General features: G+C 68.3%; 55 protein-coding genes, 5 tRNA genes, 1 pseudogene and 1 other annotated feature (2 of these 62 only partly in view). Of the genes and pseudogenes, 34 read left to right on the forward strand and 27 right to left on the reverse strand.

Going from position 1 to position 56,896, the window contains the following annotated elements; genetic code table 11:
• The 7 genes from QY307_00285 to dapF form a co-directional block, all read left to right on the forward strand.
• On the forward strand, positions 1-647 hold the 3' portion of the coding sequence (locus QY307_00285) for a competence/damage-inducible protein A (GenBank protein WKZ82731.1). The gene continues 598 nt to the left of window position 1, outside the view; the window shows 647 of its 1,245 coding nt (coding positions 599-1,245); its start codon lies beyond the left edge, outside the window; it ends in the stop codon at positions 645-647.
• Positions 647-1,198 (forward strand): RNA 2',3'-cyclic phosphodiesterase, encoded by a 552-nt coding sequence (gene thpR / locus QY307_00290; GenBank protein ID WKZ82732.1) that lies wholly within the window; start codon positions 647-649, stop codon positions 1,196-1,198. Before QY307_00285 ends, thpR begins: the two co-directional genes overlap by 1 nt.
• 99 nt (positions 1,199-1,297) lie before the next feature.
• Positions 1,298-2,416 (forward strand): recombinase RecA, encoded by a 1,119-nt coding sequence (recA, locus tag QY307_00295; protein ID WKZ82733.1) that lies wholly within the window; start codon positions 1,298-1,300, stop codon positions 2,414-2,416.
• A 214-nt stretch (positions 2,417-2,630) separates the two neighbouring features.
• On the forward strand, positions 2,631-4,163 hold the full coding sequence (gene rny / locus QY307_00300; protein ID WKZ82734.1) for a ribonuclease Y: 1,533 nt from the start codon (positions 2,631-2,633) through the stop codon (positions 4,161-4,163).
• Positions 4,160-5,539 carry a tRNA (N6-isopentenyl adenosine(37)-C2)-methylthiotransferase MiaB gene (miaB, locus tag QY307_00305; GenBank protein ID WKZ82735.1) on the forward strand — a complete coding sequence of 460 codons (1,380 nt, stop codon included), beginning with the start codon at positions 4,160-4,162 and terminating at the stop codon, positions 5,537-5,539. Before rny ends, miaB begins: the two co-directional genes overlap by 4 nt.
• 53 nt (positions 5,540-5,592) lie before the next feature.
• Positions 5,593-6,456 (forward strand): tRNA (adenosine(37)-N6)-dimethylallyltransferase MiaA, encoded by an 864-nt coding sequence (gene miaA, locus QY307_00310; GenBank protein ID WKZ82736.1) that lies wholly within the window; start codon positions 5,593-5,595, stop codon positions 6,454-6,456.
• Positions 6,444-7,187 carry a diaminopimelate epimerase gene (gene dapF / locus QY307_00315; GenBank protein ID WKZ82737.1) on the forward strand — a complete coding sequence of 248 codons (744 nt, stop codon included), beginning with the start codon at positions 6,444-6,446 and terminating at the stop codon, positions 7,185-7,187. The genes miaA and dapF overlap by 13 nt, the downstream gene beginning before the upstream one ends.
• A 4-nt stretch (positions 7,188-7,191) precedes the next feature.
• On the opposite strand, the gene lexA is transcribed toward dapF, so the two are convergent.
• Entirely contained in the window at positions 7,192-7,821 is a 630-nt protein-coding gene (gene lexA, locus QY307_00320) for a transcriptional repressor LexA (GenBank protein ID WKZ82738.1), read from the reverse strand.
• Positions 7,822-8,069: 248 nt separating this feature from the next.
• Here lexA and QY307_00325 point away from each other — a divergent pair, with 248 nt between their 5' ends.
• Both QY307_00325 and nrdR read left to right on the forward strand, forming a co-directional pair.
• Positions 8,070-8,375 (forward strand): LysM peptidoglycan-binding domain-containing protein, encoded by a 306-nt coding sequence (locus QY307_00325; GenBank protein WKZ82739.1) that lies wholly within the window; start codon positions 8,070-8,072, stop codon positions 8,373-8,375.
• Positions 8,376-8,419: 44 nt separating this feature from the next.
• Positions 8,420-8,875: a transcriptional regulator NrdR gene (nrdR, locus tag QY307_00330; GenBank protein ID WKZ82740.1), complete on the forward strand. Its 456-nt coding sequence runs from the start codon at positions 8,420-8,422 to the stop codon at positions 8,873-8,875.
• Positions 8,876-8,877: 2 nt separating this feature from the next.
• Here nrdR and QY307_00335 read toward each other — a convergent pair whose 3' ends face one another.
• The gene (locus QY307_00335; GenBank protein ID WKZ82741.1) at positions 8,878-9,822 is read right to left on the reverse strand and encodes a hypothetical protein; all 945 of its coding nucleotides are present in this window, start codon (positions 9,820-9,822) and stop codon (positions 8,878-8,880) included.
• Between the two features lie 26 nt (positions 9,823-9,848).
• On the opposite strand from QY307_00335, the gene dut reads away from it, so the two are divergent.
• The 7 genes from dut to QY307_00370 all read left to right on the forward strand — a co-directional run bounded on the left by dut (position 9,849) and on the right by QY307_00370 (position 15,970).
• Complete coding sequence (gene dut / locus QY307_00340; protein ID WKZ82742.1) at positions 9,849-10,277, forward strand: dUTP diphosphatase; 429 nt, start codon at positions 9,849-9,851, stop codon at positions 10,275-10,277.
• A 32-nt stretch (positions 10,278-10,309) separates the two neighbouring features.
• A tRNA-Gly gene (locus tag QY307_00345) sits at positions 10,310-10,385 on the forward strand.
• A 29-nt stretch (positions 10,386-10,414) separates the two neighbouring features.
• Positions 10,415-10,485 (forward strand) — tRNA-Cys (locus QY307_00350).
• A gap of 24 nt (positions 10,486-10,509) precedes the next feature.
• A tRNA-Val gene (locus tag QY307_00355) sits at positions 10,510-10,584 on the forward strand.
• Between the two features lie 136 nt (positions 10,585-10,720).
• Positions 10,721-11,839, forward strand: coding sequence for a peptidoglycan-binding protein (locus QY307_00360; GenBank protein WKZ82743.1), 1,119 nt, complete (start codon positions 10,721-10,723; stop codon positions 11,837-11,839).
• 309 nt (positions 11,840-12,148) lie between these two features.
• Entirely contained in the window at positions 12,149-13,921 is a 1,773-nt protein-coding gene (locus tag QY307_00365) for an AMP-binding protein (protein ID WKZ82744.1), read from the forward strand.
• A gap of 60 nt (positions 13,922-13,981) precedes the next feature.
• Positions 13,982-15,970 (forward strand): redoxin domain-containing protein, encoded by a 1,989-nt coding sequence (locus tag QY307_00370; GenBank protein ID WKZ82745.1) that lies wholly within the window; start codon positions 13,982-13,984, stop codon positions 15,968-15,970.
• Here the strand turns inward: QY307_00370 and QY307_00375 are convergent.
• The 9 genes from QY307_00375 to QY307_00415 all read right to left on the reverse strand — a co-directional run bounded on the left by QY307_00375 (position 15,954) and on the right by QY307_00415 (position 25,127).
• Positions 15,954-16,889, reverse strand: coding sequence for an ABC transporter permease (locus tag QY307_00375; GenBank protein WKZ82746.1), 936 nt, complete (start codon positions 16,887-16,889; stop codon positions 15,954-15,956). The two genes, QY307_00370 and QY307_00375, sit on opposite strands and share 17 nt — an antisense overlap.
• A complete protein-coding gene (locus QY307_00380; protein WKZ82747.1) occupies positions 16,886-18,016 on the reverse strand; it encodes an ABC transporter permease in 1,131 nt (376 codons plus the stop codon). Before QY307_00380 ends, QY307_00375 begins: the two co-directional genes overlap by 4 nt.
• Positions 18,013-19,524 (reverse strand): ABC transporter ATP-binding protein, encoded by a 1,512-nt coding sequence (locus QY307_00385; GenBank protein ID WKZ82748.1) that lies wholly within the window; start codon positions 19,522-19,524, stop codon positions 18,013-18,015. The genes QY307_00380 and QY307_00385 overlap by 4 nt, the downstream gene beginning before the upstream one ends.
• Positions 19,525-19,658: 134 nt before the next feature.
• Positions 19,659-20,795, reverse strand: coding sequence for a BMP family ABC transporter substrate-binding protein (locus QY307_00390; protein ID WKZ82749.1), 1,137 nt, complete (start codon positions 20,793-20,795; stop codon positions 19,659-19,661).
• Between the two features lie 195 nt (positions 20,796-20,990).
• Complete coding sequence (locus QY307_00395) at positions 20,991-21,749, reverse strand: GntR family transcriptional regulator (protein WKZ82750.1); 759 nt, start codon at positions 21,747-21,749, stop codon at positions 20,991-20,993.
• Complete coding sequence (locus QY307_00400) at positions 21,746-22,246, reverse strand: VOC family protein (protein ID WKZ82751.1); 501 nt, start codon at positions 22,244-22,246, stop codon at positions 21,746-21,748. The genes QY307_00395 and QY307_00400 overlap by 4 nt, the downstream gene beginning before the upstream one ends.
• Positions 22,247-22,355: 109 nt before the next feature.
• Positions 22,356-23,126 (reverse strand): hypothetical protein, encoded by a 771-nt coding sequence (locus QY307_00405; GenBank protein ID WKZ82752.1) that lies wholly within the window; start codon positions 23,124-23,126, stop codon positions 22,356-22,358.
• A 35-nt stretch (positions 23,127-23,161) separates the two neighbouring features.
• Complete coding sequence (locus QY307_00410; protein ID WKZ82753.1) at positions 23,162-24,460, reverse strand: FGGY-family carbohydrate kinase; 1,299 nt, start codon at positions 24,458-24,460, stop codon at positions 23,162-23,164.
• The gene (locus QY307_00415) at positions 24,453-25,127 is read right to left on the reverse strand and encodes a hypothetical protein (GenBank protein WKZ82754.1); all 675 of its coding nucleotides are present in this window, start codon (positions 25,125-25,127) and stop codon (positions 24,453-24,455) included. The genes QY307_00410 and QY307_00415 overlap by 8 nt, the downstream gene beginning before the upstream one ends.
• A 49-nt stretch (positions 25,128-25,176) precedes the next feature.
• Here QY307_00415 and QY307_00420 point away from each other — a divergent pair, with 49 nt between their 5' ends.
• Positions 25,177-25,401 carry a hypothetical protein gene (locus tag QY307_00420; GenBank protein ID WKZ82755.1) on the forward strand — a complete coding sequence of 75 codons (225 nt, stop codon included), beginning with the start codon at positions 25,177-25,179 and terminating at the stop codon, positions 25,399-25,401.
• Positions 25,402-25,592: 191 nt separating this feature from the next.
• Here the strand turns inward: QY307_00420 and QY307_00425 are convergent, their stop codons facing one another.
• The 10 genes from QY307_00425 to QY307_00470 form a co-directional block, all read right to left on the reverse strand.
• Positions 25,593-27,029, reverse strand: coding sequence for an aldehyde dehydrogenase family protein (locus tag QY307_00425; GenBank protein ID WKZ82756.1), 1,437 nt, complete (start codon positions 27,027-27,029; stop codon positions 25,593-25,595).
• 46 nt (positions 27,030-27,075) lie between these two features.
• Positions 27,076-27,540, reverse strand: a complete 465-nt coding sequence (gene grdA, locus QY307_00430) for a glycine/sarcosine/betaine reductase complex selenoprotein A (protein ID WKZ82757.1) — start codon at positions 27,538-27,540, stop codon at positions 27,076-27,078.
• A 39-nt stretch (positions 27,541-27,579) separates the two neighbouring features.
• Positions 27,580-29,010: a glycine/sarcosine/betaine reductase complex component C subunit beta gene (grdC, locus tag QY307_00435; protein ID WKZ82758.1), complete on the reverse strand. Its 1,431-nt coding sequence runs from the start codon at positions 29,008-29,010 to the stop codon at positions 27,580-27,582.
• 19 nt (positions 29,011-29,029) lie between these two features.
• Positions 29,030-30,337 (reverse strand): glycine/betaine/sarcosine/D-proline family reductase selenoprotein B, encoded by a 1,308-nt coding sequence (locus QY307_00440; protein ID WKZ82759.1) that lies wholly within the window; start codon positions 30,335-30,337, stop codon positions 29,030-29,032.
• Entirely contained in the window at positions 30,338-31,639 is a 1,302-nt protein-coding gene (locus tag QY307_00445) for a glycine/sarcosine/betaine reductase component B subunit (protein WKZ82760.1), read from the reverse strand. It lies immediately after the preceding gene.
• Between the two features lie 93 nt (positions 31,640-31,732).
• A complete protein-coding gene (locus QY307_00450; protein WKZ82761.1) occupies positions 31,733-32,626 on the reverse strand; it encodes a DMT family transporter in 894 nt (297 codons plus the stop codon).
• Between the two features lie 117 nt (positions 32,627-32,743).
• Positions 32,744-33,190, reverse strand: coding sequence for a hypothetical protein (locus QY307_00455; protein ID WKZ82762.1), 447 nt, complete (start codon positions 33,188-33,190; stop codon positions 32,744-32,746).
• Positions 33,191-33,199: 9 nt separating this feature from the next.
• Positions 33,200-33,652, reverse strand: coding sequence for a DUF2269 family protein (locus QY307_00460; protein ID WKZ82763.1), 453 nt, complete (start codon positions 33,650-33,652; stop codon positions 33,200-33,202).
• A gap of 23 nt (positions 33,653-33,675) precedes the next feature.
• Complete coding sequence (locus QY307_00465) at positions 33,676-35,499, reverse strand: ATP-binding protein (GenBank protein ID WKZ82764.1); 1,824 nt, start codon at positions 35,497-35,499, stop codon at positions 33,676-33,678.
• Between the two features lie 132 nt (positions 35,500-35,631).
• Complete coding sequence (locus QY307_00470; GenBank protein WKZ82765.1) at positions 35,632-35,982, reverse strand: metallopeptidase family protein; 351 nt, start codon at positions 35,980-35,982, stop codon at positions 35,632-35,634.
• A gap of 50 nt (positions 35,983-36,032) precedes the next feature.
• On the opposite strand from QY307_00470, the gene QY307_00475 reads away from it, so the two are divergent.
• The 14 genes and pseudogenes from QY307_00475 to QY307_00540 all read left to right on the forward strand — a co-directional run bounded on the left by QY307_00475 (position 36,033) and on the right by QY307_00540 (position 46,773).
• On the forward strand, positions 36,033-36,602 hold the full coding sequence (locus tag QY307_00475) for a GNAT family N-acetyltransferase (protein ID WKZ82766.1): 570 nt from the start codon (positions 36,033-36,035) through the stop codon (positions 36,600-36,602).
• A gap of 33 nt (positions 36,603-36,635) precedes the next feature.
• Positions 36,636-36,707, forward strand: a tRNA-Val gene (locus QY307_00480).
• A gap of 261 nt (positions 36,708-36,968) precedes the next feature.
• Positions 36,969-37,526 (forward strand): annotated as a pseudogene (locus QY307_00485) (helix-turn-helix domain-containing protein).
• A 49-nt stretch (positions 37,527-37,575) separates the two neighbouring features.
• A protein-coding gene (locus QY307_00490) for an IS3 family transposase (protein ID WKZ82767.1) occupies positions 37,576-38,810 on the forward strand; the annotation gives its coding sequence in 2 pieces (ribosomal slippage) (positions 37,576-37,861 and positions 37,861-38,810; 1,236 coding nt in all).
• Positions 37,860-37,991 (forward strand) — a sequence feature (AL1L pseudoknot). It overlaps the preceding gene by 132 nt.
• Entirely contained in the window at positions 38,807-39,226 is a 420-nt protein-coding gene (locus QY307_00495; GenBank protein ID WKZ82768.1) for a helicase C-terminal domain-containing protein, read from the forward strand. Before QY307_00490 ends, QY307_00495 begins: the two co-directional genes overlap by 4 nt.
• Before the next feature lie 382 nt (positions 39,227-39,608).
• Complete coding sequence (locus tag QY307_00500; protein WKZ82769.1) at positions 39,609-40,145, forward strand: hypothetical protein; 537 nt, start codon at positions 39,609-39,611, stop codon at positions 40,143-40,145.
• Between the two features lie 39 nt (positions 40,146-40,184).
• Positions 40,185-40,763, forward strand: a complete 579-nt coding sequence (locus tag QY307_00505; protein ID WKZ82770.1) for an RNA polymerase sigma factor — start codon at positions 40,185-40,187, stop codon at positions 40,761-40,763.
• Positions 40,702-41,724, forward strand: a complete 1,023-nt coding sequence (locus QY307_00510; GenBank protein WKZ82771.1) for a hypothetical protein — start codon at positions 40,702-40,704, stop codon at positions 41,722-41,724. Before QY307_00505 ends, QY307_00510 begins: the two co-directional genes overlap by 62 nt.
• Before the next feature lie 240 nt (positions 41,725-41,964).
• Entirely contained in the window at positions 41,965-42,324 is a 360-nt protein-coding gene (locus tag QY307_00515) for a hypothetical protein (protein ID WKZ82772.1), read from the forward strand.
• A complete protein-coding gene (locus QY307_00520; protein ID WKZ82773.1) occupies positions 42,318-43,238 on the forward strand; it encodes a hypothetical protein in 921 nt (306 codons plus the stop codon). The genes QY307_00515 and QY307_00520 overlap by 7 nt, the downstream gene beginning before the upstream one ends.
• 44 nt (positions 43,239-43,282) lie before the next feature.
• A complete protein-coding gene (locus QY307_00525) occupies positions 43,283-43,936 on the forward strand; it encodes an ABC transporter ATP-binding protein (protein ID WKZ83800.1) in 654 nt (217 codons plus the stop codon).
• Positions 43,929-46,172 (forward strand): hypothetical protein, encoded by a 2,244-nt coding sequence (locus tag QY307_00530; protein WKZ82774.1) that lies wholly within the window; start codon positions 43,929-43,931, stop codon positions 46,170-46,172. The genes QY307_00525 and QY307_00530 overlap by 8 nt, the downstream gene beginning before the upstream one ends.
• A 213-nt stretch (positions 46,173-46,385) precedes the next feature.
• Positions 46,386-46,460 (forward strand) — tRNA-Val (locus QY307_00535).
• 118 nt (positions 46,461-46,578) lie between these two features.
• Positions 46,579-46,773 carry a hypothetical protein gene (locus QY307_00540; GenBank protein ID WKZ82775.1) on the forward strand — a complete coding sequence of 65 codons (195 nt, stop codon included), beginning with the start codon at positions 46,579-46,581 and terminating at the stop codon, positions 46,771-46,773.
• A gap of 5 nt (positions 46,774-46,778) precedes the next feature.
• Here the strand turns inward: QY307_00540 and QY307_00545 are convergent, their stop codons facing one another.
• From QY307_00545 to QY307_00555, 3 genes are read right to left on the reverse strand one after another with little or no spacing between them, the layout of a single operon-like run.
• On the reverse strand, positions 46,779-47,036 hold the full coding sequence (locus QY307_00545) for a LapA family protein (protein ID WKZ82776.1): 258 nt from the start codon (positions 47,034-47,036) through the stop codon (positions 46,779-46,781).
• Between the two features lie 51 nt (positions 47,037-47,087).
• Positions 47,088-48,089, reverse strand: coding sequence for a patatin-like phospholipase family protein (locus QY307_00550; protein WKZ82777.1), 1,002 nt, complete (start codon positions 48,087-48,089; stop codon positions 47,088-47,090).
• A 55-nt stretch (positions 48,090-48,144) separates the two neighbouring features.
• Positions 48,145-48,321, reverse strand: coding sequence for a hypothetical protein (locus QY307_00555; GenBank protein ID WKZ82778.1), 177 nt, complete (start codon positions 48,319-48,321; stop codon positions 48,145-48,147).
• A gap of 178 nt (positions 48,322-48,499) precedes the next feature.
• Between QY307_00555 and thrS the strand changes: the two genes are divergently transcribed.
• The 3 genes from thrS (at position 48,500) to QY307_00570 (ending at position 53,563) form a co-directional block, all read left to right on the forward strand.
• Complete coding sequence (thrS, locus tag QY307_00560; GenBank protein ID WKZ82779.1) at positions 48,500-50,428, forward strand: threonine--tRNA ligase; 1,929 nt, start codon at positions 48,500-48,502, stop codon at positions 50,426-50,428.
• A gap of 73 nt (positions 50,429-50,501) precedes the next feature.
• Positions 50,502-53,075 carry an MMPL family transporter gene (locus QY307_00565; GenBank protein ID WKZ82780.1) on the forward strand — a complete coding sequence of 858 codons (2,574 nt, stop codon included), beginning with the start codon at positions 50,502-50,504 and terminating at the stop codon, positions 53,073-53,075.
• The gene (locus QY307_00570) at positions 53,072-53,563 is read left to right on the forward strand and encodes a hypothetical protein (protein ID WKZ82781.1); all 492 of its coding nucleotides are present in this window, start codon (positions 53,072-53,074) and stop codon (positions 53,561-53,563) included. The genes QY307_00565 and QY307_00570 overlap by 4 nt, the downstream gene beginning before the upstream one ends.
• On the opposite strand, the gene QY307_00575 is transcribed toward QY307_00570, so the two are convergent.
• The 3 genes in view from QY307_00575 to fusA are tightly spaced (at most 4 nt apart) and all read right to left on the reverse strand, a layout consistent with a single transcriptional unit that may run on beyond the window.
• Positions 53,560-54,153, reverse strand: coding sequence for a hypothetical protein (locus QY307_00575; protein WKZ82782.1), 594 nt, complete (start codon positions 54,151-54,153; stop codon positions 53,560-53,562). The two genes, QY307_00570 and QY307_00575, sit on opposite strands and share 4 nt — an antisense overlap.
• A 4-nt stretch (positions 54,154-54,157) precedes the next feature.
• The gene (locus QY307_00580; GenBank protein ID WKZ82783.1) at positions 54,158-55,432 is read right to left on the reverse strand and encodes a citrate synthase; all 1,275 of its coding nucleotides are present in this window, start codon (positions 55,430-55,432) and stop codon (positions 54,158-54,160) included.
• 1 nt (position 55,433) lies between these two features.
• Positions 55,434-56,896: the 3' portion of an elongation factor G gene (fusA, locus tag QY307_00585; protein WKZ82784.1), read on the reverse strand. The gene runs 586 nt beyond the window's last position; 1,463 of the gene's 2,049 nt are visible here — the last part of the coding sequence; its start codon lies beyond the right edge, outside the window; the stop codon is at positions 55,434-55,436.

Raw genomic sequence — 56,896 nt, forward strand, 5'->3', positions numbered from 1 at the left:
ACCTCTACGAATCCGGTCGGAACCCGACGCTGGCGTTCCTGGCCTCGGGTGGCGAGATCAAGCTGAGGCTCACCGCCCGTGCCGCCGGCGAAGACGATGCCCGCCGCCTCATCGACCCGGTGGAGGCGGAGATCCGTTCCCGGCTGGGGTCGCTGGTGTTCGGCGCCGACGCCGAGACCGTGGAGGCGGTGCTGCTCGGGGCATGCCGCCATCGTCACTGGACGCTGGGCACCGCCGAGTCGGCGACCGCCGGGATGGTGGCGGCGGCCATCACCTCGGTGCCCGGGTCGTCGGAGGTGTTTCGTGGCGGCATCGTCGCCTACTCGGCGGAGGTCAAGGAGGCGCTGCTGGGGATCCCCTCTCGAACGCTCCACCAGTTCGGGCTGGTCAGCTCCGAGACGGCCGAGGCAATGGCCCAGGGGGGACGCCGGGCACTCGGGGCCGATGTGGTGGCGGCGATCACCGGCTCGGCCGGCCCCGATCGGCTGGAGGCTCCTGCAGGGACCATGGTGATCGCAGTCGCCACCCCGGATCGCTGCGCGGCGCGCACCCTGCGTCTCCCGGGAGACCGGGAACGGGTGCGAACCTACGCCACCACTTCGGCCCTTCACCTGGCTCGCCTCGCCGTCACAGGGGACTGGTGGTGATGAGGATCTTCGTGGCCGTGTCACTGGACGGAGAGACGCGCCACGCTCTCGCCCACGCCCTGTCCGCAGGGGTGGCATCGATTCCCGGCAAGATCGTTCCCCCCGAGAACTGGCACCTCACGCTGCGCTTCCTGGGCGATGTCGAAGAGGTCGCATGCGACCGGCTGCTCGGCTGTCTCTCCGAATCCGATCTCGGGGGTGCCTTCACGCTTCGTTGGGAGGGGCTGGGAGCGTTCCCTCGACCCGATCGGGCGACGGTGCTCTGGGTGGGGGTCGGCGCCGGGCTCGATCGGCTGGAGGCGCTCGAGGATGCCACCGACGCCGCCATCGACCGCGCCGGGTTCCCGGCCGAGGAGCGTCCTTTCAACCCGCACCTCACCTTGAGCCGGATCCGACCCCCGCAGGATCTGACTGCGATCCTGGCCTCGGCTCCCGGCGTCTCCATCCCGATGGCCGTCGACCGCATCGGCGTCTTTCGGAGTCGCCTGGGCGAGGGCGCCCCGCGGTACCGGCTGCTCGAGGAGTTCCTCCTGCCCTCTTCGGCGGGGTGATTGCCACCGAACAGATGTTCGGCTACCTTTGCGGGGTACGTTCGAATATCATCACTGTGATTCACCGTGTCGTGTCATACCGGCGTCGTATCTTCGGCGATGGTGACTCGGATCGAATCCGGAAGGAGCAACACCGTGGAAGGTGACAAGTCCCTCGACATGGCCCTCTCTCAGATCGAGCGTCAGTTCGGCAAGGGCGCCATCATGCGGCTCGGTGCTGCCAACGTGCAGAAGATCGGTGCCATCTCCACGGGGGCACTGGCCCTCGACCTGGCGCTCGGTATCGGCGGTGTACCCCGCGGCCGCATCGTGGAGGTGTTCGGACCGGAGAGCAGCGGCAAGACGACGCTGGCCTTGCACATCGTCGCCGAGGCCCAACGCAACGGCGGCATCGCCGCCTTCATCGACGCCGAGCACGCCCTCGACCCCGGCTACGCCGCCGCCCTCGGAGTGGACGTGGACGAGCTCCTGATCTCACAGCCCGACACCGGAGAGCAGGCTCTGGAGATCACCGACATGCTGATCCGGTCCGGCGCCCTCGACGTCGTCGTGATCGACTCGGTGGCTGCGCTGGTCCCTCGAGCCGAGATCGAGGGCGAGATGGGCGACACCCACGTCGGCCTCCAGGCACGCCTCATGTCGCAGGCACTGCGCAAGCTGGCCGGGAGCATCAATCGTTCTCAGACCACCGCCGTGTTCATCAACCAGATCCGCGAGAAGATCGGAGTGATGTTTGGCAGCCCGGAGACCACCCCGGGCGGACGGGCCTTGAAGTTCTACTCATCGGTGCGCATCGACGTGCGAAGGATCCAGACCATCAAGGAAGGCCAGGAATCGGTGGGCAACCGGGTGGTGGCCAAGGTGGTGAAGAACAAGGTGGCTCCGCCGTTTCGGAAGGCGGAGTTCGACATCATGTTCGGGGAGGGGATCTCCCGGGAGGGCTCGCTGCTCGACGTGGCCACCGAACAGGACGTGGTGCGCAAGAGCGGTGCCTGGTACACGTTCGATGGCGACCAGCTCGGGCAGGGACGGGAGAACGCCAAGCGGTTCCTCAAGGAGAACCCCGAGGTGGCTGTGCAACTCCAGGCGCGGGTCATGGAAAAGGTCGGCCTGGCGGGTCCGGCCGGTGGCTCGTTCGACGAGGAAGCGGCCGACGACGAGGCGAACGAGGAGTCCGGCAGCCTGGAACGCGTGGAGCTGGGTGATGTAGATGCGTGAGGGGGGCGGTTTCCAGATCGACCCTTTCCTGAGACCACCAACGCAGTACCATGGGTGTCCTGACGCGCACAAGAACTTGAACCGTATGTCGACAAGAGTGACCCTGATTGGAGGTGGGATCGGCCGGACTCGAGACTGACGAGATCGGCTGATGCGCGTCGGACCGGCCGGTCCGACGCGTCGTGCGTTCAGGGGTCACCGAGAGGAGTTGCCGATGCTGACCGCGATCGTTTCCGCGATCGTCGGCCTGGTGGCCGTCCTGGTCGGACTCGCCCTGGGCAGGATATGGCTGAGGCGCAGCCTCGGGCGCGCCGGAGTGACCGCCGACGACATGTTGCACGAGGCGCGACGGGAGGCACAGCGGGTCATCGAGAACGCCGAGCGCGAGGCGCGGGCGCGCGCCGACACCTATCGGGAGCGTGAGGACGCCACGCTCGAGCACCGTCGTTTCGAGCTTGAGTCACAGGAAGAACGCGCCATCCAGCGCGAGGCCACCCTGGAGCAGCGGGCCGCCAACCTCGCCCAGCGCGAGACCAACCTCATCGAGCGCGAACGGGAGCTGGTCGAGGACCGCCGCCAGGTGGAGGCGATGCGTGAGGACGCTCGCTCGTCGCTCGAACGACTCGCAGGGGTGGACGCTCGGGCCGCCAAGGCGGAGCTGCTGCAACGCGTCGAGGACGAGGGTCGCCGCGAGGCCATGGTGCTGATGCGAGATCTGGAGATGAAGGCCCGGGAGGAGGCCGAGAAGCGGGCCCGGCGCATCCTGACCTCAACGGTGCAGCGGCTCGCTTCGGAGGTGGTGGCGGAGACCACCCTGTCCACGGTGGTCCTTCCCAGCGACGAGATGAAGGGGCGGATAATCGGCCGTGACGGCCGCAACATCCGGGCCTTCGAGTCGGTCACCGGCGTCAACATCATCGTCGACGACACTCCCGAGGCGGTGGGGTTGTCCGCCTTCGACCCGATTCGCCGGGAGGTTGCTCGGATCGCCCTCGAGCGCCTCGTCGCCGATGGCAGGATCCATCCGGCCTCGATCGAGGACGCCTACGAGAAGGCTCTCGGTGAGGTGGAGCAGAGCGTGCGCGACGCTGGGGAGTGGGCGATTCTGGAGGCGGGTGTGTCGCGCATCCATCCGGAGTTGATCAACCTCCTGGGGCGCCTCAAGTACCGCATGTCGTATGGCCAGAACGTGCTGCACCATCTCATCGAGTCGGCCAAGGTGGCGGGAATGCTCGCCGGCGAGATCGGAGTCGACGCCACCGAGGCCCGCCGGGCGGCGTTCCTGCATGACATCGGCAAGGCGGTCAGCCACGAGCTGGGAGGCTCCCACGCCCTGGTCGGTGCCGAGATCGCCCGGCGGTTCGGCGAGGCGCCGGCGATCGTCCATGGGATCGAGGCGCACCACAACGAGGTGGAGCCGCGAACGCTGACGGCGGTGATCGTCCAGGCCGCCGATGCGGTGTCGGCGGCGCGCCCGGGAGCCCGGCGCGAGGCGGTGGAGTCCTACGTCCGCCGCCTCGAACAGTTGGAGACCATCGCCCGGTCCTTCGACGGTGTCGAGAAGGTGTACGCCATGCAGGCGGGACGAGAGGTGCGGGTCGTGGTCGATCCGGGGACCGTCGACGACCTTGCGGCGCACGATCTGGTGCGGCGCATCTCACGGCGGTTCGAAGAGGAGCTGCAGTACCCGGGACAGATCCAGGTGACCGTGATACGCGAGCTGCGGGCCACCGACTACGCCAGATGACACTTCTCGGCGATCCGGTGGTCCGTCGCAACCGGGTGCCCACCAGGGTGGGACGGCGCTACCTGGTCAGAACCTTCGGATGCCAGATGAACGAGCACGACTCGGAGCGGCTCGCCGGACTGTTCGAGGAGGATGGGATGGTTCCCGCCTCGGGTGCGGCCGATGCCGATGTGGTCCTGATCAACACCTGCTGCGTGCGTGAGAACGCCGACAACCGCCTCTACGGCAACCTGGGCCAGCTGAAGGCCGTGAAGGACGAAAAACCCGCCCTGCGGATCATGGTGGCCGGCTGTCTGGCGCAGAAGGACCGGGAAGAGGTGCAACGGCGTGCCCCGTGGGTGGACGTCGTGTTGGGAACCCACAACGTCCATCGTGCCGTGGATCTCCTCGACCACGCCGAGGAGTGGGGACCGGTCACCGAGATCTGGGAGGAGGCCGGCGGGATCGACGAGTCGGCGACGGCGTTGCCCGCCCATCGCGAGTCGCCGCACTCGGCGTGGGTGACCATCACCATCGGGTGCGACAACGCCTGCACCTTCTGCATCGTGCCGGCGGTTCGGGGCAGAGAGATCTCCAGGCGGCCCGGCGAGGTGATCTCCGAGGTGGAGAGGTTGGTGGCCTCGGGTGTGGTCGAGGTGACCCTGCTCGGGCAGAACGTGGACTCCTACGGTCGCGACCTTGCGGTCGATGGTCGGCGGCGTCCCGTGTTCGCCGAGCTGCTGCGACGGGTCGGCGAGGTCGACGGCCTGCGGCGGATTCGCTTCACCAGCCCGCATCCCAAGGACATCAAGGAGGAGGTCCTCCTGGCGATGGCCGAGACCGAGGCGGTGTGCGAGCACCTCCACCTCCCCCTGCAGAGTGGCAGCCGTCGCATCTTGCGTTCCATGCAGAGGGGGTACACGCCGGAACGCTTCCTCGAGAAGCTGCGTCTCGCCGAGGCGATGATCCCCGGATTGGCCACCTCGACCGACGTGATCGTCGGCTTCCCGGGTGAGACCGAGGACGACTTCGCCGCCACACTGGACGTCGTCGAGCAGGCCCGCTTCGATGGGGCCTACATGTTCGTGTACTCGCCGCGTCCGGGGACCCGGGCGGCGGAGATGCCCCATCAGGTGGATCCGGAGGTCGCCTCGGAGCGCTTCTCCCGCCTGGCCGCCCTGCAGCAGCAGATCTCGCTGGAGAAGAACGAGGCACTGGTGGGCTCCGTTGTCGAGGTCCTCGCCGAGGGGCAGTCGCGCAAGGACCCCGAGGTCGTCACCGCCCGCACCCGAACCAACAAGGTGGTGCACGTGGCCGGCCGGCACCCGGCCGGGCAGTTCCTGCAGGTGCGGCTGGTGCGGGCCGCCCCGAGCCATCTGATGGGGGTCCTCGCCTGACCCGTCTCGCCGCCATCGTCGGCCCGACGGCGGCCGGCAAGAGTGCGGTGGCGATGATCCTCGCCGAGCGCCTGGGCATGGAGATCGTCTCGGTCGACGCCATGCAGGTGTATCGGGGAATGGATGTGGGCACCGCCAAGCCGACGCCGGCCGACCGTGCCCGGGTTCCTCATCACATGATCGACGTCGCCGAGCCGGAGGAGGCCTACTCGGTGGCCCGCTTCCAGCGCGAGGGGCGAGCTTCCTTGAGTGACATCGCCGGGCGTCGCGGGCGAGCACTGGTGGTCGGCGGGAGCGGACTGCACCTCCGCGCCCTGGTGGATCCCCTCGAGTTCCCGCCCACCGATGAGGAGGTGCGTGCCCGTCTCGAGGCGCTCCCTCCCTCCGAAGCGCGCCACCGGCTCCTGCTGGTCGATCCCGAGGCAGGCGAATTGGTCGATCTCGACAATCCGAGACGGGTGGTGCGCGCCCTCGAGATCCATGAGCTCACCGGATCGACTCCGGCGGCGCGCTTCGCCACCGTGGGGGCAGAGGCAGTGAGGGAACGCCGACCGTTGCTCCCGGTGACGATCCTTGGGATCGATCCCGGGCACAGGCTTGGGCGCCGGGTCGAATCCCGATTCCAGGCGATGCTCCAGGCGGGGTTGGTCGAGGAGGTGAGGGCGCTGACGAGCCGCCTCGGGCCGACAGCGGCCCAGGCGGTCGGGTACCGGCAGCTGGTCGGTGTGGTCCAGGGAGAGGTCACCCTCGACGATGGCGTGGCCCGGGCGCTGTCCGCCACCAGGGCCCTGGCGAAGCGGCAGCGCACATTCTTTCGCAGGGACCATCGCGTCGAGTGGCTGGAGTGGGATGATGACCCCTCCGTGGTGGCCGCCTCGGCGGTACGGCGACTCGAGGAGGCCGGATGGAGTTCGTGAAGATGGAGGGTCTGGGCAACGACTTCGTCGTGTTGACGGGTCCCGTGGAGCCGACTGCCTCCCAGGTCACCGCGTGGTGCGATCGCCGTCGGGGCATCGGCGCCGACGGGGTGCTGGTGGTCACGCCGGGCGACCCGGTGTCCATGGAGTACTTCAACGCCGACGGATCGGCGGCCGAGATGTGTGGGAACGGGCTGCGGTGCGTCGCCCTGTTCGCCGTGTTGCGGGAGATGGTGGGGGAGCGACGGTTCGTGGTGCGCACCGCCGTCGGCGATCGCTGGGTCGAGGTGGATGAGGACTCGGTCCGCGTCGAGGTGGGACCGTTCGGCGTGGATCCCGCTCCCCTTGAGCTGGCCGGCTACGGCCTCACCAGGGTAGGTGTGGGAAACCCGCACGCCGTGGCCTTCGTGGCCGACTGTGCGACGGTGCCGGTGGCCGCCGCCGGCCCCCTCGTCGAGACCGACCCTCGGTTCCCGAGCGGGACCAACGTCGGCTTCGCCTCCGTGCTCGACTCCGACACCATCGCCCTTCGGGTATGGGAGCGCGGTGTGGGGGAGACGCTGGCTTGCGGTACCGGCGCCGTCGCCGCCGTGGCTGCGGCTTCCGCCAGCGGCCTCACCTCCGAGCGAGTGACCGTGATCCTGCCCGGGGGCTCCCTCTTGGTGGAACTGTTGGAGGGTGTCGCCTGGATCGAAGGCCCGGCGCGAGTGGTGTTTGCCGGGGCGATCTGAGGGTTCAGCGCACCGACCGGATCACCGCCACGACCTTGCCCAGGATCTCCACATCACGGGTGAGCACGATCGGCTCGTACGCCGGGTTCTCCGGGAAGAGCACGATCCGGTCGGCTTCGCGGTGGAAGCGCTTCACGGTGGCCTCCTCGCCCTCGATCAGGGCGGCGACGATCTCCCCCTGATGAGCCTCGGGCTGTCGCCTGACCACCACCAGGTCACCGTCGAAGATCCCGGCCTGGATCATGGAGTCGCCGTGGACCCGCAGCATGAACACGGGGTCGTTTCCGACGAACTGCGTGGGGAGCGGGAAGATCTCTTCGATGTCCTCCTCGGCGAGGATCGGCGACCCGGCGGCGATCCTGCCGACCAGTGGGACGTCGCGAACGGCGGCCCGTCGCAGTTCGGGCTCGTCGGGGAGCTCGAGGACCTCGATGGCCCGGGGCTTCGACGGGTCCCGTCGCAGGTACCCGGCATCGACGAGCGCCGAGAGATGGCTGTGCACGGTAGACGGGGATGAGAGGCCGATGGCTTCGCCGATCTCGCGGACCGAAGGCGGGTAGCCCCGGCGCTGCACGGTCTCCATGATCAGGTCCAGGATCTCGCGTTGCCGGACGGTGGGTTCGGTGGGGGACATGGTCCTCTCCCTTCGGTGGCGGGATCCTTGGTTCATCCGGACGCTACCGGATTCGGGGCCGGGAGGCAAACATATGTTCGTCCTTGACCAACGAACAGGTGTTCGGTAAGGTAGTGGTGATGACGAACACGTGTTCGTGTCACACCCCCTCGGTAGCGTGCCCGGAGTGTGGAGAGCGAGGCAACGAGCCCTCCCATCGGACCCGCCGCTGCGGGACCAGCCGCCGCCCATCAGGAGGAGCCGGGAACATGTCGATCGAAGCCCGCACCCGGGTTCTGGTTCTCCCCACCGTGGTCGCCCTGACCCTGGTACTCCTCCTGGTGGGCGCCGTCGGTGCCCGGGCCGGCGCTCCCGACGGCGAAGTCGAGGCGGCGCCGGTCGCCGGAGTGACCCACACCGTGCTCACCGGCGACACCCTCTGGGACATCGCCTCGGACCACGTCGCTCCTGGCGACGACGTGCGGGTGCTGATAGAGAAGATCAAGGCGGCCAACGGTCTCGAGGACAGCATCATTCGGCCCGGTCAGGTGTTGCTCGTCCCGGCTTCGGGGTGAGTCCGGGCGGTGGCGTCGTTGCGGTTCGGGTACCCTCGGTGGCCATGCGCTGCCCCTACTGCGCCGCCGATGACACCCGCGTCGTGGACAGCAGGCCCATCGACGCCGGGTCGGCGATCCGGCGTCGGCGGGCATGCGAGGCATGCGGAAACCGGTTCACGACATACGAACGCAGGCAGGCGGCGCTGATGGTTCGCAAGCGAGACGGCCGCCTGGAGGCGTTCGATCCTGAGAAGGTCCGCTCTGGCGTGGTGGCGGCGCTCGCCGATCGTCAGCCGGGACCGGGGGCGGTCGACGACCTGGTGGCGGCGGCCGAGGCCTTCGCCGAGGCCAGGGGGCCCTTGGTCGAGAGTGTCGACATCGGCCATCTGGTGCTGGACGAGCTGCGCCGGCTCGATGAGGTCGCCTACCTGCGGTTCGCCTCGGTGTACAAGGACTTCGAGGGGGCCGAGGACTTCGGGCGGGAGGTTGCGGCCCTGGAGGACCCGAGCCGCGGTTGAGTTCAACCCAGCTCGATGATCGCCCTCTCCAGGCGTTGCCGGATGTCGGCAAGAGTGGCGGTGGCGGCGGCGTCCAGCTCGACCAGGGCGGTGTCGAGCTCTTGCGAGAGCAGGTCGGCGCGCCCCTGGAGGTCGGCCAGGGCGGCCACGGCCTCCTCGACGTCGCCCCTTCGCAGTGCCAGCAGATAGCGGTCCGCCCACTCCGGAAGTGACTCCACGGCGGTGACGGCTCGCTCTCGGAAGGCGGCGAATGCGGGGTCGTCGTCCATGGATCGCAGAGACGCCTCGGCAATGGTCTGCATGTCGGCGATGGCTCGCGCCGCCGGGTCGATCAGCTCGGGTGGCGCCTCGCTGGGGAGCAGCGGCACCGTGATCAGGCCTGCCGCCGCCTCGCGGTATGCGGCCGCTCCGGTGAGGCTCGCCAGCAGGGCGTTGGCCGAGTCGGCGGCGGCGAGCATCTCGGCGCGTCCGGGACGCAGGTCTTCGATGGGACCGATCGGAAGCAGCGGCAGCACCGACGGCAGGGGGGCCTCGGCGACTGCGGCGAACTCCTCGACCTCGCGTCTGAACTCGGCGAGGGCCGCGGGTTCGCTGGGGGTGGGAGCTCCGGCGAGTGCTTCCACGGCGTCGGAGAAGGCCCCGATGGCGGTGGTGTACTCGAGGCGCCTGGTATCGGCCTTCTCCTGAGGAACCTTCACCAGGAACTGCAGGCCGATCAGGGCGGCAGCGCCGAGGGCGGCGGCCGAGAGGATGATCGACCAGCGGTAGCTGCGCCTGGCACCGATCGCCTTCTCCATCGGCCGGGGGCGCCAGTCGAAGTCGAGGTCGGGGATCTCTTCGGCCTTCGCGCTGGGTCCGTACGGCCGCGCCACGGTGGCCGGGGTGGTCTCCAGCATGCTGAGGATCGTCTTTCGGTTCTGCTCGCGGCGGCGTCGGTCGATGGGCATCGTGGGTAATAGGCATAATCGACGCAATGCGCATTCTTCTCAAACTTCTCGACCCCGACCTGCCGGTCCCGGGTCATGCCCGCCCGGGGGACGCCGGGGTGGACCTGCACGCCCGCCAGGAGGTGACGCTCGCCGCAGGGGACAGGGCGATCGTGCCGACCGGAGTCGCCGTGGCGATCCCCGAGGGTCATGCCGGCCTGGTCGTGCCCCGGTCAGGCCTGGCGGCTCGCCACGGGATCGGCGTGGTCAACGGCCCCGGCCTCATCGACAGCGGGTATCGGGGGGAGGTGGCGGTGATCCTGGTCAACCACGGCTCTGAGCCGGTCACGCTGCGGCGTGGGGATCGCATCGCCCAGCTGGTGGTGACGCCGGTGGCGACACAGGAGATGATGGTCGTCGACGAGCTCCCCACCTCCGAGAGGGGCGCAGGCGGGTTCGGATCGACCGGTTCTTGAGGTCGGGGGGCCGGGCATATAATGCGGCCACCGCGGACGTAGCTCAGTTGGTAGAGCGTCACCTTGCCAAGGTGAAGGTCGCCGGTTCGAGACCGGTCGTCCGCTCCACGGGGCGGTGCCGCCGTCCCGTCGAGATCGGCGGCGTGGCCGAGTGGTTAGGCAAGGGTCTGCAAAACCCTCTACCCCGGTTCAATTCCGGGCGCCGCCTCGGAGGGCTCGGACGCGGGCTCGAGGGCGCTTAGCTCAGCGGGAGAGCGCTTCCCTGACACGGAAGAGGTCACTGGTTCAATCCCAGTAGCGCCCACCAGGTCGTTCGATGCGATGCTGCGCCGTCGGGCCGCCATGCCGGTCTGCTCGCTTTTCCTCAGGTCCCCCCACGGGTCCGCCGATGACCCTTCTGTGGAGGACGGGCAGTGGTGCCCGTCGCGAGAGGGAAGGGCCTCATGCGCAGGGTCGCAGTATCGGCAGTGCTCACCGCCGCCTTGGTGGCGGGTGTCGCCGCACCGGTGGCCGCCAACCATCAGGCCACCCCCAAGAGCGGGCCCGATCACGCCTTCGGCGAGATGGTCGACTACCCGCTCACCGTTCCCGTCGCCGGCGAGTACTGGTGGGAGGACTGGTTCTGGGCGGCACGCGGGTCGGGGCTGCACCACGCCCAGGACTTCATGGCCGCCAAGATGACCCCGGTGGTGGCTGCTGCGGCCGGGACCGTCACCTGGATCAACGGCAGCCAGGATCCCAACGACCTCAACCCGGAGCGCTGCTGCTGGGTGATCGTCCGCCACGACGATGACTGGGAGTCCTGGTACATCCATCTCAACAACGACACCCCCGGGACCGACGATGGTCAGGCGTGGGGGATAGCACCCGAGATCCAGCTCGGGACTCGGGTCGAAGCCGGAGACCTGATCGGATGGGTGGGCGACTCGGGGAACGCCGAGAACACCCCGCCGCACCTCCACTTCGAGGTCTACGACGAGCACGGTGTCCTGGTGAACACCCGGGATGCCATCCTCGCCGCCGAGGGGCGGCCGTACTGCGGCGTCACCCGGGTGGGCGACATGAGCGGCCTCACCGGCACCAGCACCCTGCTGCGTACCGGCGCCCGGGGCGATTCCGTGCGCCTGCTGCAGGCCTTTCTCGACGACTTCCGGCACTCGCCAGGCCCGGTGGACGGCATCTTCGGGTCCCTGACCGCCTCGGCGGTCCGTTCTTTCCAGCAGCTGCGCGGGCTCACTGTCGACGGGATCGTGGGTTCGGCGACACGGGGCGAGGTCGCCGTGTTGACCGCTCGCGCCGAGCGTGCCTGGGCCCTCGACCCCGACGGTCGATATCTGCGGGCGGGGGCGAGAGGCGGTGACGTCGCCGAGCTGCAAGGCCTGTTGAAGGTCGTGGGACATGATCCGGGGCCGGCGGACGGCATCTTCGGATCAGCCACCGTCGCCGCCGTGAAGGCATTCCAGCGGGGCCAGGGTCTCGACCCCGACGGGGTGGTGGGCGGCGCCACCCGGACCCGGCTGGCAGAGATCCTGGGTCTGACGCCTCTCATCACCTGCGGCTGACCCGACCGCGCCGCGGCCGAGGAGGCGGGAGGGTCCGTTGCGTGCGGCACCCCGAGCCCGCCTCGGGCCCGTCTCCTCCCGCATCGCCGTGCTGCGAGTTCCCGCCCGCGTGGGATGCGATGCGAAGGATCGGGGGCGATCGACCGCACCCGGCGGCGCCGGAGTGCCCGGACCCTCCCGCCGTTGCTGAATCCTCATCCCGTTCCCGGGTGACGGGGTAGGGCCGAAGGTCCGCGCTGGCGCCAGCGCTGCCTGGGGATGGGCGCTTGGGCGGGTGTACGATTGGCGGCCCGGCCAAGAGGAGACGCCGTGACCGACACCATCCCCGCTCGACTCTTCTCGCAGGCGGCAAGGATGCCCGGCAGTCCTGCCTACCACGAGAAGGTGGACGGGCAGTATCGGGCGGTCTCCTGGTCGGAGTACGCAGCAGAGGTGAGGCGTGTGGGTAGGGCGCTCATCGCCGCGGGCCTGGAACCCGGCGGCCGCACCACGATCCTCGGCTTCAACAGGCCCGAGTGGGTGGTGCTCGACGTGGCGACGATGGCCGCCGGCGGAGCCCCCGCCGGCATCTACACGACGTCCTCGCCCGAAGAGGTCGAGTACATCGTCGGTCATGCCGAGGCCCCGGTGGTCCTGGTCGAGAACAAGGTTCAGATGGACAAGGTGCTCGCCGTTCGCCATCGCCTTCCGTCGCTCAAGTGGATCGTCACCATGCGGGGGGCGCCTGCCGTCGATGACCCCCAGGTGGTGGCATGGGACGACTTTCTGGCCATGGGCGATGCCGTGTCCGATGCCGACCTCGAGGCACGGATGGAGGCACTGCAACCGGACGACCTGGCCACCCTGATCTACACCTCGGGGACCACCGGACCGCCCAAGGGCGTGATGCTCACCCACTCCAACCTCACCTGGACGGCCGACCAGGCGCCCGGCGTGCTGGCACTCTCCTCGGACGACGTCCTGGTCTCCTACCTGCCGCTGAGCCACATCGCCGAGCAGATGTTCACCATCCACATCCCGATCAGCACCGGTGCCCAGGTGTACTTCGCCGAATCGATCGACGCCCTCCTCGAGAACCTGAAGGAGGTCCGCCCGACGATCTTCTTCGCCGTGCCCCGGGTGTGGGAGAAGTTCCAGGCGGGGATCGCCGCCGAACTGGGACACGCCACGGGTGTCAAGGCCAGGCTGGCGGCATGGGCCCAGGTCGTGGGACGGAAGGCCACCGAGGTGCGCAATCGGGGCGGGTCGTTGTCCGCCGGTCTCGCCGCCAAGATGAAGCTGGCCTCCGTGGTCCACAAGAAGGTCAAGGCGGGCATCGGGCTCGACCGCTGCCGGGGAGCGGTCAGCGGCGCCGCCCCGATAGGGCGCGAGGTCCTGGAGTTCTTCGCCGGGTTCGACCTCACGGTGTTGGAGGTGTACGGCCAATCGGAGGGATCGGGGCCGACGACCTTCAACCGCCCGGGCGCCACCAAGTTCGGCTCGGTGGGACCCGCCTACCCGGGGTGCGAGGTCCGGCTCGCCGAGGACGGGGAGGTGCTGCTTCGTGGCGGCAACGTGTTCGCCGGGTACTTCAAGAACCCCGGTGCCACGGCGGAGACCCTGCGGGACGGGTGGCTGTACTCGGGCGATCTGGGCTCCTTCGACGGCGACGGCTTCCTGACGATCACCGGACGCAAGAAGGACATCATCATCACCGCCGGAGGCAAGAACATCGCCCCGAAGGACATAGAGGCGGCCATCAAGGCTGATCTCCTGGTGTCGGAGGCGGTGCTCATCGGCGACCGACGGAGGTTTCTGACGGCACTGGTGACGCTCAATCCCGAGACCGCCGCCGCCTTCGCCGAGGATCGGGGAATCACCGGCCCGCTGCACGAAGCGGAGGCGATCCGCGAGCAGCTCCAGGCGACCATCGATGGGATCAACCGGAGGCTGGCCAAGGTGGAGACGGTGAAGAAGTTCGCCATCCTGCCTCGTGAGCTCTCCATCGAGAGCGGCGAGCTCACCGGCACCCTGAAGGTGAAGCGCGACAAGGTTGCCGAGCACTTCTCGGCCGAGATCGACGCCCTCTACTCCGAAGGCTGACCCGAGGCGTCGCCGCGGGCGGATCGGGAACGAATCCGGCCGGATCGGGGTTCCCCTTGAGTGCGTCGCTTCATGATCGCCGCGGTTGCGCTGGCACTCCTCCTCGCGGCGTGTGGGGGAGGTTCCGACGACTCCGTAACCGACTCGCGAGGCGGCGACTCGCCGGCCGGCACCGAGGCCGCCCCGGAGTTTTCCGACGGGCTCGACTGGCTCAACGTGGAACGGCCGCTGTCTCTTGCCGAGCTGCGAGGGAAGGTCGTGGTCCTGGACTTCTGGACCTACGGGTGCATCAACTGCATCCACATCATCCCCGACCTGGAGCGCCTCGAGGCCGAGTTTCCCGACGAGCTCGTGGTGATCGGGGTGCACAGCGCCAAGTTCGACAACGAGGCCGAGACCGAGAGCATCCGCAGTGTCATCGCCCGGTACGACCTCAAGCACCCGGTGGTGAACGACCGCGACTTCACGGTGTGGAACGAGTGGGGGATCCGGGCGTGGCCGACGACGGTCGTCATCGATCCGGCGGGCAATGTGGTGGGAGCGCACTCCGGTGAGGGCGTCTACGAGGTCGTGCAACCCGTCGTCGAAGCGCTGGTGGCCGAGTTCGACGCCCGGGGATCGATCGACCGGTCGCCGATAGCGATCACCCGCCAGGCACCGGAGGCGAGGGTCCTCTCCTTTCCCGGGAAGGTGCTGCATGCCGGGTCCCGCCTGTTCATCGCCGACACCAACCACCATCGGATCGTGGTGGCCGACCCGGACACCGGCGAGGTGCTCCAAGTCTTGGGTTCGGGCCGGCGCGGGTTCTCCGACGGCTCGGCCGCCGCGGCCAGGTTCTCCGCGCCGCAGGGAATGTCGTTCGATGCAATGAACGGCATCCTCTACGTGGCCGACACCGGCAACCATGCCGTCAGGACTATCGACCTGGCGACCGGGCGGGTGGGCACCCTTGCCGGAACCGGGGAGCAGGCCGTCGCCTATCCACCGGTGGCGGGGCCAGGCGCGGAGACGGCGCTCTCGTCACCCTGGGACGTGCTGTTGTCGGGGGAGACCCTGTACGTGGCCATGGCCGGGTCGCACCAGATTTGGGTGGTCGACCTCGCCACCGGCCTGGCCGCTCCGTTCGCCGGCACTGGACGCGAGGGTGTGGTGAGCGGCTCGCGTTCGCGCGCCGAGCTCGCCCAGCCGAGCGGTCTCGCCCTCGATGACGCCGGACGGCTGTTCTTCGCCGACGCCGAGTCGTCTTCGATCCGCTTCGCCGAGACCTGGGAGGGCGGGGTCGTCGCCCTGATGGCGGGCAGCGATGCCGGCCTCTTCGACTTCGGGTCGGTCGACGGCGACCGCAAGGAGGCGCGGTTCCAGCATCCGCTCGGAGTGGCGTTCGACGGGGACGACCTCTTCGTCGCCGACACCTACAACTCGGCGATCCGCCGCATCGATCTCGAATCCGAGGAGGTGACCACTCTGGCGGGTGGCGGGGCCGGGTGGGCCGACGGGGAGGAGCCGCTCTTCGACGAGCCGGGCGGGATCTCCTACGGTGCCGGTCGGCTCTGGGTCGCCGACACCAACAACCATGCCATCAGGTCCGTGGATCCCGTGACCGGTGAGACCGAGACCCTGGTCCTGTACGGCATCGAGGAGTTCGCTCCGCCACCAGACACCGAGGCGGCCGAGGTGCTGGATGCGGTCGTGGTGGCGCCGGGCGAAGTCGTGGTCGTGCTCGAGGTGCTGCTGCCGGAGGGATACGTGTTCAACGACGTGGCGCCGTTCACGGTACGGTGGTCGGGCGAGGGGGTGGCGGGTTCATTCGCATCCGCCGGCCTCGAGGTGGTCGAGCCGGCGTTCCCGCTACAGACGACGATCGAGCTGGAGGGAGGCGCCGGGTATTTGCTGGCCGAGGTCGGCACCTACTACTGCCGGAAGGACGCTCAGGCGCTGTGTCTCATCGACCGGGTCACGCTGCGACTCCCGGTGACGGTCGAGCCGGGTGGTGCCGGCGAGATCGCCGTGAGCCGGACCATCTCCGACCCGCTCAGCGAAGGCCCCTGACGAACGGCTGCGACAGGGCGGCGGGCTGGCGGAACTGCTTGGTGATGATCACCATCACGGTGAGGGTGAGGACGTAGGGGAGTGCCGCCAGCAGTTGGGCGTTGACCTTGTATCCGAGCACCGGCACCGCCAGCCGGAAGGCGTCCGCCATGCCGAACACCATGCATCCGAGGACGGTCCCCCCGAGGCGCCAGCCTCCGAAGTAGACGGCGGCGATGGCGATGAACCCCCGACCACCGATGGATGTCACCTCGAAGGAGCCCACCTGGCCAAGCACCAGAAAGGCGCCTCCGAGGCCGGCGAGCAGCCCGCCGTACTCGATCGCCTGGCGCCGCCTCCGGTTGACATCGATGCCGGAGACGTCGGCGGCCTGCGGGTTCTCCCCGACGGCGCGCACCTCCAGGCCCCACCGGGTGCGGTACAACAGCCACCAGGTGAGCGGGATCAGGGGATACACCAGGTATGTGGGCCAGGTCTGCCCGAATAGGGCGGGGCCGAGCAGCGGCAGCTCCGACAGCAGCGGGATCTCGAAGACCCCGGCCCTGGCCGCCGCCGGGGAGATGCTGGCGTTGAGGAAACCGGCGAGTCCCAACACCAGCACGTTGGCGGTGAGGCCGACGACGAACTGATCGGCGGTGAGCCGGTGGCTCATGTTGCCCTGCACCACGGCGATGAGCAGGCCGCCGAGCATCCCGGCCACCAGTCCGAGCCAGGTCGAGCCGGTGAGGTCGTACCCGATGGCGCCGGTGAACGCCCCGGCGAGCAGCGACCCCTCCACCGAGATGTTGATCGTGCCCGCCTTCTCGGCGACCAGCTCGCCTAGGGCGGCGAACGCCAGGAAGGCGCCGAGGCGGATGGCGCTCCCGTACATGGTGGGGCTGCCGAAGATGTCGCCCAGGGCGTCGATGAAGTCGGTCATGCAGTCTCACCTCCGGCAGCGGCCGCCAGGCCCCGCCGCCTCTCCCGCATGAAGGCGATCGCCGGTGGCACCAGCAGCGCCAGCACCAGCAGCGCCTGGGTCACGTCGACGATCTTGCGGTCGACTCCCGTCGAGGCGAGGAAACCGGATCCGGTGCGCAGGGCGGCGAAGAGGAGCGCCATGGGGATGCACAGCAGGGGCCGGCTGCGGGCGAGGAGGGCGACGAGGAGACCCTGCCACCCGATGTTCGACGAGAAACCGGGGCCGAAGCGGTAGGAGGCGTGGCCGAAGGTGAGCATGATCGCCCCTGCCAGGCCGGCGAGCGCCCCGGAGACGAACAGGGCGGTGGTGCCGGCGCGTGTGGCCACCACTCCTGCCATCCGGGCGACACGCGGGTTGTGGCCCAGCAGGCGGAGGCGGAACCCCCAGATGGTGCGTGCCAGGAGAAATGTGATGACGAGCGTGAGGACGACGGCGATCACCACGCCGACGGAGAACTCGTTGCCGAAGATGCGGATCACCGGGAGGTGGGTGTCCGGGTCGAGAGCGGCGCTGGTCTGGGCGCGCTGGGGCCGGTTGGGATCGGTGTCTCTCAGCAGCCAGTCGGTGGTCACGGCGTACCCCACCATCTGCAGGGCGACGAACACCAGCAGCAGGGTGGAGATGACCTCGGGGACTCCCCGGCGGTATCGCATTACGGCGGTGACGGCGGCGAAGGCGCCGCCGGCGACCGTCGCGGCGAGCATTCCGCCGACGAGCAGCAGCACGCCGGGTCCGGCGAGCTTGGTGCCGACCGTGGCCATGAGCATCGCCCCGATCATCAGCTGGCCCTCTTGGCCGATGTTGAACAGGCCGGCGCGCACTGCGACCACGGTGCCCAGCGCCACCAGCAGCATCGGTGCGGCGATGGTGAGGGTGTTGCCCCACCGTCCCGGGGCGAAGAAGGCGCCGTCGAGGAGGGCGGAGAACACCTTCTGCCACGAGTTGCCGGTCATCGACACCAGCAGCGCCGAGATCACGAGTGCGGCGCCGACGCTGAGGACGTAGAGCACGGTCATCTCGACCGCCGAACGCCACCTGCCGGGCCCGATGGGCAGAGCTTCCCGAGTCGAGGTGGCGGCCGTCATCTCACCTCCGGTACCACGCCGCCGATGAGCAGACCCAACCGCTCCATGTCGAGATCCGATCGGTCCATCTCGCCGACGATCGACCCCCGGTAGATAACGACGATGCGCTGGGCGAGGGCGGCGATCTCCCCCAGGTCGGTGGAGATGAGCAGCACGGCGATACCGTCCCTGGCCGCCTGCTCCAGGCGCTCGCCGACGTACTCGATGGCGCCCACGTCCAGCCCGCGTGTCGGCTGGGCAGCGACCAGCACCCGAGGGCCCGTGGACAGGGCGCGGGCGAGGAGCACCCGCTGCTGGTTGCCGCCGGAGAGCTGTCCCACGGGGGTGTCGGGTCCCGGGGTGTGGATGTCGAACTCGGCGATGAGGCGATCCGCCCTCTCTGCCAGTTCCCGGCGATCGATGACACCGCGCCTGGTGGGCATCGTCGCCAACGACAGGTTCTCCGCAACCGACATCTCGACGACCACTCCCGACTCGTGCCGGTCCTCCGGGATGACCGCCACGCCTGCTGCCGCCATGGCGCCGGCCCGGCCGGTCGGGATCGGCTCCTCGGCGACGAGAACGGAACCCGATTGCAGCGGCAGCAGGCTGGAGAGCAGGTCGCCGAGGGCGTGTTGTCCGTTGCCCTCAACACCGGCGACACCGACGATCTCTCCGGGGCGCACCGTGAGGCTCAGCCTGTCGAGCAGCACCCGTCCGTCCGAACGATGGGCGGTTGCCTCTCGGATCTCGAGGACCGGCGCCAGGTCGGTGGTCGGCTGCTGTGACCCGGCCGTCGGTGCCACCGCGGCCCCGATCGCCGCCGAGGCCGCCCGCAATGCCACCGGGCGCCCCACCATGGCCCGTGCCAGAGAAGGGGCGTCGGCATCCCCGGTCGGGACCTCGTCGACCACCCTGCCGTCGCGCATGATCGTGATCCGATCGGTGACCCGCAGCACCTCATGCAGCTTGTGGCTCACCAGCACCACCGCCCAGCCATCACGCTGCACTCCCTCGCGCAGGACGTCGAACAGTTTGGCGGTCTCGGGTGGGCTGAGCACCGAGGTGGGCTCATCGAGGATGATGATCCGGGGGCCGTGGCGGAGGCACTTGACGATCTCGACACGCTGGCGCATGCCGGCGGTGAGGTCACCGACCCGGGCCTCGGGGTCGACCTCGAGCCCGTAGCGCTCGCTGATCTCCGAGATCCGGATCCGGGTGGCCTCGGGCGCCAGGCGGTCCCGTTCGCCCAGGGCCACGTTCTCCCACACGGTGAGGGCATCCACCAGGCTGTAGTGCTGGTGCACCATCCCGATTCCGAGGCGCGCCGCTTGCAGCGGGTCGTTGACACGAACCTTCTCGCCCTCGATGAAGATCGATCCGCGATCGGGGAGTGCCAGGCCGATCAGCATCCTCATCAGGGTCGACTTGCCGGCGCCGTTCTCGCCGAGGATCCCGTGGATCTCACCGTGGCGAAGGGTCAGATCCACGCCGTCACAGGCCACGATGGGGCCGTAGCGCTTGGTCATGCCGCGCGCCTCGAGGGCGGCGACCCGTGTTGTTTCGTTCGTCGGCTCTGCGGGCATCTGGGGCATCCTCGCGCACTCACAGCAGTGGGCACTCGCCAGGCGAGTGCCCACTGCGGAGCGTTGCTTCTCCGGGCTCAGAATCCGTAGGCGTCGGCCAGGATCTGATAGATGGCGTCCTCGAACTCCCCGGCTCCGATCCGGGCGTTGAAGTCGTCGAGTGCAGCAACCTGTTCGGCGGTGGCGTCGCAGAACTCGGCGCCGACCTCGTCGTCGATACCGACGGTGAAGGTACGGATCCCGCCCTCCTCGGCCGTCCCGGCGAAGATGTCGTCGAAGATCGGCTGGACGTAGTCGCCGGTGTCGAACTTCACCTCGAAGTCGTAGGCGAGGTCGTCGCGCTCACACCCCTTGGAGGAGCCTGCGGTCATGACGACCAGCCCATCGGTGTTGGCCAGCTGGACCACTGGCTCGTGGGCCCCTCCGAGGAAGGGGACGATCACCATCGCACCTTCGGCCTTGGCGTTCTGGTACGCCTCGGTGGCCGCCGCCGTGTTGTTGAAGTCGTACGGGAATGCGCCGGTGGCGACGTACACCGCGGTGTACGACTCGTCGACCAGCGACAGGCCGAGCTCGAATGCGGCGAACGACTCCTTCTCGAAGTCGAGGTCGCAGCAGCCGATGAACACGGCCTCGGTGCCGCCGCGCTCCTGGAGGAGCAGGCCGGCGGCGTAACCGCCCGAGAGCCAGAGCTCGGCGCCGCGGTCGTGGCTGATCAGCATTCCTTCGGTGGCCGGGTATCCGGAACCGCAGTTGCAGTACCAGAACACCTCGGGGAAGTCGGCGACCACTTCGGGGAGCCCCTCGGCGAGTGCCCCCGAGCCGACGGCGATGATGTCGGCGCCCTGCTCGGCGATGTTGCGCAGCTCCTGTGCGGCGTTGGCCGCCTCGATCATGTCCACGACGATGGGGGCCTCGAACCCCTGGTCGGTTGAGATCTCGGTGATCTTGTCGACCAGGGCCTGGTAGTAGGCGCCGTCATCGCGCGGCCCATCTGTGGCCACGCCGATCACGACCTTGCCGTCACCGTTGAAGTCGGCGACCAGCGGATCCGCTGCGGCGGTCGTCGTGGTCTCCTCACCGGCTGTGGTGGTCGTCTCCTCACCGGCTGTGGTGGTCGTCTCCTCAGCGGCGGTGGTGGTCGTGCCGGCGTCGTCGTCGCCACAGGCGACCGCCACCAGCGCTAGGACCATCACCAGTACGAGCGGCCTCACCACCCGTCCCCGGCGGCTTCTCTGCGAAATCATCATGGGACTCGTTACCTCCCGAGTTGTCGTTTGGGCCCTGCCCCGGTGATTCCGAGGTCGGGGAATCCAGCCGGCCATTCCGGTCCCTATGGACTGATGGTCAGACCAGCAACCCCACCACGATAGTGACCCCGTGGGAACGCCGTCCACCCGGATGGGAGTTCAGAGCCCGATGACCCGCAGCGAGGCGCGTGAGAGTGGCGGTCGCCCCCCGCCGGGACCGGTGATCCTCCCCAGGCGCCCCTCGACCCGCCCCAGATGCCTCTCCACTGCGGCGAGCATCCCTTCGACATCGCCGGCCACGAAACAGTCGGCGATGATCTGGTGCTCGTGTGCGGCTCGAATGGCGGCCTCGGCCCCGGCGGCGTGGTCGCCGCCGGGGGAGTCGTCGGGAGGCTCCTCGCAGACCTTGTCGAGGACGCGGCCGTACAACTCGAGCAGCAGAGGGTTCCCGCATCCGGCGGCGATGGTGGCGTGGAAGCGTCGGTCGGCGGTGCGGATCGCTTCGGCGGTGGTTGGCAGAGGAAGGCGGGCCAGATCGACGGCCGCCCTCCGCTCCTGCGTGGTGGCACGGAATCCGGCCAGCTCGAAGAGGGTCAGCTCGAGCACCCGGCGGGCCTCATGTAGGGTCCGGCGAGCCTTTCGGCCGTGATCGCTCACCGGCAGGGCGACGTCGGGGAGACGCTCGGCGACGTAGCAACGGTTGCCTCGGCGTTCCACGGCTCCGATGGCGATCAGGCTCTGGATGGCCTCACGCACCGAGGTTCGGGCCACCGAGAACTGCTCGGCCAGCGTTCGTTCGGCGGGGAGCCGCGCCCCGGGGGGGATCTCGCCGGCGTTGATGCGCGCCAGCACGTCGTCGCGGACCCGCTCGGCGACCGATCTGCGTTCGAGGGGGGAGAAGGGCTTCGAGTCGGTCATGACGTCGCCTCGCCTCCGCCGGAGCCCCACACCTGACGCACGATGGCGTAGGTCGCCTGATCGCATGAGAACTCGACGGTGTTCCCGTCGGGGTCTTCGACGAAGCAGATGTAGCCGATGGGCGGTGGCATCAGCGTCGGAGGCAGGCTCAGGGTCCCCTCCTCCGCCGCCAGCCGCGCCACCTCGTCCACCGCCTCCCGGCTGAGGAGCTCGAACCCGATGTGGGCGAACGGCCCCAGCACCGTCCGCGGCGCGAACCCGAAGGGATCTGTCTCCGGGAGGAACTGGGCGAGGACCAGGATGAACGGCTGGGCGGCGTCGGCGGGGTCGGCCAGCCAGGCACCGAACCCGAGCTCGTCCCGGTTGCGCTGCAGGAGTCTCAGGGGTGTGTGGCGCTCATACCACTCGATGCTGCGTTCGACGTCGCCGACGCGAAGGGCCAGGTGCGTCCAACGAGGACGCCCCGGACCCGCTTCGGCAACCGGCTGCTGGTTCACCTGCCCGTACTCCAAACTCTGGATGGAGCATCCTACATACGGTATGCCGGTCAGACCGCTTCTCGGGTGAAGACCTGACGCCGACGGTATCGAGTTGGCACCTTCCGACCTAGCCGTGCACCGCCTGGTAGAGACGGCGAACCATCGCCTCGGGATCAGCCGCTCCCCAGCAGTTCCGGCCGAATGCGATGCCGGCGGCGCCCGCGGCCACGGCGGCGGCGGCGAACTCGACGGCCTCGTCCTCGCTGTCCATCTTGGGCCCACCCAGGACCACCACCGGCGCCTGGGTGACCGCCACCACGTCGGCGATCTCCTCGACCTTCGGGGGTGCCGGGGTCTTGATCATGTCTGCTCCGAGCTCGACGCAGACGCGGGCACAACGAGCGATGAACTCGGTCTCCCAGGGCACGGCACGCTTCCACCCGCCCGGGATCGACTCGACGATGAGCGGCATCCCGATCATCTCGCACTCGCCGGCGAGCTTGGTCAGGCGGCGCAGCGACAGTTCCTCGTCGTCCGCTCCGGGATAGGCCATGATCACCACTCCGTCGGCACCGATCACCGCCGCCTGCTCCACCTCGTACAGCAGCGAGAACACGTCTCCCGAGGCGTAGCCGCCCATGTCGGTGAGTCCGCCGTCGATGCGCAGGATCAGCCCGGTGCGGGCGAACGCCTCCGGGTAGCGTCGGGCGAGATGCCAGGTGGCGAGCACGCCGTTGGCGCCTCCGGCGGCGACCTTGGTGATCACGTCCAGCTCGGGCCCCTGACCCGACGAAGCCTGGAAGTCGAGGGCGATCAGCGTCGACCTGCCATCCGGTTCGATGAAGCGGGCGGCGCGGCGCGCCTTGGCGGCACCTACCGCCGAATACATCTGAGACATCTTGTCTGCTCCTTCCGTGTCCTTGCCGGGGTCGATCACCCCAGGCGGGCGACCGCCTGGTCGCCCAGTTCGATGAACCTCTCCAAACCCGCCCGATACACGTCGAGCGGTTCCGCCTCGATGGTGGTCATCGCCGGCTGCGGCCAGTCACCCGAGCGGCCCTCGCCGGGCCGGGGCCACCAGCCGAGGGCAGCCCCGGCCGCCAGGGCGGCGCCGTAGGCGGACATCTCGTCGCAGGCGGGCACGTCGACCGGGACCTCGAGCACCGCCGACTTGATCGTGGTCCACAGGTGGCTGCGCGACGGCCCTCCTGAGGCCACCAGACGCGTCAGCACCGCCCCGGCTCCGGCTACCTCTCGGGCGATGTGCCCCAGGCCATAGGCGGTCGCCTCGAGGAGGGCGCGGGTGATCACGCCGGCGTCGGTGGTGACGTGGAGCCCGATGATCTCGGCGCGCAGAGCAGGATTCCAGCGCGGGGCCCGTTCGCCCTCGAGGAACGGCAGGACCAGCACACCGTTGCTGCCCGGCGGCACCTCGGCCGCCAGGTCGATCAGCTCGGTCAGCTTGCGTCCGGTGATCTCCGCCCACCAGTCCAGGATCGTCCCATGGGCCGCCACCGGCCCGCCCACGATGTGGACGCCGGGGACGGCGCTGGGCATGGCGTAGGCCATGGCCTCCTTGTCGGCCGAAGCCTCCACCGCCACCCCCAGACCGCCGGTGCGGCCTCCGGGATCGAAGCCCCGGCCGGGGATGTCTATCCCGCCCGCCCAGGCGGTGAGGTAGGCGTCGTTGGATCCGGGAACCAGCGGGATGCCGATGGGAAGCCCGTGGGAGCCGTCGGTGACGCCGATCGAGGTGCCCACCGGGATCGGCTCACCGAACTCGGCCAGGGGAGTGTTCGACGGCCAGACGCTCTGATACGACCCGTCGCCGCCGAGCTGGGTGAGCACCCAGTCCCAGAGCTGACGCGGCTGGATGTGCGCTCCGAACATCTCGCGAAGCACCCCGGTCTGGGCGGCATGCTGATCTTGTGGGCTGGACGACTCGCCGGCAGGGTGCCGGAAGGTGAGGGCCGCCTCACCACCGGCGGCCACCGACGTCGGGCCGTGTCCGCCTGCTCCGATGGCGGCCGGGGTGACGGCCAGGGAGGTGATCGCCTGGGTGAACCCGGTGAGCCAGGTGAACGGGTCCACCTGGCCGATGGGAAGCCCGCTGCCCTCGGGGTAGCGGGCGGCGGACTCGCCGACCACCTCGCCGTTCCGATTGATGGCGACGGCGCGCGCCGCGCTACTGCCGACGTCGACTCCGACAACGGTGGGCTGGGACTCAGTCATCGCGAAGTGTCGGCCCCACGAAGACCCGGTACGTGGGCTCGCTGGTCACCAGGCGCAGCGCATCCTCCACCTGGGTGAAGTCGAAGCGGGCCGTGATGAGGGACTCCAGGTCGTCGTGGAGCACCCCGGAGCGGATGTAGGCGGATCCGAGGCGCCAGTCGATAGGCTCCTGGCTGTAGGCACCGACGATCGCCACCTCTTCGCGATGGGACTTGTCCGCTCCCACCATGGCCTGCAGATCCTTGTCGAACGCCGAGTAGAGGACGACGGTGCCTCCGAAGTCGCACATGGCGACGGCGAGGTCGACGCCTCCCATGGCCGTCACGAAGACGATGTCTTGGCTGCCACCGCGCTCCTGCGCCTCATCGGGGGATGCCACCCAGGACGCACCGGCGGCCAGGGCCTCCTGACGGCGTTGCTCCGACACGTCGATGATCCCCACGCTGGCGGCGCCCCCGATTCGGGCGATGGCGAGATGGAGACGGCCCATGAAGCCGCCACCGATGATGGCCACCCTGTCGCCCGGCCCGAACCCTCCCTGGCGCAGCGAGTGCATCACGCAGGCGATCGGCTCACCCATGGCGGCGTGGGTGACCGGGGCGTTGCCGGTGGGGTAGGCGGAGGCGGCGGAAATGGCGACCTTGTCGGCGAAGCCTCCAAAGGTCACCGTGCCGTCGCTGAGCAGGCCGCCCTGCTGGGTGCGGCACAGAGAGGTCTTGCCAACGGCGGCACGGCCCGCAGGTGCCGCAGCGGGTGAGCAGGTCGAAGGTGACGGTGTCCCCGACCTGGGGCGATCCGGGGAGATCGGCGACCTTGTCGCTGGCGGCGATGACGACTCCGGCCGCCTCGTGGCCCGGAGCCACCGGGTACCACCTCTTCTCGCCGGCGAACAGCCTGCGCTCGAAGGTGCAGACGCCGCAGGCGCCCACGTCGATCAGTAGATCGAACGGCCGGGGACCGGGTCGGGTTCGTTGCGGATCTCGATCTGGCCCGGGCCTGTGAATACTGCAACCCTCACGGTGCCTCCAATACGCTCCGGGGGTCCCAGCGGCGGTGCTGCTCGGACCTCGGCCCAACTCTTGGTCTTATGGTCAGACCATACCACTCCGGTACGTCACATCGGCCGGTGGGATCACCAGCCGCCGCTCTCCCCGGTCTTGATACTGACCAGCTTCTGCTGGAGATACTCCCAGATGGCGTCGGGTCCCTCGCTGACGCCATGCCCGCTCGCCTTGTACGGCGTCCGGCTCATCTCGAATGCGGCGGTGTAGTAGTGGTTGACGAACACCTGCCCCGCCTGGAGTCGCTCGGCACACCGGTGGGCGGTGAGGAGGTCGGTGGTCCACACCGCCGCCGCCAGACCGAACGGGGTGTCGTTGGCGATGGCCACCGCCTCGTCGAGGTCCTCGAACGGCGTCACGGCCAGTACCGGACCGAAGATCTCTTCCCGGGCAATCGACGCATCTGGTGGCACGTCGTCGAAGATGGTGGGCTCCACGAAGAAGCCGCCTTCTAGTGCGTCGTCCTGCGGTGTCCCCCCGCCGGTGACGAGTGAGGCCTCGCCGCGCCCCGCCGCGATGTGCGCCAGCACGGCGTCGCGTTGGGAGGCGGTGATCACCGGACCCATGTCGGCGTCGGTATCCGGGCCCCCGAGCCGGATGGCCGAGGCCATCTCGGCGAGCCTCGCCACGAACTGCTCGTGGATGGGGGCCTGCACCAGGAGACGCGACCCGGCGACGCAGATCTGCCCGGCGTTGGCGAAGATGGCGAACGCCGCCCCCTGGAGCGCCTGTTCGATGTCGGCGTCGGCCATCACGATGTTGGGCGACTTGCCTCCCAGCTCCATCACGGTGCGAACGCTCCTGCCGGCGGCGGCCTCGGTGACCCGTCGCCCGGTGGCGGTCGACCCGGTGAAGTAGATGCCGTCGAGACCGGGATGAGCGACGAAGGCGCTCCCCGTCGACGAGCCGCGGCCGGTCACCACGTTGAGCACTCCGGGCGGCAGGCCGCACTCGAATGCGAGGGCGGCGAACTCCAGCAGGCTGAGCGGCGCCTCCGAGGACGGCTTCACCACGACGGCGTTGCCGGCTGCGAGGGCCGGGGCGATCGAGCGGCTGCCGATCCACAGGGGCCCGTTCCATGGGATGACGTGACCGGTGACCCCGACCGGTTCGCGCATGCTGTAGGAGAGGAACTGGCCGGGGGTGACGAACGTGTCGCCCCGGATCTTGTCCGCCATGCCGGCGTAGTACTCGAGACGGCGGGCCACCACGTCGTGGATGGTCCACAGGCCGCTGCCGATGCTGGCCCCGGTGTCGTCGGCCTCGATCCGGGCGAAATGCTGGTCCCGCTCCTTGATCCGCTCCGCCATCCGGTTGAGCACCTGGGCGCGCACGCGCGGCTGGGTGTTGCGCCAGGCCTCGAGCCCCTCGCGTGCCGAATCGATCGCCCGGTCCAGGTCGGCCTGGTCGGCCTCGGGCACCGATGCGAACACCTTCCCGGTGGACGGATTGGTGATCTCCACCTCGCCGGCACCGCTCCCGGCATGCCACTCGCCGTGGATGAACATGCCGTGTGACTTGATGTCGCTGCTGGAAATCTTGTCGCTCCCTTCCTCAGGCGCCTCCGCCCTCGCGATAGAACTTGACCCACTTGATGATCTCGTCCACGTCGGCGGACAGCTCCATCAGACCGACGTGCTCTGCGTACAGCGAGTCGTCGACCTGAGCCTTGATCTCTGGCTCGAGAATGTGATAGACGGGAAGTCCCAACGGGACCCCGGCCAATGGACCTGCCCAGGTTGGATCGCCACGGGTGACCGTTTCGGCGAAGAGTGCGGCGCTGTTGGAATCGGGCTGACCGAGCAGCACCACCATTCCTTCCGCACCGACGTCCTCCGCCAGGCGATTCACGTTCTCCTGGTCATCGAGGTCCATGGCACCGCCCGCCGTTCACACGAAACACTGGGTGACGCTGAAAACGACGTCGGCGCCGGCCGACTCGGCCAGCAGCTTCAGGCTGGGACCGTTGATCCCCTCGCGCTCGCCGATGGCGACCACCTTCTTGCCCTGCAGCTCCATTTCCTCACCTCCTCTCGTTGCTCGTAGGACCGCTTCTGCTCATCTGGCCAGGCCGGGGGAGGGCTCGACCACGATCGACACCCCGTCCACCAACTGGGTCATGCGTCCCAGGAAGAGGCTTCCCTTGGCCACGATCATCGCCCGGGAGATCTCTGCGCGTCGCATCGCCTCGTGGGCGTGACCCAGGTAGGGGACGCCGGCGGGGATGTGCCCCTGGGTGGGTGCCCAGCCGGGCATCCCCCGAGTGCGTTCGAACTCGTCCATGGCGTCGCGCTCGATCTCTCCGCGCATCACCGCCATCGCCGCCAGCGTGCGGTAGTTGGTCTTGGGCACGTCACCGCTGCCGCCGGGCTCGGTTATCTCCGGGTTGTGCATCTCCACGGCGTAGCGGTCGACGTCGGTCATCTTCAGGCCAGCCCTCTCCAGGGGGTCGATCACCAATGCCTGATAGATCGCCTGGGGCGAAGATCCTGCTCCGATGGGGTGCTTTCCGGTGAGGTCGAGGCGCAAGATCATCCCGGTGCCGTCGTCGGGACCGACGACGAAAGCCATGCTCGCCAGGACGTCCTCCATGATCGGGACCCCGGAGCGGAGATGGGCCTGGAACTTCATCCCGATCTTGGCCTGCGAGCCGCCTCCGAGCACCACCACGTATCGGTGCAGCCCGGAGGCGACCATCGCTCCCGCCATGGCGAGGGCGTGCACCGGCGCGGCGCAGAAGGCCTTGATGTCGGCACCGGTGGCGTTGACGCAACCCACGACCTCGCCCACCGCCTTCGACAGGCTGCCCGCTCCGCGCTGGTAGCGGTCCCCGACGGCCTCCTCTCCGGTGTTGAGCAGATAGTCGACGTCCTCGGCCGAGACCGGACCGGTGCCGAGGAGGTGGTGGACCGCCAGGACGGCGGTGGCCTTGCAGGCGAGGTTCTCCAGGAGCACCCCCGCATCCAGGGAGGCGTCCTCCTCGTGCCCGGATCGCAGGAAGCCGGCCACCCGCCCCTGGTGGAAGAGGGGCAGACCCGCCTCCGATGACACCAGGGCAGCGACCTCCGATGCCGGGATCCCCACCACCCGGTCGAGCCGGGTGCCGAAGCCGGCCAGGGCGGCCCGGGCCTCTTCGGCGAGGACCTCGTCGATCGCCATGAGGTCGAACTCGTCGGACAGCTTCATGAGGCCGTACAGCGCCTCCTGGGGAACCATGGGACCGAACCGGCCATTGGCGGAGGCATCGGGCACCGGGTTCTCGAGCCAGGGGCGAGGGGTCGCCGCCAGGTCGTCGGGCGTCAGGTTGCCGATGAACACCTGGTTTGGGGGGTAGGCGAGTGCCGCCTCCCAGGAGCGCAGGGAACCGTGGATGTCGTCGACGAGGCCCGGGTTCGAAGCGATCTCTCTCGTCGGCTTCGAGCCGTAGCGGACGAGGTCGGGGGCGTGCGCCAGGGCGTAGGCGCTGTGGAGCACGGCGGGGGTGATCACGACTCGGGGTTCTCCTTCCTCACCACTGGGCGAAGATCTGGGCTTCTTCGATCTCGGTGGCGTCCGCCTCGAGGGCTCGGCGGACCTGCCCCTTGCGCCACATCCGTTCCTGATCGGGCGGACGGTTGGGGTCGCCCACCGGATGGGGGATCAGCCCCGACGCCAGGATCCGGTTGGCTCCGGCCACCTTGGCCATCGAGGTCATGGCGGTGAGGATCGCCGCCGGGAGCCCGTTCTTCTCGATCATCTTGGCCAGCGTTGCCCCGCAACGCGTCCCCGTCCCTCACGTCGAGGTCACGATGACGGCGTGCACCCCCTCGTTGATCAGCTGCTTGGCGATCTCGTCGCCGATCTTCGAGGCGTTGACCACGCTGGTGCCGGTGCCGGTGGTGGCGAAGAAGCGGTCGTGGAGGCCTCCCACGACGCCCTCGTCGACCAGGGCGCGCATGGCGTCGACCGGGACCATCCGGTTCGGATCCTCGTCCACCCATCGGGAGTCGTAGCCCGCGTGGATCGAGCGGAACGCAACCTTCCCCGACTCGAGATCGGCAACGGCGTAGGACGCCCATCGGGTGGCGCTGGAGGACTCAATGCGGTCGGGGTTGCCCTCCGGGACCAGGCCACCTTCTGTCACCAGGGCCACCGTCGCCTCGGCGAGGGGAACCGCCAGCCGCGCCGGCGGCACGGCCTCGGCCTGGTCGGGAAGCGCCACCTCGCTGACGAATGGCTGCCCGCTCATCTTGGCGAGAAGCATCGGGATGGCCCGTTCGGCGGCGGTCGTCGCCTCCACCCAGTTGGCCCGGTATCCCATTGGGATCCTGCCGTCCACCTCGGCCGGCTGCAGCGCGAGGCCGGCGGCGATGCGAAGCCCGACGGCGGCGATGCGATCGATGGCGTCCTTCATCGAGCCCGCCGAGTCGCCGGTGGGCACCATCACGGTGCGGCTGCGAAACACGTCCACCGCCGGCGCCTCGGGGAACAGCCCGGTGATCGACGGGATCCCCAGGCGTTCCCTGGCGGCGGCGCACACCGCACCGCAGGCCAACCCGTAGCGTCCGGCGTTGAAGGCCGGTCCGGCCACCAGCAGGTCGGGACGCGACTCTTCGAGGGCGGCGATCGCCGCCTCGATCGCCGCATCCGGATCCTCATGGAAACGATTGTCCCCGCAGACCAGGGTCTGGACGACTTCTGCCTGGTCGCTGAAGGCCATGGCCAGGGCCCTGCCCGGGCCCACCGCCCCCTGGCGAACCTCGAAGGGGGCGTCGGCCCTGTCCTCCCCGCCGATCCCTGCGAAGAACTGGTTCAGGTAGTGGGCGACGCGGAACATCTAGAAGGCCCTCCCGGTGATGACGTTGGCTCCGAGCTGGTTGATCCCGCAGTACTGGTAGTACATGCGGAGGTCGAACGGGCCACGGGCCGGCACCCCGGCCGCCAGCAGCACACCGTCCTCCTTGAGGAACTCGTCGCCGACGACCCGTTCCACCTCTGGCATGGCGACGAAGCCGTCGTGGGAGCCCACGCTGACGATGGCGTCGGCCTCGGGGACCGAGTAGAAGAGAGGGAAGTCGTAGCCGTCCTCGCCGGTGGCCTCGGAGGAGAGCACCACGGTCTCGATTCCGGCCTGCTCCATGTACTGGCAGGCGAGCATCATGTCGATCGCCGAGTTCCCGCCGCCCTCGCCGGTGAGGATCGCTCCGTCGGCGCCCATCGTGCGTGCCAGCTTGGCGGCCCAGAGGGAGGAGCGCTCCTTCTCCTCGTGGGTGTAGTTGTGGCCCCTGTTGATGATCACCCCGGCGAAGTCGAGGTCCACCCCGTGGCGGCGTTGCAGGTCCCAGATGATCGGGTTGTTCTGGTGGAGGTAGGTCGGGTTCTTGTAGCAGGCGTACACGTACACGCCGTTGACGATGGCCCCGTCCATGATCTCGCCGGGGAGGATCGGGGTCGGGACCAGGTTGTGGATCACGTGGCCGTAGAGGAAGGTGTCCGACATCGGAGCCTGGCCCTGCAGTTGCAGGAAGTACACCACCCTGGGCAGGTCGGGGTGCCGGGTGCCCGTGGTGAAGGTCGTGGTCGACGAGCGGGTGGCGCCGGCGCACGCTCTCGCCAGGTGCTCGGCGACACGCAGCGCCCCGCGCCGGATGGCGTCGTCGTAGTCCTCGTTCGAGGTTTCCGGGTTGGGGGTCGGCACCAGGACCAGGTTGGTGACCCGGGAAAACGGGCTGTACGGGGCTGCCGACCCCGACATGTCCACCACGCCCTCGCGGGCCTGCATGAGGCCGGAGGCGGGCTGGGGGAAGTGGCTCGAGGTGAGGACGGCGACGCCGGCGAGCCGAACGGTCTCTCCGGTGCCTGCCTGTCGCATCGGTCCGACGAAACCGGGGAAGACGCCGCCATCACCGGTGACCTTGGCCCTGGGCTCCACTGCGTCGAGGCAATGAACGATGCGCACGCTCTCGCCGGGGCGGGCGATGTCGACCTCGACGCCGGCGATCCGGGGGTCCTCGAGGAGGAGTGTCTCGATCGCGGCGGCATCGACGATCAGCGTGCCCCCGTCGATCCGGGTCTCCGGTCCGAAGCGGACGTCGGCGACCTCGATGGTGTGGAGATCGAGGCTGAAAGGATGCTCCATCGCGGCGATCGCTCCGATTTCGGTCTTACGGTCAGACCATAACATCCCGAGTAGGGCCACCGGACGCCGAACGGGTCGGATCCGGCGAACCGATCACCGACCGGCGATCCGGTCGGTCACGACCACTCCGGTGAGGATCAGGACCCCGCCGATGACGATCCCCAGATCGACCCGCTCCCCGAGGACGATCACCCCGAACACCACCGCCACCAGCGGGATGATGTACCCGGTGATCGCCGAGAAGGTCACCGTCACGTGGCGCAGCAGCCAGTAGTAGAGGGCGATCGGCATGAAGGTCGCCGCCAGGCCGACGTAGGTGAGGCTGGCCCAGCCCTTGGCGCCGGGGTTGGCCGGCACACCCTCGAAGGCGAGCATGGCGACGATCCCGACGGCGGCTCCGATCACGAACTGCACGCCGGACACGCCGAGCGGGGAGTAGCGGCCCGAGTACCGCTTGGCGTACACCGCCCCCACCGCCACCGAGAGCACCCCGGCCAGGGCCAGGACCCCGGCGAGGGCCGGGTTTCCGCCCTCGGCGAGCCCGCTGTCCCCGGAGAGGATCAGCACCGCCACCCCGGCCAGGGAGATCAACAGTCCGATCAAGGTGGCGGCCTGGAGGCGCTCCTCGGGGAGCATGACGTGGGCCACCACCCCCGTGGCCAGGGGGACCAGCGCCGAGGCGAGGCCGACGAATCCGGCCGAGGCGTACTGCAGGGCGAGGTTGCGGGTGATGAACGGCACCGTCACCGAGGTGATCGACATCACGATGCCCACCCTCCAGCCGATCGCCCCGATGGTGCGGTCCCGTCCGGAGAGTGCCACGAAGGCGACCACCCCGATGGCGGCTATCACCGAGGAGATGGCGACGACGGCGAGGGGCTCCATGCCTGCATCGAACGCCACCCGGACCACCACGCCGTTGGTGCCCCACCCGAGGCTGATGAGGAGCATGGCGCCCCACACCTGTGCCCGCGAGGCGCGTTCCATGGGTGGCTCCCTTCGAAGGTGACGGCCGCCGGCTGCTCCGATCGGCGTCGGGTCGATCCAGCGGTCCGACGCGGCGATTCAACCAGCCGAGGCCGGGATAGCCCAAAACCGTTCGGATCAGGCTCCTGGCTTGAACACCATCGCCCACACGGCGATCAGCAGGACCGCCATGTCGAGTGCCGAGTACAGGCCGATCTTGCGGTGATGGGCCTCGGCGGCCCCGCCGGCCTCCATCTCCTTGATCGCCGACCTCGTGGCGCCGGAGATGAGCACGGCACCGAGGATGGTCGACAGGCCGATGGCGGCGAGGCCGATGACCACCCAGGTGTCGCCGAAGGCCCAGGTGGGCGAGTCGATGACCATCCAGATCCCGAATGCGAGGGTGACCATGGCGCTGGCGCCGAAGACGTTGCCCATGAACTCGAGGTCGCGGGTGGTGCCGAGGCGGTGGGCCGGGTCGGCGTTGCGGAGCCGGGATCCGAGCACGGCGGCGATGACCGCGCCACCCACCCATACGGTGGCGAACAGGATGTGAACGAACTCGAGGACCTCGTACTTCTCCACCTTTTCCTCCTATAGACCGGGCTTGAACACCATCGCCCATAGGGCGACCAACAGGAGCACCGCCGCCGTTCGGCTCGCCAGGGCGATCCTGGCTCCGATCGGGGCCGCCGCCGCCGGGTTGCCGGCTTCGACGGCGGCGATGGCCTTCCGGCTCTGCGGCGTGATGTAGCCGGACCCGATTCCGGCGGTGGCCACCAGGCCGATCAGGCCGATGACTATCCATGCCTGCTCGAAGTCGAGGACGGCCTCGTCGAGCACCATCGACACCCCAGTGATCAGGACGATCAGCGATGCCCATGGGTAGATCCGCGTGCCGATGAAGAGGAAGTCTCTGGCGGCGCCGAGGCGGTGGGCCGGGTCGGCCTTGGCCAGCCTGGCTGTGACCACCTGTGAGGCGATTCCGCCCCCCACCCAGACGATGGCGGCGAGCACATGGACGAACACCAGGGTGTCGTAGAGCATGTCGGTCCTCCTCCCGGCGGGGACTATAGACCGCCGTCGCTTCCCGTTGCAGGCGGTATCGGTGAGACCGGGTGAACGCTCCTCGGCCCTCTCGGAGGGTCTTCGACGGTGTCGCCCGGCAGCTCTTCGGAGGTGACCACGGCGCCGGCGACTATGCCGTGGTCGTCGTGAAACGGGGCGCAGTAAGACCGCGTCAGGACCTGGGTTCCGTCGGCGCGCCGGATCCAGAGCACGAACGGTCCCGCCGACCGACCCGACCGGATCGCCTGCGTGACCGGGGCGTTGTCGACGGTCAACGGGTTGCCATCGGCGAAGCGGACATCGAATCGTTGCTGGCTGGCGTCGAGGTCCGAGGGTCGCTCCGTGTCGTCGGAAATCCCCAACAGCTCTCGCTCTCTCCGGTTCCAGGCGACCACCCGAGGCGGATCGCCGACGAACACGGCGATGGCGATGGGAAGTGCCTCCATGACCGAAGAGCGAAGGTGCCTCTCGAATGCGATGTCGCGGGCCAGGGTGGAGCGATCGATGGCGACGGCGGCGAGCCGTGCCAGCGCCTCGGCCACCACCCGCCCGCGATCGCCGGGGACGGACTCGGCGCGGTCCCAACTCAGCGCCAGGACGGCGACGGCGCCCTCGCCGTCGAGCACCGGCAGGAACATCTGCGCCACACCGTCGAGACCGGGGAGCGAGACGGGCGTGGGGGAGTCGCCGGCGACGGCGGTGATGGGGGACTTCTTTTCAAGGGCCTGTTGGGCGAGAGGGATCTCGATCGGGGTGTCGGCGGCGGATCCCCCGCCGGCCGTGCCGAGGCGCCCGAAACCGCCTTCGGCGCGGGGGATCATGAGCAGCATCCCGGTGGCCCCGAGCAGGTTCTTGAAGAGGCGTTGCAGGCCGGCCAGGGTGCGGTCCATCGAGCGGCCCGACAGGGCGTCGGCCATGTCCACCAGGAGGCGTCCCCTCGGTGACAGCATGGCGGCATCCCAGCCCTCCCCGTTCGACGCCCGGGTGACGCCGGGGGTGGCCGCCGGCAACCGCAGCCGGAAGGTGGCGCCGGTGCGGCGCGGCTCGACGATCTCCAGTTCGCCCCCCATGGCGCGGGCGATGCGGCGGCTCAATGCCAGCCCCAACCCCAGCCCCGAGCGACTGGCGCCCCCGTCGAACACGCGGTGGCGGAGGCGGCGGGGGATGCCGGGACCCTCGTCGGAGATGTAGAGGGACACCTGGCCGGCTTGGGGTTCGAACTCGATCTCGACCATCCCCTCGGGGGCGTAGCGCGCCGTGTTCTGGAGGAGGTTGAGGAGAACCTGAAACAGCAGGTCGGGGTCGGCAGTCACCCAGGTCGGTGCGGTGGGGGAGAAAGCCCGGGCGTCGACCGATGGGAAGCGGGTGAGGGCCCGGTGGGTAGTTTCGGCCAGATCGACTGGCTCCGGCGTGGGGGCGCTCTCGTTGCGTTCGACGCGGGCGGCGCCGTGCAGGTTGGCCACGAGGCCGTGCATGTAGCGGGCATCGGCCTGGGCGAGGGCGAGCAGCTCCTTGCGTTCGTCGTCGTCGAGGTCGGCCGTGGGGTCTAGCAGCACGTCGGCGGTTCCGACGACCGAGGCGATCGGGTTGCGCAGCTCATGAGCCAGATGGGCGATGGTCTCTTCATTGCGGCTGCGTTCCACCCAGGTGGCGGCGAGGACCCACGCCGGGGCCACGATCAGGGTGGCAATGACTCCGGAAAGGATCGCCCACACGGGCAGCCGGGCGGCGGCAGCGATGCCGGCGCCGGCGGCGAACACGAAGAACGCCGCACCGATCGGCAGTGCGGCTCGGCCGATCCGACTCTGTAGGCGGCGCGTCGACACTCGTGACCTCGCGATCGTCGGTGGGGCGCCGAGGTCGAACGAAACAGACCCATCGGTACGCCCGCCGGACGGGGGGCGATTGTAACGCGAGGCGACCCAGCCGCCCCGGCTTTCTGTCGGGGGTGGCTGCGGTCAGTAGCCCATCTCATGCAGCCGGGCGTCGTCGATGCCGAGGTGATGGGCCACCTCGTGGAGCACCGTCTTGCGGATCTGCCGTCGCAGCCTGCTCGGAGGCAGACGCAGGGCGAGGTGGGATCCCATGAAGATCGTGATCCGGTCGGGAAGGAAGCCCGAATACCCACCGGCGCGGTCATGGAGCGTGACCCCTTCATAGAGGCCGAGCAGTCCGGTTCCCTCGGGATCCTGTTGTGCTGTGGGCCACTCCTCGACGACGACATGGATGTTGTCCAGGGCCTCGTGTACCCAGTCGGGAAGATCCTCGAGGGCCTCGTCGACCACCCGTTCGAACTCGAAGCGGTTCACGGGTGAAGGATACGGGGGGTGAGGGAGGCAGTCGGTGCCACAATCGTGCCGTGGGAGGGATCACCGTCGTGCCGGCCACCGTCGAGCGGATCGACGACGTGCTCGAGATCCTGCCCACGGGGCAGGGGTGCCACTGCCAGTACTTCCGGATGGGGTCGAGTGAGTATGCCGGCTCTGGTGAGGAGGATCGGATGTCGGCCCTCCGGCACCAGCTCGCCGCAGAGCCGCCCCCGGGCATGCTTGCGTACCTCGACGGCGTGGTCGCAGGGTGGTGCGGGTTCGGGCCGCGCCCTGGGATGGAGCGCCTGGTGCGGTCCCGGACCATCCCCAGGGTCGACGATCGCCCGTATTGGTCGGTCGTGTGCTTTCTGGTGCGACCCGGGGCGCGGCGCCGCGGCGTCACCGGGGCCCTGCTCGAGGGTGTGGTCGATCTCGCCCGGCGGTCCGGCGCACCGGGGTTGGAGGCGTACCCGATCGACCCGGAGGGACGGCGAGTGGACACCGCCTTCCTGTACGTCGGCACCAGGGACACCTTCGCCAGGGCAGGGTTCACCGAGGTGATGCCGACCGGCGCCCGGAGCGCCGGGCTGCCCCGGCTCCTCATGCGGCTCGACCTCTGAGCAGGGCCACCGCCGCTAATATCGGGCGCCTTCGGGCGCTTAGCTCAGCGGGAGAGCGCTGCCTTCACACGGCAGAGGTCACTGGTTCAATCCCAGTAGCGCCCACTGGCGGAATCCCTTGGTCTGTAAGGGATTCCGCCTATTGCGTGTGGAGATCGATCACCCGTCCTTGGCTGGCAGTAGGCAGATAGTCGGCAGGAGATTCGGATTCGGGCGTGTGTGGCTTCGGTTCATGATGGTCACTGTGGCTCCGGTTGGTGTGTTCCAGGTTGGCGACGCGGTTTCGGTTGCTGGGCGACGGTGGTTTCGGTTCCTGTGTGACACCTGACGGTTCCATGCTCCTCCCGATGGCGGAGGAGGTCTCTGGTGCTCGTGGAGTTGGGTGTTGTGGAGCAACGGTTCGCGGCGGTGCTCGAAGTGTTGGGTGGGGCGTCGGTGAGCGATGTGGCGCGCCGGTATGGGGTGGTGCGTCAGACGGTGCATCGCTGGTTGCGGCGCTATGGCGAGTCGGGGGTGGCGGGGTTGGTGGATCGGTCGTCGAAGCCGGCGTCGTGTCCGCATCAGATGCCGGCTGAGGTGGAGGCTCGGGTGGTGGAGTTGCGGTATGGGCATCCGGGGTGGGGGCCACGGTCGATCCTCTATCAGTTGGGTGTCGAGGGTGTGTCTCCGTTGCCGTCGCGGTCGGCTGTGTATCGGGCGTTGCTGCGTCACCGCCTGGTGACGGGCAAACCGCGGCGTAGGCCACGGTCGGCGTATCGGCGGTGGGAGCGGTCGCGGGCGATGGAGTTGTGGCAGATGGATGTGATGGGCGGCATCCGGCTCGCTGACGGGTCGGAGGTCAAGGTGGTGACCGGGATCGATGATCACTCGAGGTTCTGTGTGTCGGCGATGGTGGTGGCTCGAGCGACGGCGAAGCCGGTGTGTGAACCTCCCCGGGTTTCTTGGAGGCTCCGACCTTTGGGAGGATGGAGCCATGACACGGAGACAGCAGGGGAAGTACCCGAACGAGGTGCGCCGTCGGACGGTGCGTCTGGTGTTGGAGCATCGTGACGAGTACGCCTCGGAGTGGGCGGCGATCACGTCGATAGCGGCCAAGTCGGGGATGACGGCTGAGACGTTGCGCAAGTGGGTGCGCCAGGCCGAGGTCGATGAGGGCCGGCGGCCGGGGGTGACGTCGGAGGAGTCGGTGCGGGTCCGGGAGCTGCAGCGCGAGAACCGGGAGCTGCGTCGGGCGAATGAGATCCTCAAGGCGGCGTCGGCTTTCTTCGCGGCGGAGCTCGACCGCCCACAGCAGAGATGATCGGGTTCATCGACGCTCACAAGGGGCGTCGCACTGAGGGTCTTGTTTGGGGAGTCGAGCCGATCTGCGCGGTGTTGCCGATCGCTTCTCAGACCTACTACGCGGCCCGGTCCCGGCCGGCTTCGGCGAGACGGCTGCGCGACGAGGCCCTCGAGGCCGAGGTGCTGCGGGTATGGGAGCAGAACTACTCGGTGTATGGGGCCCCGAAGATCTGGGCGCAGCTGAACCGAGAAGGCATCATCGTGGCCCGTTGCACGGTGGAGCGTCTCATGCGCCGGTTGGGTATTCGCGGCGCCATCCGTGGCGGAGGACCCCGGACCACGAGAAGCGACCCGGCCGATGAGCGTCCCGCCGACCTGGTGGATCGGGACTTCACCGCCGAGGCTCCCGACACCAAGTGGGTGGCGGACTTCACCTATGTGCGCACCCGTTCGGGGTTCGTGTATGCGGCGTTTGTCATCGACTGCTACGCACGAGCCATCGTGGGCTGGAACGTGGCGCGGCGCATGACCACCGACCTGGTACTCACCGCACTCGAACAGGCCATCTGGGACCGACTCGGAGCCGGCGTCGTGGCCGGTCTCGTCTGCCACACCGACGCCGGAGCGCAGTACTTGTCGATTCGTCACACCGAACGACTCGCTCAAGCCGGCATCGACCCGTCGGTGGGATCCATCGGCGACAGCTATGACAATGCCCTGGCGGAGTCGATCATCGGGCTCTACAAGACCGAGCTCGTCTCGAACCTAGGACCCTGGCACGGCTGCGACGATCTCGAACTCGAGACCCTGCTCTGGGTCGACTGGTGGAACCACCGTCGACTCATGGGCACCTCCACCCCCACCGAGAAGGAGGCCACCTACTACCTTCAGAACACCACCATCGAAGCGATGACACTCAAGACATGAAGCCTCTACCAAACCCGGGGAGGTTCAACCGGGATGACGGCATCGTCTCGGTGAAGCTCGACCGTGACTCCGGGGTCCGACAGTTGCCCCGCCGGTATCTGGATGAGGGCCACGTCGCCTACGGGTACGCCCTCACCGCCCACAAAGCCCAAGGCATCACCACCGACCGCACCTTCACCGTCGTCACCTCAGCTACCGACCGGGAATGGATCTACGTCGCTTTGAGCCGCGGCCGCTCGGCCAACACGCTCTACATCACCACCTGCGAACCCACTGACCCGGAATGCACCCACATCTTCCACCGAGACGAGCGAGATGTGGTCGCCGTCTCGGGGTCACGAATCGGCCGCAGTTCGGCGCAGGTCGCAGCCATCGATCAGCGCCCGCTGGCTGCCGGGATCAGTCTCGGCGGATAACGGGCAGGCGCTGATCCTGGACCCCGAGGGGTCTGGTGGAGCAACCGCGGGAGAGGCAAGTGCCCGGCAATGCGCCTGGTGGGTGATGCGGTTCGATGATCAGCGGGTGGGCGGGCGCCCGGACTTGATGGTCCCGGCCGGCGCCATGACGCAGGCAGTCCCGGCCGACCCCCTGGGCCCACGGGCGGGTTCGGCGTCTTGTCATCGGCGGTCGTCCGTGACCGAGCGCGGGCGGGGCGACGGTCGGTCTGTGGAGAGACATGCCGCCGCCCCGGCCCGCGAAGACAGGTTCGTCGCACCGCCGTTGAGTGTTTCGGGAACCCGATGAGCAGGTTCGGCGAATCAGTGGCGATCAGAACTTGTCGGTCTGTGGAGGCTCGAAATGGCGAAGCTCGTTGGTCTCGCGTTGGTGACAGTGCTGTGCATGGTTGGGATCACTCCTGCGGCGGCGGAGGTCGAGACGCACTGTGTGGTCGACGTCGTCGACCAACATGCCGACGGCGAGTTCGTACTGTCCGCACCACGCTGCTACCCGTCGTTCGCCGAGGCAGCCGCGGAAGCGTCGGCAGGCGCAGTTCAACTCGGAGCAGACGCGTCGGGCCAGCTGCTGTTCGATTACGAGGGCGCGGCGACTGCCGGTGTGTTGGCGTCCTTTACGCTCGGGATCCACTTCGATGGCTTCAACGGATCCGGAAGTTCGATCTCGGTGGTGGGTGATTCGTGCACCGGAGGCTGGTGGAACACCGGTGCGACCTGGGCGAACCGGATATCGTCATCGTGGAACGGCTGCTATCGGCTGAAGCACCACGACGGTCCGAACAAGACAGGGGCGTCAGAATCGACCGTAGGGGTCGGTACCACGGACAACCTCACCGTGTTGAACAACAAGGCGGAGTCGGTTTCGTATTGGAGCAGCTGACCCATCGCCAACGTCGGGCATGTGGCAGTGTTGGCGGGGATGGACACCGCGAGCAGTGACGCCGACCTGGTGGTGGCGTCGCTAGACGACCCGGCTCGTTTCGCCGACATCTTCAGGCGCCACTACCCAGCCGTATACGCGTACGCGGTCCGCGCCGCCGGAGCGACCGCCGGCGAGGACATCGCAGCCGAGGTCTTCGTCCGAGCCTTCGCTGGCCGACATCGCTTCGACCCTGCCTACAAGAGCGCTCGACCATGGCTATTCGGGATCGCCGCCAACCTGGTGGCCGACCACTACCGTCGTGGCGAACGTCACAGCCGCGCCCTACAGCGCATGACCCCACCGGGCGCTGAGTCGACAGGGTTCGACACCGACGTTGTCATCAGAGTCGCCGCCGAAGCGTCCATCGGTTCCGCCGAGCAGCTGCTCGGTCGACTGCGTCGCGAAGAGCGAGATGTCGTTGGCTTGTTCGCCCTGGCCGACCTGTCCTACGAGGACATCTCCCGCGCGCTGGGCATCCCGATCGGCACGGTGAAGTCCCGCCTCAACCGCGGACGTGTCGCACTCCGAAACCTCATTGCGCCCTTCGGCGAATCAATGGACGACAGCGATGAATGATCACATCGACGACCCCTTTGCCGTGCTGCGCAGGCTCGCCGGTGACCCACAACCACCGAGCGATACCGAAAAGCGAGCGCTGGCTCAACTGCAGGATGCGATCGCCCGCGAAACTCGGCCCCCTCGGCGCGTCCGCTGGGGTGCCGTCGCGGCGGCAACCATCGCCGTTGCCGCGATCGCTGCCGTTGCCGTTGCCTTCCTCGCCCCCGTGCCCAGCGCGGCGACCCTCGACGAAGTCGCTCGTGCCGCACGCCAAGCCGCGCCCCTCGAGGTACCGACCGGGTCGTTCATCTACCAACACACCGAATCGGTCGACCTGGTGGTGCGACCCGGCAGCGACTTCGGTCTTGACGTCGAGACTGTCGCCTATCTGCTGCCGAGCCGTCGAGAGACCTGGCGTCAATCCGAGTCCGGTTTCGTGCGCACAGCAACCACGGTGGGCGAACCGACATTCTTCGACGCAGCCACTCAAGCCGCCTACGAGCAAGGCAACGGGCCATCCATGGACCAAGTAGGAGAGACCATCGTCGAGCAGTTCACCAACGTTGTCGACCCCATCGCCGATACCGACTGGCCCACCGATCCGAAGGCACTGCGGGCGGCGATGGAACAAGCACTGGCTCGAGGCGCCGACGACCGAAGCCTCGACGTCCAGCTCTTTGACCTCGCCCTCGACATCCTGCACACCGCCACCGATCCCCAACTCAAGGCCACCCTGATCGAAGTCATCGCCGACCTCGACCTCGACCAGGTCGCCGCGGGTCCCGAAGGGGTAGCCCTCGCGATCACCGACCCGAGTCCACCTCCCACAAGGCTCACCGCCACCATCAGCAAAGACGGCACCCTCACCGCCGCATCGGTCATCTGGCTCCAACCAGCGTTCGGTATCCCCGCCGACACGACGATTGCCACAGCCCTGCATCAGCCTCCAGTCGTCGTCGAACAGCTTCCCGACCGCTAGCAGCGGAACCCAAGCGGTCCCCAGGGGCCTGAGCGCCAACCCGCCAAGCTTCGTCCACGACCTCCGGGACAGATGGGCGGAACCCAGCCGCGCCCATTGGCGAATCTCCCTCGACGGCCCGAGTGGGGCTGCCGGATCTGAAGGGAGGTGCGCCGACGGCGGCTACCTGAACGCCATGCGCTGACGCCATCCACGTGGATGACTTGCGCACAACCACTCCAGTGAAGGGGAGACGACATAATGAAGATACGAAGGATCGCCGCGGTTCTCGCTCTGGCGTTTACCGCAGCGTTCGGTACAGCAGCGGGCGCAGTCGCCCATGGCTCGTGCTCCGATGCAAACCAGCGCTTCTGTGCTTTTGACGCCTTCAACTACGTAACTCAGCTGACCTTCTTCGTGCCCACGTCGGGAGGGGGTCCCTACTCCGTAACCGACAATAAGACTTCGTCCGTGGCGAATCACCACCCGTCACTGGCGGTATGCGGCGTAGAAGCTGAGGGCTGGCCGGATCAGACCGTCCTGCACGTCGGGGCGACACAGCACATCTCCCAACTCGGGGCGGGTTCGAATAATCAGATCGACCACTTCTACACGTGTTGAAGCGCCGATGGTGGGACAGGCGAAGGCTGCTCTCGGCAGCCTTCGCCTGTCTGCTGCCGTTGACCGCATGTGCCATCCCGCTGCAGGAACCGACAGTGACGGATTCAGATCTTGCTGTCCTGCGTCGTCGACCCCACGAACTGACTGATGCCATGGTCAGGGCTACCGCGGACTGCCTTGAACATGAGGGACTCGACGGATCGCTGTATGTCTCCTTCCATGAACGCTCGATGCGCCAGCTCGCTGGTGCGTACCACAGCGATCCTGTGTATTACTCCGGACTCCTTCCACCCCTAACGCCGGAGGCCGCTGCGACGACTGGCTACAGGACGGTGTTGCGCCCGCACACGTTCAATGAGTCGGACATCTCAGCATTGCCGGATGCCTACAGCCCAGGACTCTTTGGCGATGGCTCACAGTTTGTGGAACTCGATATTCCAGGGTTCGGGGTCGTCGGAGCGTCAGCAAGCGGCTGTGTCGCATCCGCCGCTGCGTCGCTGTTCGGTTCCGTGGGCGATTGGTTGCTTGCGGATCAGTTCGCTGTCTCGGGAATCCGCCAGTTCGCCGACGAGGCGCTGGCAAGCGAAGATGTGCTGTCTGTCGCCGAGGCTTACGAGGCCTGCATGCGCGACGCTGGATACGACGTAGCGAATCCAGCGCAGGCAGCCCAATTGGCTCGAGACACGTGGGTCCCCTCTGGGACCGAGACGGAAGCGCCAAGCCAGGACGAGATCGACATGGCTGTGGCTGATGCGAAATGTCAGGTAGCTCATCCAGTCCTGAGACTCGCTGAGCAAAAGACACTCGACTTGGCGTCGGAGTGGATTGCCGACAACTCCGCAGCGATTATCGCTGCTTCCGCCGCCCAACGTCGCGCGCTGGATCGCGTGTTGGGGGCGGAGTGGACAGACTGATCGTGGCGTCCGTCCCCATCGATCAAGACCAACGGACTACCATATTGCGTGCTGAGGCCCTTTCCGTGTGGTACGGCGTAACCCGGGCTGTCGACAACGTGCATGTCGAGATCAGCTCCGGAGAGATCGTTGCCGTCATGGGTCGGAGCGGATCGGGGAAATCGACGCTACTCCATGCGCTTGCAGGGATCCGTCGCCCGGATGCCGGCGGGGTCTGGTACAGGGGCCGGCGCGTCGACACGATGACAGACCGAGACCGGACGACGCTTCGGCGCACAGAGTTCGGCTTTGTCTTTCAGCACGGCCAACTCGTTCCGGAACTCACGGCGGCGGAGAATGTCGAGCTGCCCCTTCTGCTGAACGGCCGTTCCCGCCGCGCCGCCGAGGAAGAGGCGGCTTCCTGGATTCAGCGACTGGGGATAGGCGTTCGGGCACACGCGTTGCCATCAGAGCTGTCAGGCGGCGAGGTACAGCGGGTAGCGCTCGCACGGGCGATGGCAATCGAGCCTTCGGTCGTCTTCGCCGACGAGCCGACGGGATCCCTCGACTCAGACAACGCGAGATTGGTCATGTCGGAACTCGTGGCGGTGGCGACTGAGAACGGTACGGCCGTGCTTCTCGTGACGCACGACTCGGCCACGGCAGCGGGGGCCGCACGGTGTTTGATGCTCCACGATGGACGCTTGGTCGATGAGTGACGCACTATTGCTCACCCGACTCGCGTTAGCTCGGGTCAGACGGTCGGCGGCGCTCACCACGTTCATGGTCGCAGCCATTGCCGCCGCCACGGTCATGGTGCTTATCGTGGCCTCCGCCGAGAATGCTGTAGAGGCGCGGGGCGCTCGTCAGGCCCAGCGTCGCCCTCCAGCTCCGTCAGCTGAGAGCTCTGCCTCTCGGACTCTTGTGGCGTTCACCGAGACCTTGGTCGCTGGCCGCGGGGTAGCGGTCATCGAACTTGCCGCGATCGGGCCGAGCGCACCGGCACCCGCCGGCCTTGACTCGTTGCCTCCTCCCGGGACCGTCGTTGTGTCCCCAGCGCTCGCCGAGACCATCGACGCGTTGCCGGACATCGGCTTGGCCCTGGGTGAAATCGCAGGCAACCACATTGCTCCTGCAGGACTCGTTGAGCCCGGCGAGCTCGTGGCGTTCAGGGCATGGGAGCCGGACGTACTGGCCCGGATTGCAGATGTATCTGAGGTTCACCGATTCCCACTCCCAGCCGCCTCGGCCGCTTGGTGGAAATCAAAGGCTGCCGTACGACTTGGGATGCTGCTGCTGGCCGTCGGTCTTGTGGTTCCTGCACTGCTGCTGATAGGGGTCCTGGCGAGACTCGCATTGGCCCAGCGACGAAGGTTCCTCGCCGGATTGAGGCTCATTGGTGCCACCGCCACGCAGGCGGCAGCCATCGTGGCAGTTGAGGCCGGAGTTGCCGGATTGGTCGGAGCCGTGACCGGCACGCTGTTGTTCTTGGCGATACGGCCGCTGATCGCGAGGGTGTCAGTTGGTGGGGCGGCGTGGTTCCCGAGCGATATCACTCCATCGGGATGGGCGCTCGCCGGCGTGATAGTGGCCGTGCCGGTCTTGGCTGCCATGTCTGCGCTGTTAGCCGCTCGGCAAGCCCTCCTCAGCCCACTGCCGGTGTTTTCCAGGGCGGCGGCGTCACGACTACGCCCCCGAACGGCGTTGGCCGCGGTCGGGCTGTCCGTGGCGTGGCTTGCTGCCACCGCGCTGCTCGGCAAGCCCGGGTCCCCGATCTTCCTGGCCGTGGCAATCGCTGGAGTGTGCGCCCTAATGGGCACCTTGCCCTTGGTTGGTCCCATGTCTCTTGCCGCGGTAGGCCGGACCGTGGCCCGATTCACGCGGTCCCCCACCTTCCTCCTAGCCTCGAGAACCGCCTCGTGGGACGCGAACGCCGCGTTCAGACCAAGCCTCGGGCTGATGGTTGTCGTCATGTTCACGACCATGGTTAACGGGTACGCCACCGGCAACATCGTCGAGGCTTCCCCGGATTGGTACAACGGCCACGCCGACATCAGCGTTGATACCGCAACCGGCGACCCCGTAGCGGTGTCGGCTTTCCTGCAGGCAGTCGCGAGTCGTGCACCGACGGCCGTCGTCCTGCCCATACGTCAGGCGGTCGATGTCGCAACCGGCCTCTCAGTCGCGGTGGCGGCTTGCGATTCCGTGAACGAGCTGGGTATTGCGCGAGTCGACGACTGTTCGGCCAGCGACGTGTTCCTCGCCCCATCATTGCACGAGACACCCAGCGAATTGCATGTTGCGGGAGTGGTTCTCACGGTGACCCCCGCGACGACTGGGTCGCTACGCGAAGACTCCGATATGTGCTGCCTTGGGGCCGACGTCTTGATCTCCCCAGACGCGCTGCCGGTTTCGTCCGTCTCAGCCCTACCTGCACACCGAATACTGATCAGAGCGACAGAAGATGCATCAATGGAGCCCGTCCGAGGCGCAGCGCTTCAACACCTACCGGGCGCACGAGTCACCACGCTGGCCGAATTGACCGCTTCTAGCAGCGAGCCGGTCCACGAGGCTCGCCGCATCGTGAACGGGGCTGCAGCGCTTGCCATGTTCATCGCAGCGACGAGTCTGACCGCTGCCGCCGTCGGCCGCCATTTCGATCGCGCTTCCACATACATTCGGTTACGAGCCGCGGGGACACCAGTCATCACGATCGCTCGCAGCATCTACGTCGAGACATGTTCGTCTCTGCTCATTGCGATCGTCCTCGGCACCGCCGCGGGCCTGGTGGTATCAAAAGCGCTCGTTGCCACCCTTGACGGCCGGTTCACGCCGTCCGCTGCTGCTCTCGCGTTGGTTCCACTCGGCGCGTGCCTCCTCGCGGCACTCGCAACGACGGTCATGATGGTCCCGTTGGCTCGCGGCACGCGCCCGGAGCTGCTCCGACCAACCTGATGCGAGCGCCCCGACTCGGCGAGGCTGGGGCCACGGTCGACATAAGCGATGCCGTCTCGCTCGGGTCGATAGGGACTGCAAGAGCAGCTTGGCACGAGCGTAGGTCACCTGTGGCTCGACGGTAGGTCCGAAGTAGGCAGGAGGACGCGAATCAGTGCGCGTCGATGCGAGATGAACGCCACGAAATGCCTTGCTGCGAAAGTTATACAAGTAGGAGTGGTGGTGGCGCCTATGCTACCACCTGCCTTCACACGGCAGAGGTCACTGGTTCAATCCCAGTAGCGCCCACCCCGGTCAGTCCCCCGACTCCTCGATGGAGCCTGGGCAGGCCCTTTCCAGCCGTGGCGTCCGTCGCCTGGCTCGCCTTTTCCCTCAGGGCGGGATTTCGCGAGCCGATGAAAGAGGGATGCAATCGACATCCCGTGACCCCTACCGGGAGTGCGAGGACGGCCGCTGCCACCACGAGCTGGCCCGCGCCGTGGGTCTCGACGAGCTGTGGGGCGACGACGGGCCGTTCCCGCCTCCGATCCTGGTGCCGGTTCCTCCGATGTCTCTCTGGGATCCCGACCCGGAGCCTGTCCAGCAGCGCTGGGCGATCTGAAGCGATCAGGCCTGCTCGTCGCGGTCCTGATGGCGGCGCTTCCTACGCCACAACAGCCTGATCAGCGCCTGCAACCCGGCTCCCACCAGCATCGAGGTGAAGATCAAGCCGGCAAGCGGCGCCTCGGCCCTCCAGAAGAAGAACTGGACCTCGACGGTGTCGAAGTTCTGCAGGATGAGGATCAGGGCCACCAGCGCCGAAGTCCCGGCGATCAGGCCCACCCGGAACCGACGGCTCTCCCAGATCGAGGTCTCACGCTCCACACCGGCCTCCCTTGCTGCACGAAGGGTAGGCGGCGTCGCCTTGTCGCGTCCTCACCGTTTCCCGATGCGGGGTGCCGCCACCCGGCCGTCCCAGGGGGAGTGGGCAGCGGCGGACGGGATGTGTCGCTCCAGGATCGGCCACACCTCGGGCCCGCTCAGGGTTGCCCCCATCGAGCGGAGGGTGGCGAGGAAGGCGGGCAGTGCCGCTCCGGGATCGAGGGGATTGGGCCGGGCGGCATCGAGCACGGTCGAATCGGGTCTGAGCACCAGCACATCGACCTCGGGCCAGGCGCCCTTCAGGGCGTCGATCTCGGACTCGAGCGCCGCCTCGCCGAGCCGATCGACGATCCCCTCGTAGAAGCGCCCATCCGCCCGGGTCTCGGTGGCGGCCATGGGGGCGATCACGATCACCAGGTCGAGAGGCTCCCGGTGGCCGAGCAGCAGGTCGGCGCTGGTACCGGAGCCGACCCCGCCATCGACGTAGCGGCGACCCTCGACCTCGACCGGCTCGAACACCAGCGGGACCGCCGCCGAGGCCGCCACCGCCGTCGCCAGGTCGACGTCGGGACTGTCCACAGTGCCGAATGCCACTCGGCGGTGCGCTTCCAGTTCGTAGGCGACGATGATCGTGGGACGGTCCGGCCAGGTTCGGGCGGCGTCTCCGCCGGCACGCCTCACCCAATCGGCGATCCCATCGGTGGAGTACGGCGCCGGCGAGCCGAGGGTGAATCGAATCCCCGGCCTGCGGAGTCCGGGGAGCAGGCCGTGGCGCATCCAGCGGCCGACGCCGCGGGGCCGGGTGCGACGGAATATCTGCTGCCGGAGTGCGGTCTCCAGCTCCTCCTCGTCCGGCACCTCTCCGACCAGCGTCTCCAGCGACAGGGCCCCGGTGCGGGTGAGCGCCGCCACAACGGCACCCGACGAGGTGCCGACGACGACGTCGGAATCGTCGGGCTCCCAGCCGGTGGCCATGCGCAGGGCGAAGAGGGTGCCGAAGTGGAAAGCGGCGCCGGTCAAGCCGCCACCGCCCAGGACCAGGCCTATCCGGGACATCCGGCGATCTTAGGGCTGGTGGCCGACCCCCGATCGTGGGCCAGGTCCGACGAGATCAGCCGAAGCGGTGCCCGCAGCCGGGGCAGGCGGAGTCGTCCTCGATGGTGGCGGTGCGGCACCAGGGACACGGAAGGTCCGGGTTGACGGCATCGTGGAGCATCACCAGGCGCGACGACCACCGGCCGGCGACCGCCGACATTCCCAGGATGAGACTGCTCACCAGCATCAGCACGGCCCTTCCTCCTCGACTCGGCCGGGCGAGGCTACAACCCGATCGCGCGGACAGCGCGGATTTCGCGCGCGCACCGCGCGCGGCAGGGTTCGGACTCGATGAGTGTGGCCTCCAAGCGCCGCCGACTGCCGGGTGCGCCGTCTTCTGCCGCCCGTCTGCTGTCTACCCTCTCCTCGCCATGACCATCTCCGTTCGCCTCCCCGACGGAAAGCGACTCGACCTTCCGGACGACTCCACCGGAGGGGATGCCGCCTTCGCCATCGGGAGGCGACTGGGCGAGGCGGCGGTGGCGGCGCGGGTTGACGGCAACCTGGTCGACCTGACCCGGCCCCTCCCCGCCGACGCCGAGGTGGAGATCGTCACCGAGGACAGCGACGAGGGTCGGCACGTGCTGCGGCATTCGGCCGCTCACATTCTCGCCCAGGCGGTGCTGGGCCTTTTCGAGGGGGCCACCTTCGCCATAGGGCCCGCCATCGAGGACGGCTTCTACTACGACTTCGACATCGGGCGCCCGTTCACCCCGGAAGATCTCGAGGCGATCGAGGGGCGCATGGCCGAGATCGTCGCCGAGGACCAGCCGTTCGTGCGCGAGGAGTTCACCAAGGCGACCGCCCTGGAGGTGTTCGCCGAGCACCCCTACAAGGTGGAGATCATCGAGTCGGTAGAGGAGGGGGAGGGGGCGGAGGGCGAGGCCGTGTCCGCATACCGGAACCGGGACTTCATCGACCTGTGCCGCGGACCGCACCTGCCGTCGACCGGGCGACTCCCCGCCTTCAAGCTGCTGCGATCCTCCGGCGCCTACTGGCGGGGCGACGAGAAGCGACCCCAGTTGCAGCGCATCTACGGCACCGCCTGGGAGAGCCGCAAGGCACTCGACGAGTACCTCCATCGCCTGGAGGAGGCCCGCCGCCGCGACCACCGCCGCCTGGGGATCGATCTCGACTACTTCTCGTTCCCCGACGAGCTGGGCAGCGGCCTCGCCGTGTGGCACCCCAAGGGCGCCCTGGTCCGCCACATCATGGAGGACTACTCCCGGCGTACCCACCTCTCTGGCGGCTACCAGATGGTGGCCACCCCCCACATCGCCAGGCGTCACCTCTGGGAGACCTCCGGCCACGTCGGGTTCTACGCCGAGAACATGTACCCGGCGATGGAGCTCGACGACGGCGAGCCCTATCTCCTCAAACCGATGAACTGTCCCGGCCACATCCTGGTCTACCGGTCGCACCCCCGGTCGTACCGTGAGCTCCCGATGCGCCTCTACGAGCTCGGCACCGTATACAGGTACGAGCGCAGCGGTGTGCTCCACGGGCTGCTTCGGGCACGGGGGTTCACCCAGGACGACAGCCACATCTTCTGCACGGAGGCGCAGCTGGCGGACGAGCTTGCCGGCCTGCTCGACTTCGTGCTCATGGTGCTGCGCGACTTCGGTTTCGAGGGTTTCGAGGCCGACCTGTCCACCCGACCGGAGAAGTTCGTCGGACGCCCGGAACTGTGGGACCGGGCCACCGAAGCCCTCGCCGCAGCGCTGGGTGCCGCCGGCCTGGAGCACACCGTGGCGGAAGGGGAGGGCGCCTTCTACGGGCCCAAGATCGACATCCACGTGCGTGACGCCATCGGGCGACGCTGGCAGGTGAGCACGCTTCAGGTCGACTTCGCCCAGCCGGAGAACTTCCAGCTGGAGTACGCCACCGCCGACAACACCAGGGAACGCCCGGTGATGATCCACCGTGCCCTCTTTGGTTCGGTTGAGCGATTCTTCGGCATCCTCCTCGAGCACTACGCCGGCGCCCTTCCCGGGTGGCTGGCGCCGGTCCAGGCGATGATCGTCCCCGTTGCCGATCGCCACCTCCCCTACGCCTCCGAGGTGGCCGCCGGCCTCGCCGCAGCCGGACTGCGGGCCGAGGTGGACTCCAGCGACGAGACGGTGGGGGAGAAGATCCGGCGCGCCGCCACCCACAAGCACCCGGCGATCCTGGTGGTCGGCGATCAGGACGTCGATTCGGGCACGGCCGGCATCCGAATCCGGGGAGCGGACGAGGAGCGCGGTGTCGCCCTGGGCGACGTCCTCGAGCGCCTCCTGGGGGTCTGCTCGCCGCCTCGGTAGGCGGTTGTCTCGGATCCGGTGAGATCTATCCTGCCGGAGCCCGCCCACAACAGCAGCGAATTGGAGTCTCCCCGTGAAGTGGTTGATCAAGGTGATGTCGTCGTCGGTGCGCCGCGCCCCTGTGGCGGTACTGGCCGCCTCGTTGGCGCTGACGGTGGCGTTGGGGGCGTTCATGCCCCAGGCCGTGCAGTCCACTGGCAACGAGGGTTTCGCCCCCGACTCGGCCGAGTTCCTCGCGCTGCAGACGATCGACGAGTTGTTCTCCGACAACTCGGAAGTGGCCGTGCAGGTCGTGTTCGACGGCACCGCAGCCGACGTGATCACCGCCGAAGGCCTGCGCTCATATGTGGCGGCACGAGACGCCATCTACTCCTCGCGCGCCACCGAGATCTTCGTGAACCGGCCCGAGGGTGACGTCGTCGGGTACTTCGACCTCGTCCTGCAGGCCCTGGACACCGAGGGGATCGATCCGATGCAGGCCGACGATGCCACCGTCAAGGCCGCCTTCACCGAGTCGTTGGCATCACTGCCGCCCGAGGTCCAGGAGCTGTTCACCGGCCTGGTCTCGACGCGGGCCGACCTGGCCGTCCCGTCGGCACCTGCGGGCCTGATGGTGGTGTTCCTCAACCTTGCGGTGCTCGGCGACGACCCCGACGGCACCCGGCTTCAGGCCATCGAGGTCGACATGGCCGAGGGAATCCAGCAGGCTACGGCGGGGATGACGGTGAGCGCCGAGCCCTTCTCCTTCGCCCTGCTCTTCGCAGACACCGAGGCGTTCGAGCGGGAGGTCGGGCGCCTCTTCGGCACCGCATTCCTGATCATCCTGGCCATCCTCGGCTTCGTCTTCTGGATCCATCCCAGGGGCCGGCTCAGCCGCCTCGGCGCCACCCGGCGCACTGTCGCCGATGTGCTGCTGACGCTGGGCGTCATCGTGATGTCGATCGTGTGGATGAACGGCATCGGCGTCCTCCTCGGCCCCGGGTACCTGGGACTGATCGGCGGATTCAACGAGATGCTCCAGATCATCCCCATCCTCCTCATCGGGCTCGGCGTCGACTACGGGATCCATCTCACCTCCCGATATCGCGAGGAGGTGGGGGCAGGCGTCGGCGTCGTCGACGCCGCCACCCGAGCATCCAGAACCGTCGGTGTGGCACTGGTACTGGCAACCGTCACCACCGCCGTCGGCTTCCTCACCAACATCTTCAGCCCGGTGTCGGCGATCGCCGACTTCGGAGTGATGGCGTCGGTCGGCATCTCCTCGGCGTTCCTGCTGATGCTCACCTTCGCCCCTTCGATCCGCGTCCTCCTGGATCGCAGGGCGGAGGCGGCCGGCCGGCTCCCCACCGAGGCGATGGGGCACTCCTCACAGCGGATGCTTCCTCGGCTCATCGGCACCACCGCCGGGCCGGCGACCCGGATCCCCGCCCTCATGGTGGCGGTGGCCCTGGTGCTCGGTGGCCTGGGCGCCTGGGGTTGGTCGGGCCTCGACACGAAGTTCTCCTTCCTCGACTTCGTCCCCGCCGACTCACCGCTGCTTCCCACATTTGAGACGATCACCGAGGAGTTCGGGGGAGGGTTCGGCGAGCGGACCCAGATCCTCATCGAGGGCGAGGTGGCCACCCCGGCGGCGCACAACGCACTGGCGCAGGCGACGATGAACATGGCCGACACCGAGCACGTGCTCACCTTCGCCGGGAGAGCGCAGGCCGAGTCGCCGTTGTCGGTCCTGGCGGTGCTGGTCACGCCTCCGGCCGCCGGGGGCGATCCGACCCGATACGACGCCGACTTCGCTACCACCGCCGCTTCACTCGGCCTGCAGCCCGACCTGACGGTGACGGCCGATGCCGACGTTGCGGCGCTCTACGCCGCAGCAGCCGCCATCGCCCCCGAGGAGATGCGCCGCACCGTCCTGGTGGTGGAGGGGACCACCGGTTTCGTGGACGTCAGCCTGGCCACCCAGGCCGGCGAGCAGGGAGCGGGGGCACTGCGCGACGGTCTGCAGGCGGACCTGGAGCCGTTCGCCGCCGTTGCCGGCACCACGGCGGTGGCGTCCAACGAGAACATCGTGAGCCATGGAGTCGTGGAGGCGATGCAGTCCTCCCAGGTGTCGTCGCTGTTCCTCACCCTCGGTGCTGCCACCCTGCTGCTGGTGCTCACGTTCCTCATCGAGTCGCGGCGTCCCGCCCTGGGGCTGCTCACCATGCTCCCCGTCGCCCTGGTCGTCCTCTGGGTGTTCGGTGCGATGGCGCTTTCGGGGATCGGGTTCAACCCGGTGACCGCGATGATCGCCTCGGTGGCGATCGGGATCGGCGTGCCCTACACGATCCACATCACCCACCGGTATCAGGAGGACCGGGTCCGCAACGACACACCCGAGGCGGCGATCCGATCGACGATGACCCACACCGGGGGCGCCCTGGCGGGCTCCGCATTCACCACCGTCGCCGGGTTCGGCATCCTGGTCACCTCCTCCCTGGTCCCCTTCCAGCAGTTCGGCAAGGTGGTGGCTTTCGCCATCGGATTCGCCATGCTGGGAGCGGTGCTGGTCCTGCCGAGCCTCCTCGTGCTGTGGGATCGGTGGCATCGCCGGCATGGCACGGAAGCAGTGGACGCGGCGGCGGTCGAAGTGGCGTTCGACGCATGAGTCGGCACCGGATCGAGATCCCGGAGGGGGTCGCCGCCTCCGAGTCCGTTCCGCGAGACCTCGACGCCGGGGCGGTCGGCGCGTACGCCATCCCAGACACCCGCCGTCGGCGTCGTGCCGGGCTCGTGCTGCTGTCGGGCGCAGCGCTCGCCCTCGCCGCCCCGCTCGCCGGGCTTCCCGCGGGAATGGCCGTCGCCGGTGGAGTGTTGCTCGCCCTCGGCGCCTGGAGCATCGCTTCGGCCTGGCCGATCCGGGTGCTGGATCCGGAAGCACTGGAGATCGCCGGCCGGCGGGTCGGGTTCCCGGTCGGCCACTCCTCGGCGGCGGTCGGGTTCGACGGCTGGCTCGCCCGGCCGGTGTGGAACATCCTGATCTTCGAGGCGTCCGATCCGCCGTCGAGACGGGCGTTGGTCCGCGTGGACGCCGTCGATGGCCGCGTCGTCGAAGAGTACGTCGAGGACCTCACCGATCGGCTCGTCGGGGGTTAGAGCACGAACCGTTCGCCGTGGCGATCGGCGAGCTCGACCGCCACGACGACGTCGGGCTGATCGGCCCAGCGTTCCAGCACCGCCAGCGCCTGGACGCTGCACCCGGCCCGAAGGGTGGCCCAGGCCTCGCCAGCGTGGGCGGCGGCGAGATCGGTGGACCTGCCCGGAAGGGCCTCGACCTCCCCATCCACGAGACGAAACGGCTCCAGGGTCGCCACGGCCAGGTCCAGCGCCTCGCAGCGGGTCACGATCCTCTTCACCGCCTCTGGCGGGTAGAAGCCCTCGTCCTCGTCGGCTCGGTGCGTCGCCAGGGCATCGAACTCGGCGGCGATGCGGTCGATGGGATGCTGCCCGCCGGTGTCGACCGCCGGTTCGTCCATGCCGAGCATCGCCAGCGCCACATCGAGCACACGCTGGAGGTCTTCGACCTCGAACAGCCAGGGCTCTGCGTCGTCGTCGGGGATGAACTCCGCCACCGGGCGCCCCTCGTCGGCGTAGACCCGACCCACGAGCCGGCCCTCCTCGATCAGTTCGATCACTGGACCGTCCCAGTCGGGTGGCTCGGTCTCGACTGCGTGCAGGTCGGTCACGTCGTCAAGGCACGTCGCGCTTGGGCTGGCCGATGTAGATCTGGCGGGGGCGACCGATGCGGGTCTCGGGGTCCTCAGACATCTCCTTCCACTGCGCCACCCAGCCGGGGAGACGGCCGATGGCGAAGAGGACGGTGAACATCCGGGGCGGGAACCCGAGCGCCCGGAACATGAGCCCGGAGTAGAAGTCCACGTTCGGGTAGAGGTTCCGGGAGACGAAGTAGTCGTCCTTGAGGGCGGTCTCCTCCAGCTTCAGGGCTATGTCGAGCAGCGGGTCGTCGGTTCCCATCCGGCGGATCACCTGGTGGGCGAACTCCTTGAGGACCTTGGCCCGCGGGTCGTAGTTCTTGTAGACGCGATGCCCGAAGCCCCAGAGCCGGAACGGGTCGTCCGGATCCTTCGCCCGGGCGACGTAGCGTCCGTCATCCCCGCCGTCTTCGTGGATCTGCTGCAGCATCTCGACGACCCGCTGGTTGGCTCCACCGTGCAGGGGCCCCCACAGGGCGCCCATCCCGGCGGCCACCGAGGTGAACAGGTTGGCCTGGCTCGACCCGGCCAGGCGAACCGTGGAGGTCGAGCAATTCTGCCCGTGATCGGCGTGGAGGATGAGGAGCACGTCGAGTGCCCGGGCCACCACCGGGTCCACCTGGTACTCCTCGACCGGGAGGGCGAACATCATGTGCAGGAAGTTGGAGGCGTACTCCAGATCGTTGCGCGGGTAGACGTACGGCTGGCCGATCGACTTCTTGTAGGCGAAGGCGGCCACCGTCGGCAGCTTGGCGATGAGGCGGAGCGCCGACTGTTCGACGGCGTAGGGGTCGGTGGGGTTGTGGTACTCGGGGTAGAAGGTGGCCATGGCGTTGGTGGCCGAGGCCAGGATGGCCATCGGGTGTGCGCTCTTGGGGAAGGCGTCGAACAGCCGCTTCATCTCCTCGTTGAGGAGCGTGTGGTTGGTGATCGTCTCCTTGTAGGTGGCGAGTTGGGCCGGGTCGGGGAGCTCGCCGTGAAACAACAGGTAGGCGACCTCGAGGAACGTCGACTTCTCCGCCAGCTGCTCCACGGGGTATCCGCGGTAGCGCAGTTCGCCGGCCCCGCCGTCGACGAAGGACACGGCACTGCGGGTGCCGGCGGTGTTGGCGAAGCCGTAGTCGAGGGTGATGTAACCGGTCTCACTGCGGAGGTGGGAGACATCGATCCCCGGGTCTCCGTCGACGGGCTCGATCATGGGGAGGGCGATCTCACCGCCGTCGTACTTGAGCGTCATCTCGCGATCGGCCATCTCATCCTTTCGCCTGGTCGTCGCTGTTGGCTGCGGCGATGACTCGTTGAGCCTCATGGGGAGGAGCCTCCTCGTAGTGGCTCATCTCCATCTCGAATGTGCCTCTACCACTGGTTATCGAACGGAGGTCGATGGCGTAGCGCTGCATCTCCGCCAGCGGCACCTCGGCCGTGAGCACCCGCGTGCCGGCTTCGGAGTCCATGCCGAGCACCTTGCCTCGTTTCGAGTTGAGGTCGCCGATCACGTCGCCCATGAGCTCCTCCGGGACGCGTACCGTCACCCGCATGATGGGCTCGAGCAGGGTGGCCGCCAGCTTTGGCGCCGCCTCCTTCACGGCGATGATGCCGGCCATGCGGAAGCTGAGCTCATCGGAGTCGACGGGGTGGTACTTGCCGTCGTACACCGTGGCGCGCACGTCCACGACCGGGTATCCGGCAACCAATCCCCGCTGTAGGGCCTCGATCACACCCTTCTCCACGGCAGGCAGATACTGACGGGGGATCGACCCTCCCTTGATCTCGTTGACGAACTCGAATCCGTTGCCCGAGGGCGCCGGTTCGAATCTGATGTTGGCCACGCCGAACTGGCCGCGGCCACCCGACTGCTTCTTGTGCTTTCCCTCGACGTCGGCGGTTCCGCGTATGGTCTCGCGATAGGGAATTCGCGGCAGGGCGGTGTCGATCTCCACGCCGAAGCGGCGCGACAGGCGTGATGCGGTCACCTCGAGGTGGGCGTCGCCCAGGCCTGCGAGCACCGTCTCGTTGGTGGCGGCGTGGCGCTCAACGCGCAGGGTCGGGTCGTCGTCGACGGCTCGCGTCAGGGCGGTCGACAGCTTCTCTTCGTCCTGCTGCGACCGGGGGAACACCGCCAGTGCCATGGTGGGAGGGGGAAGCGGCACCGGGGCGATCACCACGTCCAGCCCCGGGGACCGCAGGGTGTCGCCCGAGAGCGTCGCCTCCAGCTTGGCCACGGCGGCGATGTCGCCCTCTTCTATCCGCTTGACCTCGTGGTGCTCCTTGCCCCGCATCTGGAACACGTTGTGCATCCGGCCGGTGGCGTGACGCGCCGGGTTCTCCAACTCCATGTCGAGGTCCAGGTCGCCGGCGAACATCCGGAACAGCGAGATCCTGCCGACGTACGGGTCGGACATCGTCTTGAAGACGTAGGCGACGACCCCCCTGTCGGGCCAGGTTCCTTCCGCAAGGGGAGGGACGGGCCGCTCCGACGGGCGCGGGCCGTAGTCCACCAGGAACTGGGCAAGGCGATCGATGCCGACTCCCGAAACCGCCGAGCCGCACAGCACCGGGAAGGCGGTCCCGTCGACCATCCCCTTGTGCATCCCGGCGATCAACTGTTCTCCCGAGGGCTCGACCCCCTCGAAGTACTTCTCGAGGAGGGCATCGTCGGTCTCGACCACCGCTTCGACCAGGCTGGTGTGGAGCGGTGCGGCGTCGCTGGCCGCCT

The organism is Acidimicrobiia bacterium, assembly GCA_030584185.1.
Lineage (GTDB): Bacteria > Actinomycetota > Acidimicrobiia > Spongiisociales > UBA11373.

Excerpts from the sequence above, each read along its gene's own strand:
- thpR (WKZ82732.1), top strand. The coding sequence starts at position 647 with ATGAGGATCTTCGTGGCCGTGTCACTGGACGGAGAGACGCGCCACGCT.
- recA (WKZ82733.1), top strand. The coding sequence starts at position 1,298 with ATGGTGACTCGGATCGAATCCGGAAGGAGCAACACCGTGGAAGGTGAC.
- rny (WKZ82734.1), top strand. The coding sequence starts at position 2,631 with ATGCTGACCGCGATCGTTTCCGCGATCGTCGGCCTGGTGGCCGTCCTG.
- miaB (WKZ82735.1), top strand. The coding sequence starts at position 4,160 with ATGACACTTCTCGGCGATCCGGTGGTCCGTCGCAACCGGGTGCCCACC.
- miaA (WKZ82736.1), top strand. The coding sequence starts at position 5,593 with ATGATCCTCGCCGAGCGCCTGGGCATGGAGATCGTCTCGGTCGACGCC.
- dapF (WKZ82737.1), top strand. The coding sequence starts at position 6,444 with ATGGAGTTCGTGAAGATGGAGGGTCTGGGCAACGACTTCGTCGTGTTG.
- lexA (WKZ82738.1), bottom strand. The coding sequence starts at position 7,821 with ATGTCCCCCACCGAACCCACCGTCCGGCAACGCGAGATCCTGGACCTG.
- QY307_00325 (WKZ82739.1), top strand. The coding sequence starts at position 8,070 with ATGTCGATCGAAGCCCGCACCCGGGTTCTGGTTCTCCCCACCGTGGTC.
- nrdR (WKZ82740.1), top strand. The coding sequence starts at position 8,420 with ATGCGCTGCCCCTACTGCGCCGCCGATGACACCCGCGTCGTGGACAGC.
- QY307_00335 (WKZ82741.1), bottom strand. The coding sequence starts at position 9,822 with ATGCCCATCGACCGACGCCGCCGCGAGCAGAACCGAAAGACGATCCTC.
- dut (WKZ82742.1), top strand. The coding sequence starts at position 9,849 with ATGCGCATTCTTCTCAAACTTCTCGACCCCGACCTGCCGGTCCCGGGT.
- QY307_00360 (WKZ82743.1), top strand. The coding sequence starts at position 10,721 with ATGCGCAGGGTCGCAGTATCGGCAGTGCTCACCGCCGCCTTGGTGGCG.
- QY307_00375 (WKZ82746.1), bottom strand. The coding sequence starts at position 16,889 with ATGACCGACTTCATCGACGCCCTGGGCGACATCTTCGGCAGCCCCACC.
- QY307_00380 (WKZ82747.1), bottom strand. The coding sequence starts at position 18,016 with ATGACGGCCGCCACCTCGACTCGGGAAGCTCTGCCCATCGGGCCCGGC.
- QY307_00385 (WKZ82748.1), bottom strand. The coding sequence starts at position 19,524 with ATGACCAAGCGCTACGGCCCCATCGTGGCCTGTGACGGCGTGGATCTG.
- QY307_00395 (WKZ82750.1), bottom strand. The coding sequence starts at position 21,749 with ATGACCGACTCGAAGCCCTTCTCCCCCCTCGAACGCAGATCGGTCGCC.
- QY307_00405 (WKZ82752.1), bottom strand. The coding sequence starts at position 23,126 with ATGTCTCAGATGTATTCGGCGGTAGGTGCCGCCAAGGCGCGCCGCGCC.
- QY307_00410 (WKZ82753.1), bottom strand. The coding sequence starts at position 24,460 with ATGACTGAGTCCCAGCCCACCGTTGTCGGAGTCGACGTCGGCAGTAGC.
- QY307_00425 (WKZ82756.1), bottom strand. The coding sequence starts at position 27,029 with ATGTTCATCCACGGCGAGTGGCATGCCGGGAGCGGTGCCGGCGAGGTG.
- QY307_00445 (WKZ82760.1), bottom strand. The coding sequence starts at position 31,639 with ATGGAGCATCCTTTCAGCCTCGATCTCCACACCATCGAGGTCGCCGAC.
- QY307_00450 (WKZ82761.1), bottom strand. The coding sequence starts at position 32,626 with ATGGAACGCGCCTCGCGGGCACAGGTGTGGGGCGCCATGCTCCTCATC.
- QY307_00460 (WKZ82763.1), bottom strand. The coding sequence starts at position 33,652 with ATGCTCTACGACACCCTGGTGTTCGTCCATGTGCTCGCCGCCATCGTC.
- QY307_00495 (WKZ82768.1), top strand. The coding sequence starts at position 38,807 with ATGAAGCCTCTACCAAACCCGGGGAGGTTCAACCGGGATGACGGCATC.
- QY307_00500 (WKZ82769.1), top strand. The coding sequence starts at position 39,609 with ATGGCGAAGCTCGTTGGTCTCGCGTTGGTGACAGTGCTGTGCATGGTT.
- QY307_00505 (WKZ82770.1), top strand. The coding sequence starts at position 40,185 with ATGGACACCGCGAGCAGTGACGCCGACCTGGTGGTGGCGTCGCTAGAC.
- QY307_00515 (WKZ82772.1), top strand. The coding sequence starts at position 41,965 with ATGAAGATACGAAGGATCGCCGCGGTTCTCGCTCTGGCGTTTACCGCA.
- QY307_00530 (WKZ82774.1), top strand. The coding sequence starts at position 43,929 with ATGAGTGACGCACTATTGCTCACCCGACTCGCGTTAGCTCGGGTCAGA.
- QY307_00540 (WKZ82775.1), top strand. The coding sequence starts at position 46,579 with ATGCAATCGACATCCCGTGACCCCTACCGGGAGTGCGAGGACGGCCGC.
- QY307_00550 (WKZ82777.1), bottom strand. The coding sequence starts at position 48,089 with ATGTCCCGGATAGGCCTGGTCCTGGGCGGTGGCGGCTTGACCGGCGCC.
- thrS (WKZ82779.1), top strand. The coding sequence starts at position 48,500 with ATGACCATCTCCGTTCGCCTCCCCGACGGAAAGCGACTCGACCTTCCG.
- QY307_00570 (WKZ82781.1), top strand. The coding sequence starts at position 53,072 with ATGAGTCGGCACCGGATCGAGATCCCGGAGGGGGTCGCCGCCTCCGAG.
- QY307_00580 (WKZ82783.1), bottom strand. The coding sequence starts at position 55,432 with ATGGCCGATCGCGAGATGACGCTCAAGTACGACGGCGGTGAGATCGCC.